The sequence below is a fragment of the Mycobacterium sp. IS-2888 genome, assembly GCF_001954215.1.
Taxonomy (GTDB): Bacteria; Actinomycetota; Actinomycetes; order Mycobacteriales; family Mycobacteriaceae; genus Mycobacterium.
Genome location: NZ_MBET01000014.1, coordinates 1 through 57,671, shown reverse-complemented (window position 1 = coordinate 57,671; position 57,671 = coordinate 1). Strand labels below are relative to the sequence as shown.

51 protein-coding genes and 1 pseudogene (1 of these 52 running past the window's edge) are annotated in these 57,671 nt (G+C 68.3%); 31 read left to right on the top strand and 21 right to left on the bottom strand.

Annotated elements, in window-relative coordinates:
* The 4 genes from narJ to A5745_RS02360 form a co-directional block, all read left to right on the top strand.
* A protein-coding gene (gene narJ, locus A5745_RS02375) for a nitrate reductase molybdenum cofactor assembly chaperone (RefSeq protein WP_076114968.1) crosses the window boundary here: on the top strand, positions 1 to 236 show its final stretch. Its footprint begins 442 nt before the window's first position; the window shows 236 of its 678 coding nt (coding positions 443-678); its start codon lies beyond the left edge, outside the window; it ends in the stop codon at positions 234 to 236.
* Between the two features lie 11 nt (positions 237 to 247).
* Positions 248 to 976 carry a respiratory nitrate reductase subunit gamma gene (gene narI, locus A5745_RS02370; protein ID WP_076114993.1) on the top strand — a complete coding sequence of 243 codons (729 nt, stop codon included), beginning with the start codon at positions 248 to 250 and terminating at the stop codon, positions 974 to 976.
* A gap of 139 nt (positions 977 to 1,115) precedes the next feature.
* Positions 1,116 to 3,002, top strand: a complete 1,887-nt coding sequence (gene typA, locus A5745_RS02365; RefSeq protein WP_076114967.1) for a translational GTPase TypA — start codon at positions 1,116 to 1,118, stop codon at positions 3,000 to 3,002.
* A 46-nt stretch (positions 3,003 to 3,048) separates the two neighbouring features.
* Positions 3,049 to 4,983 carry an ABC transporter family substrate-binding protein gene (locus A5745_RS02360; RefSeq protein WP_175879751.1) on the top strand — a complete coding sequence of 645 codons (1,935 nt, stop codon included), beginning with the start codon at positions 3,049 to 3,051 and terminating at the stop codon, positions 4,981 to 4,983.
* A 7-nt stretch (positions 4,984 to 4,990) separates the two neighbouring features.
* On the opposite strand, the gene A5745_RS02355 is transcribed toward A5745_RS02360, so the two are convergent.
* Entirely contained in the window at positions 4,991 to 5,602 is a 612-nt protein-coding gene (locus tag A5745_RS02355) for a TetR/AcrR family transcriptional regulator (protein WP_076057789.1), read from the bottom strand.
* Between the two features lie 56 nt (positions 5,603 to 5,658).
* Between A5745_RS02355 and mshB the strand changes: the two genes are divergently transcribed.
* The 4 genes from mshB (at position 5,659) to A5745_RS02335 (ending at position 10,650) form a co-directional block, all read left to right on the top strand.
* The gene (mshB, locus tag A5745_RS02350; RefSeq protein WP_076114965.1) at positions 5,659 to 6,573 is read left to right on the top strand and encodes an N-acetyl-1-D-myo-inositol-2-amino-2-deoxy-alpha-D-glucopyranoside deacetylase; all 915 of its coding nucleotides are present in this window, start codon (positions 5,659 to 5,661) and stop codon (positions 6,571 to 6,573) included.
* A 92-nt stretch (positions 6,574 to 6,665) separates the two neighbouring features.
* Entirely contained in the window at positions 6,666 to 7,127 is a 462-nt protein-coding gene (locus A5745_RS02345) for a hypothetical protein (RefSeq protein ID WP_076057791.1), read from the top strand.
* Between the two features lie 97 nt (positions 7,128 to 7,224).
* Entirely contained in the window at positions 7,225 to 9,846 is a 2,622-nt protein-coding gene (locus tag A5745_RS02340) for a bifunctional FO biosynthesis protein CofGH (RefSeq protein ID WP_083662658.1), read from the top strand.
* 30 nt (positions 9,847 to 9,876) lie between these two features.
* Positions 9,877 to 10,650 carry a maleylpyruvate isomerase N-terminal domain-containing protein gene (locus A5745_RS02335; RefSeq protein ID WP_076114992.1) on the top strand — a complete coding sequence of 258 codons (774 nt, stop codon included), beginning with the start codon at positions 9,877 to 9,879 and terminating at the stop codon, positions 10,648 to 10,650.
* A 19-nt stretch (positions 10,651 to 10,669) separates the two neighbouring features.
* On the opposite strand, the gene A5745_RS02330 is transcribed toward A5745_RS02335, so the two are convergent.
* Positions 10,670 to 10,993, bottom strand: a complete 324-nt coding sequence (locus A5745_RS02330; protein ID WP_076057822.1) for a hemophore-related protein — start codon at positions 10,991 to 10,993, stop codon at positions 10,670 to 10,672.
* A 433-nt stretch (positions 10,994 to 11,426) separates the two neighbouring features.
* On the opposite strand from A5745_RS02330, the gene fdxA reads away from it, so the two are divergent.
* The 4 genes from fdxA to A5745_RS02310 all read left to right on the top strand — a co-directional run bounded on the left by fdxA (position 11,427) and on the right by A5745_RS02310 (position 16,609).
* Positions 11,427 to 11,753, top strand: a complete 327-nt coding sequence (fdxA, locus tag A5745_RS02325) for a ferredoxin (protein WP_076057793.1) — start codon at positions 11,427 to 11,429, stop codon at positions 11,751 to 11,753.
* A gap of 26 nt (positions 11,754 to 11,779) precedes the next feature.
* Complete coding sequence (dapC, locus tag A5745_RS02320; RefSeq protein ID WP_076114963.1) at positions 11,780 to 12,892, top strand: succinyldiaminopimelate transaminase; 1,113 nt, start codon at positions 11,780 to 11,782, stop codon at positions 12,890 to 12,892.
* Between the two features lie 100 nt (positions 12,893 to 12,992).
* Complete coding sequence (locus A5745_RS02315; protein WP_076114962.1) at positions 12,993 to 15,368, top strand: APC family permease; 2,376 nt, start codon at positions 12,993 to 12,995, stop codon at positions 15,366 to 15,368.
* The gene (locus A5745_RS02310; RefSeq protein WP_076114961.1) at positions 15,365 to 16,609 is read left to right on the top strand and encodes an alpha/beta hydrolase; all 1,245 of its coding nucleotides are present in this window, start codon (positions 15,365 to 15,367) and stop codon (positions 16,607 to 16,609) included. Before A5745_RS02315 ends, A5745_RS02310 begins: the two co-directional genes overlap by 4 nt.
* 6 nt (positions 16,610 to 16,615) lie before the next feature.
* Here the strand turns inward: A5745_RS02310 and A5745_RS02305 are convergent, their stop codons facing one another.
* The 4 genes from A5745_RS02305 to A5745_RS02290 all read right to left on the bottom strand — a co-directional run bounded on the left by A5745_RS02305 (position 16,616) and on the right by A5745_RS02290 (position 22,395).
* Positions 16,616 to 17,734: a YeiH family protein gene (locus tag A5745_RS02305; protein ID WP_076114960.1), complete on the bottom strand. Its 1,119-nt coding sequence runs from the start codon at positions 17,732 to 17,734 to the stop codon at positions 16,616 to 16,618.
* Positions 17,735 to 17,910: 176 nt separating this feature from the next.
* Positions 17,911 to 19,794 carry an adenylyl-sulfate kinase gene (cysC, locus tag A5745_RS02300; RefSeq protein WP_076114959.1) on the bottom strand — a complete coding sequence of 628 codons (1,884 nt, stop codon included), beginning with the start codon at positions 19,792 to 19,794 and terminating at the stop codon, positions 17,911 to 17,913.
* Complete coding sequence (gene cysD / locus A5745_RS02295; RefSeq protein ID WP_076114958.1) at positions 19,794 to 20,714, bottom strand: sulfate adenylyltransferase subunit CysD; 921 nt, start codon at positions 20,712 to 20,714, stop codon at positions 19,794 to 19,796. The genes cysC and cysD overlap by 1 nt, the downstream gene beginning before the upstream one ends.
* A gap of 88 nt (positions 20,715 to 20,802) precedes the next feature.
* The gene (locus A5745_RS02290) at positions 20,803 to 22,395 is read right to left on the bottom strand and encodes a CdaR family transcriptional regulator (RefSeq protein ID WP_076114957.1); all 1,593 of its coding nucleotides are present in this window, start codon (positions 22,393 to 22,395) and stop codon (positions 20,803 to 20,805) included.
* A gap of 83 nt (positions 22,396 to 22,478) precedes the next feature.
* Between A5745_RS02290 and pruA the strand changes: the two genes are divergently transcribed.
* The gene (pruA, locus tag A5745_RS02285) at positions 22,479 to 24,110 is read left to right on the top strand and encodes an L-glutamate gamma-semialdehyde dehydrogenase (RefSeq protein ID WP_076114956.1); all 1,632 of its coding nucleotides are present in this window, start codon (positions 22,479 to 22,481) and stop codon (positions 24,108 to 24,110) included.
* The gene (locus A5745_RS02280; RefSeq protein ID WP_076114955.1) at positions 24,110 to 25,078 is read left to right on the top strand and encodes a proline dehydrogenase family protein; all 969 of its coding nucleotides are present in this window, start codon (positions 24,110 to 24,112) and stop codon (positions 25,076 to 25,078) included. The genes pruA and A5745_RS02280 overlap by 1 nt, the downstream gene beginning before the upstream one ends.
* Before the next feature lie 64 nt (positions 25,079 to 25,142).
* On the opposite strand, the gene A5745_RS02275 is transcribed toward A5745_RS02280, so the two are convergent.
* Genes A5745_RS02275 through A5745_RS02255 form a run of 5 tightly spaced genes read right to left on the bottom strand, consistent with a single transcriptional unit; the run spans position 25,143 to position 28,324 of the window.
* Positions 25,143 to 25,739 (bottom strand): TetR/AcrR family transcriptional regulator, encoded by a 597-nt coding sequence (locus A5745_RS02275; RefSeq protein ID WP_076057802.1) that lies wholly within the window; start codon positions 25,737 to 25,739, stop codon positions 25,143 to 25,145.
* Positions 25,736 to 26,905: a lipid-transfer protein gene (locus tag A5745_RS02270; protein WP_076114954.1), complete on the bottom strand. Its 1,170-nt coding sequence runs from the start codon at positions 26,903 to 26,905 to the stop codon at positions 25,736 to 25,738. Before A5745_RS02270 ends, A5745_RS02275 begins: the two co-directional genes overlap by 4 nt.
* Positions 26,902 to 27,357 (bottom strand): MaoC family dehydratase, encoded by a 456-nt coding sequence (locus A5745_RS02265; RefSeq protein WP_076114953.1) that lies wholly within the window; start codon positions 27,355 to 27,357, stop codon positions 26,902 to 26,904. Before A5745_RS02265 ends, A5745_RS02270 begins: the two co-directional genes overlap by 4 nt.
* On the bottom strand, positions 27,354 to 27,776 hold the full coding sequence (locus A5745_RS02260; protein ID WP_076057805.1) for a Zn-ribbon domain-containing OB-fold protein: 423 nt from the start codon (positions 27,774 to 27,776) through the stop codon (positions 27,354 to 27,356). The genes A5745_RS02265 and A5745_RS02260 overlap by 4 nt, the downstream gene beginning before the upstream one ends.
* The gene (locus A5745_RS02255) at positions 27,776 to 28,324 is read right to left on the bottom strand and encodes a MaoC family dehydratase N-terminal domain-containing protein (RefSeq protein WP_076114952.1); all 549 of its coding nucleotides are present in this window, start codon (positions 28,322 to 28,324) and stop codon (positions 27,776 to 27,778) included. The genes A5745_RS02260 and A5745_RS02255 overlap by 1 nt, the downstream gene beginning before the upstream one ends.
* A gap of 234 nt (positions 28,325 to 28,558) precedes the next feature.
* Here A5745_RS02255 and A5745_RS02250 point away from each other — a divergent pair, with 234 nt between their 5' ends.
* The 4 genes from A5745_RS02250 (at position 28,559) to A5745_RS02235 (ending at position 33,923) form a co-directional block, all read left to right on the top strand.
* Positions 28,559 to 30,028: an aldehyde dehydrogenase family protein gene (locus tag A5745_RS02250; protein WP_076114991.1), complete on the top strand. Its 1,470-nt coding sequence runs from the start codon at positions 28,559 to 28,561 to the stop codon at positions 30,026 to 30,028.
* Between the two features lie 119 nt (positions 30,029 to 30,147).
* Positions 30,148 to 31,056, top strand: coding sequence for an alpha/beta fold hydrolase (locus tag A5745_RS02245; protein ID WP_076114951.1), 909 nt, complete (start codon positions 30,148 to 30,150; stop codon positions 31,054 to 31,056).
* Between the two features lie 22 nt (positions 31,057 to 31,078).
* Positions 31,079 to 32,494, top strand: coding sequence for an acyl-CoA synthetase (locus tag A5745_RS02240; RefSeq protein ID WP_076114950.1), 1,416 nt, complete (start codon positions 31,079 to 31,081; stop codon positions 32,492 to 32,494).
* 142 nt (positions 32,495 to 32,636) lie between these two features.
* Entirely contained in the window at positions 32,637 to 33,923 is a 1,287-nt protein-coding gene (locus tag A5745_RS02235) for an MFS transporter (protein ID WP_076114990.1), read from the top strand.
* Here the strand turns inward: A5745_RS02235 and dapD are convergent.
* Entirely contained in the window at positions 33,920 to 34,873 is a 954-nt protein-coding gene (gene dapD, locus A5745_RS02230; protein WP_139329409.1) for a 2,3,4,5-tetrahydropyridine-2,6-dicarboxylate N-succinyltransferase, read from the bottom strand. The genes A5745_RS02235 and dapD overlap by 4 nt on opposite strands.
* Before the next feature lie 44 nt (positions 34,874 to 34,917).
* Between dapD and dapE the strand changes: the two genes are divergently transcribed.
* The gene (gene dapE, locus A5745_RS02225; RefSeq protein WP_076114949.1) at positions 34,918 to 35,994 is read left to right on the top strand and encodes a succinyl-diaminopimelate desuccinylase; all 1,077 of its coding nucleotides are present in this window, start codon (positions 34,918 to 34,920) and stop codon (positions 35,992 to 35,994) included.
* Positions 35,995 to 36,006: 12 nt separating this feature from the next.
* Here dapE and A5745_RS02220 read toward each other — a convergent pair whose 3' ends face one another.
* Entirely contained in the window at positions 36,007 to 38,148 is a 2,142-nt protein-coding gene (locus A5745_RS02220; RefSeq protein ID WP_076114948.1) for an ATP-binding protein, read from the bottom strand.
* Between the two features lie 59 nt (positions 38,149 to 38,207).
* Here A5745_RS02220 and A5745_RS02215 point away from each other — a divergent pair, with 59 nt between their 5' ends.
* From A5745_RS02215 to A5745_RS02185, 7 genes are all read left to right on the top strand, one after another.
* Complete coding sequence (locus A5745_RS02215; protein WP_076114988.1) at positions 38,208 to 38,771, top strand: TIGR00730 family Rossman fold protein; 564 nt, start codon at positions 38,208 to 38,210, stop codon at positions 38,769 to 38,771.
* 46 nt (positions 38,772 to 38,817) lie between these two features.
* On the top strand, positions 38,818 to 40,593 hold the full coding sequence (gene fadD6 / locus A5745_RS02210) for a long-chain-acyl-CoA synthetase FadD6 (RefSeq protein WP_076114947.1): 1,776 nt from the start codon (positions 38,818 to 38,820) through the stop codon (positions 40,591 to 40,593).
* A gap of 124 nt (positions 40,594 to 40,717) precedes the next feature.
* Positions 40,718 to 41,542 (top strand): dihydropteroate synthase, encoded by an 825-nt coding sequence (gene folP / locus A5745_RS02205; protein WP_175879750.1) that lies wholly within the window; start codon positions 40,718 to 40,720, stop codon positions 41,540 to 41,542.
* A complete protein-coding gene (locus A5745_RS02200) occupies positions 41,539 to 42,468 on the top strand; it encodes a glucosyl-3-phosphoglycerate synthase (protein WP_076114946.1) in 930 nt (309 codons plus the stop codon). The genes folP and A5745_RS02200 overlap by 4 nt, the downstream gene beginning before the upstream one ends.
* A gap of 33 nt (positions 42,469 to 42,501) precedes the next feature.
* Entirely contained in the window at positions 42,502 to 42,870 is a 369-nt protein-coding gene (locus A5745_RS02195; protein WP_076064048.1) for a DivIVA domain-containing protein, read from the top strand.
* Between the two features lie 5 nt (positions 42,871 to 42,875).
* Complete coding sequence (tag, locus tag A5745_RS02190) at positions 42,876 to 43,457, top strand: DNA-3-methyladenine glycosylase I (protein ID WP_076114987.1); 582 nt, start codon at positions 42,876 to 42,878, stop codon at positions 43,455 to 43,457.
* A 166-nt stretch (positions 43,458 to 43,623) separates the two neighbouring features.
* Positions 43,624 to 43,791, top strand: coding sequence for a DUF3117 domain-containing protein (locus tag A5745_RS02185; protein WP_003406247.1), 168 nt, complete (start codon positions 43,624 to 43,626; stop codon positions 43,789 to 43,791).
* A gap of 25 nt (positions 43,792 to 43,816) precedes the next feature.
* Here the strand turns inward: A5745_RS02185 and glgA are convergent, their stop codons facing one another.
* Positions 43,817 to 44,980, bottom strand: a complete 1,164-nt coding sequence (gene glgA, locus A5745_RS02180) for a glycogen synthase (RefSeq protein WP_076114945.1) — start codon at positions 44,978 to 44,980, stop codon at positions 43,817 to 43,819.
* A 178-nt stretch (positions 44,981 to 45,158) separates the two neighbouring features.
* Here glgA and glgC point away from each other — a divergent pair, with 178 nt between their 5' ends.
* Positions 45,159 to 46,373 carry a glucose-1-phosphate adenylyltransferase gene (gene glgC / locus A5745_RS02175; protein WP_076064043.1) on the top strand — a complete coding sequence of 405 codons (1,215 nt, stop codon included), beginning with the start codon at positions 45,159 to 45,161 and terminating at the stop codon, positions 46,371 to 46,373.
* A 1-nt stretch (position 46,374) separates the two neighbouring features.
* Here glgC and A5745_RS02170 read toward each other — a convergent pair whose 3' ends face one another.
* From A5745_RS02170 to A5745_RS02145, 6 genes are all read right to left on the bottom strand, one after another.
* Positions 46,375 to 48,060, bottom strand: a complete 1,686-nt coding sequence (locus tag A5745_RS02170) for a CocE/NonD family hydrolase (protein ID WP_139329407.1) — start codon at positions 48,058 to 48,060, stop codon at positions 46,375 to 46,377.
* An 18-nt stretch (positions 48,061 to 48,078) separates the two neighbouring features.
* Positions 48,079 to 48,753 (bottom strand): isoprenylcysteine carboxylmethyltransferase family protein, encoded by a 675-nt coding sequence (locus A5745_RS02165; RefSeq protein WP_076114986.1) that lies wholly within the window; start codon positions 48,751 to 48,753, stop codon positions 48,079 to 48,081.
* A gap of 13 nt (positions 48,754 to 48,766) precedes the next feature.
* Positions 48,767 to 50,410, bottom strand: a complete 1,644-nt coding sequence (locus tag A5745_RS02160) for an ABC transporter permease (protein WP_139329406.1) — start codon at positions 50,408 to 50,410, stop codon at positions 48,767 to 48,769.
* Entirely contained in the window at positions 50,407 to 51,345 is a 939-nt protein-coding gene (locus tag A5745_RS02155; protein WP_076114985.1) for an ABC transporter ATP-binding protein, read from the bottom strand. Before A5745_RS02155 ends, A5745_RS02160 begins: the two co-directional genes overlap by 4 nt.
* The gene (locus A5745_RS02150; protein WP_076064036.1) at positions 51,335 to 51,973 is read right to left on the bottom strand and encodes a TetR/AcrR family transcriptional regulator; all 639 of its coding nucleotides are present in this window, start codon (positions 51,971 to 51,973) and stop codon (positions 51,335 to 51,337) included. The genes A5745_RS02155 and A5745_RS02150 overlap by 11 nt, the downstream gene beginning before the upstream one ends.
* An 80-nt stretch (positions 51,974 to 52,053) precedes the next feature.
* Complete coding sequence (locus tag A5745_RS02145; protein WP_076114942.1) at positions 52,054 to 52,728, bottom strand: O-methyltransferase; 675 nt, start codon at positions 52,726 to 52,728, stop codon at positions 52,054 to 52,056.
* 215 nt (positions 52,729 to 52,943) lie between these two features.
* Here A5745_RS02145 and sigE point away from each other — a divergent pair.
* From sigE to tatB, 4 genes and pseudogenes are all read left to right on the top strand, one after another.
* Positions 52,944 to 53,755, top strand: a pseudogene (gene sigE / locus A5745_RS02140) (RNA polymerase sigma factor SigE).
* Positions 53,756 to 53,844: 89 nt separating this feature from the next.
* On the top strand, positions 53,845 to 54,237 hold the full coding sequence (gene rseA / locus A5745_RS02135; protein ID WP_076114941.1) for an anti-sigma E factor RseA: 393 nt from the start codon (positions 53,845 to 53,847) through the stop codon (positions 54,235 to 54,237).
* 132 nt (positions 54,238 to 54,369) lie between these two features.
* Positions 54,370 to 55,881, top strand: coding sequence for a S1C family serine protease (locus tag A5745_RS02130; RefSeq protein WP_076114940.1), 1,512 nt, complete (start codon positions 54,370 to 54,372; stop codon positions 55,879 to 55,881).
* The gene (tatB, locus tag A5745_RS02125) at positions 55,882 to 56,277 is read left to right on the top strand and encodes a Sec-independent protein translocase protein TatB (protein WP_076114939.1); all 396 of its coding nucleotides are present in this window, start codon (positions 55,882 to 55,884) and stop codon (positions 56,275 to 56,277) included.
* Between the two features lie 4 nt (positions 56,278 to 56,281).
* Here the strand turns inward: tatB and A5745_RS02120 are convergent, their stop codons facing one another.
* On the bottom strand, positions 56,282 to 57,439 hold the full coding sequence (locus tag A5745_RS02120; RefSeq protein ID WP_139329405.1) for an Mrp/NBP35 family ATP-binding protein: 1,158 nt from the start codon (positions 57,437 to 57,439) through the stop codon (positions 56,282 to 56,284).
* Positions 57,440 to 57,671 lie beyond the last annotated feature (232 nt).

Genomic DNA, 57,671 nt, shown 5'->3' with positions numbered 1-57,671 from the left:
TCACCGAGCACCGGGTCCCCATCGACGTACTGCACGGGGCGCTGGCGCAAGCCGAGTCGCCGTACCAGCACGCCGTGGCGGCGGTTTACGAAACGTTGCCGGGCGCAACCGATCAGGAGGCGCGCCGAGCGGAACGGCTGGCTCGCCATCTTTTAGAGGCCGGACCTCCCACGGAAGCCGTTGGGCTGCAACCGTTTACCCTGACGGTCCCGCCGAAGCGCACCGAAAGAGGGTGACCGTGGTTCACATGAAATTGGTCGAGATTTTCTGGGACGACGCGCCTTACGTCGCGCTGTCGGTGGCGGCGGTCGGCACCTGGTGGCGGTATCGCTACGACAAGTTCGGGTGGACCACCCGTTCGTCGCAGCTTTACGAGTCGAAGTTGTTGTCGATCGGCAGCCCGCTGTTCCATTTCGGCAGCCTGCTGGTCATCATGGGCCACGTCATGGGGCTGTTCATTCCGGAATCGTGGACCCGCGCGATCGGGATCAGTGATCACATCTATCACCTGCAGGCGTTGCTGCTCGGTGTGCCCGCCGGCTTTGCCACCCTGATCGGCATCGGGTTGCTGATCTACCGGCGGCGCAGGCACGGGGCGGTGTTCTTGGCCACCACCCGCAACGACAAGCTGATGTATCTGGTGCTGGTGTGCGCGCTGGTGGCGGGGCTGTGCTGCACCCTGGCCGGTGCCACGCACTTCGGCGAGCTGCACGACTACCGGCAGAAGGTGTCGGTCTGGTTCCGGTCGATCTGGATCCTCGATCCGCGCGGGGATCTGATGGCGCACGCGGCGTTCTACTACCAAATTCACGTGTTCATCGCGCTTGCGCTGTTTGCCCTGTGGCCGTTCACCCGCCTGGTGCACGCGTTCAGTGCGCCGGTCGCCTACCTGTTCCGCCCTTACATCGTGTACCGCACCCGGGAAGTGGCCGACAAAGAACTGATCAGCGCGGCACCGCGCCGCCGCGGCTGGTAAGTGCCCATCCTGGGCTTGGGGTGTGCGGCTACGGCGACGCCACCGCACACCCACCGCCGTCACCGCACACTCGACGCCACAGGGCGGTCCGGCATCCGCCAGTTCGCTATCTGAGGTCCCCGCTGCCAGAATCACCGACGTGCCATTTCGCAATGTCGCCATCGTCGCCCACGTGGACCACGGCAAAACCACGCTGGTCGACGCGATGCTGCGGCAGTCCGGCGCGTTGCACGAACGGGGCGAAGTGCAGGAACGCGTGATGGACACCGGCGACCTGGAACGGGAAAAAGGCATCACCATCCTGGCCAAGAACACCGCCGTGCACCGCCACGACCCGGATGGGACCGTCACGGTGATCAACGTGATCGACACCCCGGGCCACGCCGATTTCGGCGGTGAGGTGGAGCGCGGACTGTCCATGGTGGACGGGGTGCTGTTGCTGGTCGACGCGTCCGAGGGCCCGCTGCCGCAAACCCGGTTCGTACTGCGCAAGGCGCTAGCCGCCCACCTCCCGGTGATTCTCGTGGTGAACAAGACGGACCGGCCCGATGCGCGCATCGACGAGGTCGTCGAGGCCAGCCACGACCTGTTGCTCGATGTCGCCTCGGATCTCGACGACGAGGCCGCCGCGGCCGCCGAGCACGCCCTGGGTTTGCCGACGCTATACGCGTCCGGGCGCGCCGGGGTGGCCAGCACCACGCAGCCACCCGACGGCCAGGTTCCCGACGGGTCGAACCTGGACCCGCTGTTCGAGGTCCTGGAAAAGTACGTGCCGGAGCCCAAGGGCGACTCGGGCGCGCCGCTGCAGGCCCTGGTGACCAACCTCGACGCGTCGAGCTTCCTGGGCCGGCTGGCGCTGATCCGCATCTACAACGGGCGCATCCGCAAGGGCCAGCAGGTCGCGTGGATCCGCGAAGTGGACGGCCAGGAGACCACGGCAACCGCGAAGATTACCGAGCTGCTGGCCACCGAGGGCGTCGAACGCCGCCCGACCGACGAGGCCATCGCCGGCGATATTGTCGCCGTCGCCGGCCTGCCGGAGATCATGATCGGCGACACGCTGGCCGACTTAACGAATCCCGTTGCACTGCCGCGGATTACGGTCGACGAGCCGGCGATCTCGGTGACCATCGGAACCAACACCTCGCCGCTGGCCGGCAAGGTCTCCGGGCACAAACTGACCGCGCGCATGGTGCGCAACCGGCTGGACGCCGAATTGGTGGGCAACGTGTCGATCCGCGTGGTCGACATCGGCGTGCCCGACGCGTGGGAGGTGCAGGGGCGCGGCGAGCTGGCCCTGGCCGTGCTGGTCGAACAGATGCGCCGCGAGGGCTTCGAACTGACGGTGGGCAAGCCCCAGGTGGTCACCAAGACCATCGACGGCAAGCTGCACGAGCCGTTCGAGGCCATGACCGTCGACTGCCCAGAGGAATACGTCGGGGCGGTCACGCAACTGATGGCCGCGCGCAAGGGCCGCATGGTGGAGATGGCCAACCACACGACCGGCTGGGTCCGCATGGATTTCGTCGTTCCCAGCCGCGGCCTGATCGGCTGGCGCACCGACTTCCTGACCGAGACCCGCGGCACCGGCGTCGGCCATGCGGTGTTCGACGGGTACCGGCCGTGGGCGGGGGAGATCCGGGCCCGGCACACGGGGTCGCTGGTGTCCGATCGTTCCGGCACCATCACGCCGTTCGCGCTATTGCAGCTGGCCGATCGCGGGCAGTTCTTCGTCGAACCCGGGCAGGACACCTACGAAGGCATGGTCGTCGGAATCAACCCGCGCCCAGAGGATCTCGACATCAACGTCACCCGCGAGAAGAAGCTCACCAACATGCGGTCGTCGACCGCCGATGTCATCGAGACGTTGGCCAAGCCGCTTGAGCTCGATCTGGAGCGGGCCATGGAATTCTGCGCACCCGACGAATGCGTCGAGGTGACTCCCGAGGTGGTGCGAGTGCGAAAGGTCGAGCTGGACGCCACCTCCCGGGCCCGCGGCCGGGCGCGGGCGAAGGCCAGGGGTTAGGCCGGTCGTGGTCGGGCGCGTTGCTGGGCGGGTGCTCGATACCCTGATGGGCGTGCCGAGACGCCACCGCCGTTTCTTCGCGAAGCTCGGCTTCTCGATGGTCGCCGTGGTCTCGCTGGCCGGGCTGGCGCTGGCGGCGTGCACGGTCAGCCCGCCGCCGGCGCCGCAAAGCACTGATACGCCGCACAACTCGGCACCGCCGCCGCAGCGGCCCACCCAGATCATCATGGGAATCGACTCGATCGGTGCCGGGTTCAACCCGCATCTGCTGTCCGATCTGTCCCCGGTGAACGCGGCGATCAGCTCGCTGGTGCTGCCCAGCGCATTTCGGCCGGTGCCCGATCCCGGGACGCCGACGGGTTCGCGCTGGGAGATGGATCCCACGCTGTTGGTCTCGGCGGAGGTGACCAGCCAGAACCCGTTCACGGTGACCTACAAGATCCGGCCCGAGGCGCAATGGACCGACAACGCCCCGATCGCCGCCGACGACTTCTGGTACCTCTGGCATCAGATGGTCAGTCAGCCCGGCGTCGTCGATCCCGCCGGCTACGACCTCATCACCGGCGTGCAGTCGCTCGAGGGCGGCAAGCAGGCGGTGGTGACCTTCGCGCAGCCCTACCCGGCGTGGAAGGAGCTGTTCAGCGACATCCTGCCGGCGCACATCGTCAAGGATGTGCCGGGCGGTTTCGCGGCCGGGCTGGCGCGGGCGCTGCCGGTCACCGGCGGGCAGTTCCGCGTCGAGAACATCGATCCGCAGCGCGACGAAATCCTGATCGCCCGCAACGACCGCTACTGGGGGCCGCCGGCCAAGCCGGCGCTGATCCTGTTCCGCCGCGCCGGGGCGCCGGCGGCGCTGGCCGACTCGGTGCGCAACGGCGATACTCAGGTGGCCCAGGTGCACGGCGGGTCCGCGGCCTTCGCGCAGTTGTCCGCCATCCCCGATGTGCGGACGGCGCGGATCGTCACACCGCGGGTCATGCAGCTCACGCTGCGCGCCAACGAGCCCAAGCTGTCCGACACCCAGGTCCGCAAGGCGATCTTGGGGCTGCTCGACGTCGACCTGCTCGCCGCGGTCGGCGCAGGCAGTGACAACACCGTCACGCTGGCGCAGGCCCAGATCCGTTCGCCCAGCGATCCGGGCTACGAGCCGACCGCGCCTCCCGCGATGACGACGCCGGCGGCGCTGGCGTTGCTGACGGCGTCGGGATACCAAATCGAGAGCAGCACCTCGGCGTCGCCGGTACCGCCGCCGCCCAGCGCGACGCCGCCGGTGAGCACCGGGCCGCCGGAAGTCATTCGGGGGCGGATCAGTAAGGACGGCCAGCAGCTGTCGCTCGTCATCGGGGTGGCCGCGAACGACCCGACCGCGGTCGCGGTGGCCAACACCGCCGCCGACCAGCTGCGCAACGTCGGGATCGCCGCGACGGTGCTGGCGCTGGACCCGGTGACGCTTTATCGCGACGCGCTGAACAACCACCAGGTCGACGCGATCGTCGGATGGCACCAAGCGGGCGGAAACCTGGCGACCCTGCTGGCCTCGCGCTATGGCTGCCCCGCGCTGCAGTCGACGACGGTGCCTACCGCCAACACGCCGACCAATGCCGCCTCCACCGGTCCCTCCGGCCCTGCCGGGCCCACGCCGCCCACGGGGCCGAGCCCCACCGCCACGACGCCGACGTCGACCCCACCCAGTCGCGCACCCGATCCCGGCGCGCTGGTGCAGGCGCCGTCGAACCTGACCGGGATCTGCGATCGCAGCATCCAGTCGAACATCGACGCCGCCCTCAACGGCACCAAGAGCATCAACGACGTGATCACCGCGGTCGAACCGCGGCTGTGGAACATGTCGACCGTGTTGCCGATCCTGCAGGACACGACGATCGTCGCGGCCGGACCGAGCGTGCGGAACGTCAGCCTGTCGGGCGCGGTACCGGTCGGCATCGTCGGCGACGCCGGCCAATGGATCAAAACCGGGCCGTGACGGCCCTCTAGTCGACGGCTGCCGCCGGTGCCCGCGCCGGGATCACGGTGTCGACGATGAGTGCCAGCTCCCGCCGATTCGGCGGTTCCCCGGTGAGCAGGAAGTGTTGGTTGATCAACGCCGGTCCGATCCGCGCGGTCAGCGGGGTGATCGTGGCCGGGTCGATGTCGCCGGAGTCGACGGCGGCTTGCAGGATCGATTCGATGATTTTCAGTCGCGGGCTCACCACGGCATCGGCGAAGATCGCCCGCATCTCGGGTTCGTGGAGCAGCTGCTGGACGACATAAAGGCCCGGAAAGTCGGTCTTGCCGGCCAGCATGTCGCGGTGAGAGGTGAACATCGCCAGCAGGTTGTCTCTGGCCGGGCGGCCCGAGCGCGGCTCGGGGACCGGCGGCAACGCGAAAACCAGCGCGGCGTGTACCAGCTCGCACTTGGTTGCCCAGCGACGGTACAGCGCCGCTTTGCCGGTGTGGGCGCGCGCCGCTATCCCTTCCATCGTCAGGCCGCCGTATCCGACTTCGGTCAGCTCGGCCAACGTGGCCTCGTAGAGGGCACGTTCCAGGACTTCGCCCCGACGGCGGCTGCGGCTGCCGTTGCGGGCTGGTGTGAGCTGGGCCATTCCTCGATAGTAGCCGTCGGCGTTCCTATTCATCGCGCGGCGGGTAGGGTGCGTCCATGCCTGAGACCCCGCGGCTGCTTTTCGTCCACGCGCATCCCGACGACGAGAGCCTCAGCAACGGGGCCACCATCGCCCACTACACCGCCCGCGGCGCACAGGTAAGCGTCGTCACCTGCACGCTCGGCGAGGAGGGCGAGGTCATCGGCGACCGCTGGGCCCGGCTCGCCGTCGACCACGCGGACCAACTCGGCGGGTACCGAATCGGTGAGCTAACCGCCGCGCTGCGCGAGCTCGGCGTCGGCGAGCCGGTCTATCTCGGCGGTGCGGGCCGTTGGCGCGACTCCGGGATGGCCGGCACGGCAAAGCGGCGACAGCAGCGGTTCATCGACGCCGACGAGCGCGAAGCGGTCGGGGCGCTGGTCGCGATCATTCGCGCGCAGCGCCCCCACGTCGTGGTGACATACGACCCCAACGGCGGCTACGGGCATCCCGACCACATCCGCACCCACATGGTCACCGCGGCCGCCGTCGCATCTGCCGGCCCCAAGGCCGGGACCGGCGACTACCCCGGCGAGCCATGGACGGTCCCGAAGTTCTACTGGGCGGTCATCGCGGCGAGCGCATTCGTGGCGGGATGGCGCGCCCTGCAGCCCGATGATCTGCTGCCGGGGTGGACGATCCCGCCCGCGGAAGAGTTCGACTTCGGATATGCGGATTCCGACATCGACGCCGTGGTGGAAGCCGGCCCGGACGCCCTCGCGGCCAAGTCGGCCGCGCTCGCCGCGCACGCCACCCAGGTGGTCGTCGGCCCGACCGGCCGGGTGTGCGCCCTGTCGAACAACATGGCGCTGCCGATACTGGCGCACGAGCATTACGTGCTCGCCGCGGGATCCGCGGGGGATCGCGATGAGCGCGGCTGGGAGACGGATCTGCTCGCGGGACTGGGTTTCAACGGATTCGGCACGCGGTAGGCTGCCAACCAGGCAGCCACGGAAGGAATTCGCATGGACCCCGACCTGGACCCTAACCTGCAGCACTGGCAGGACCGCCTGGACAGCCTGCAGTGGGTACTCGGCTCCATCCTCTCCAATATCGACAGCGTCCCGACCTGACCGAAACCAAGCCGCGCGCCGCGTCTGTTGAGGACAGCGGCACGACAGACCCCGCTATTCGCGTCGTTGTCCTGGCGCTGTTGGCTGTCGACGGGGTGTTGTCCGCGCTAGCCGGGGCCCTGCTGCTGCCGTTCTATATCGGCACGGTCCCCTTTCCCATCAGCGGATTGATCAGTGGATTGGTCAACGCCGCCCTGGTCTGGGCCGCGGGGCGCTGGACGAGTTCGCCACGGGTGGCCGCGTTGCCGCTGTGGACCTGGCTGCTCACGGTGGCGGCGATCAGCATGGGCGGTCCCGCCGACGACATCATCCTGGGCGGCAAGGGGCTGATGGCATACGGGGCGTTGATCCTGATCGTGCTGGGCGTGGTGCCACCGGTATGGGTGCTGTGGCGCTACAGCGTGCACCGCTGAGGCTCGTCGAGATGGCCGGGAATGCGAGCGCGGGCCGGGCGGCGCCTGGCGCTACTGTTGCGCAAAGGGCACCCGCCATGGTTGCCAGGCTTCCAAAATGTTGGGACGCGCGGATGAAATTCGATCGTGGGGAAGTTACACAAACGTGCCACTGACACCGGTGCCTCCGGAGCCCACCGCTCTGCCTAGCCCCGTCATTCCGCCCAAGGCCAATCGGTCGGCGCTGCGGCGGGTGTTGCGGCGGGCCCGGGACGGGGTCGCGCTAAACATGGACGAGGCGGCCCTCGCGATGACCGCCCGCGGAGCGGACCTGGCCGACTTGTGCGCCAGCGCGGCGCGGGTGCGTGACGCGGGCCTGGAGTCGGCCGGTCGGCGTGGCCCGGGCGGCCGGTTGCCGATCACCTATTCGCGGAAGGTCTTCATCCCGGTCACTCACCTGTGCCGGGACAGCTGCCACTACTGCACGTTTGTCACGGTGCCCGGCAGGCTGCGCGCCCAGGGCGCCGGCATGTACATGGAGCCCGACGAGATCCTCGACGTCGCCCGCCGCGGGGCCGAACTCGGTTGCAAGGAAGCGCTATTCACACTGGGCGACCGGCCCGAGGAACGTTGGCCGGAGGCCCGCGACTGGCTCGGCGAGCGGGGCTACGACTCCACACTCTCCTACGTGCGGGCGATGGCGATCCGGGTGCTGGAGGAGACCGGGCTGCTGCCGCACCTGAATCCCGGGGTGATGAGCTGGTCGGAGATGTCGCGGCTGAAGCCGGTGGCGCCGTCGATGGGCATGATGCTCGAGACGACGTCGCGACGGCTGTTCGAGACGAAAGGGCTTGCGCACTACGGCAGCCCGGACAAAGACCCGGCGGTTCGGTTGCGCACGTTGACCGATGCGGGCCGGCTGTCCATCCCGTTCACCACCGGACTGCTGGTGGGGATCGGGGAGACGCTGCCCGAACGGGCCGACACCTTGCACGCGATTCGCAAGTCGCACAAGGAGTTCGGGCACGTCCAGGAAGTGATCGTGCAGAATTTCCGGGCCAAGGAACACACCGCGATGGCCGGCTTCCCCGACGCCGGGATCGAGGACTACCTGGCAACGGTGGCGGTCGCGCGATTGGTGTTGGGTCCCGGCATGCGCATCCAGGCGCCGCCCAATCTGGTGTCGCGCGAGGAGTGCCTGGCACTGGTGGCCGCCGGAGTCGACGACTGGGGCGGGGTGTCGCCGTTGACGCCCGACCACGTCAACCCGGAACGGCCCTGGCCCGCTTTGGACGAGCTGGCCGCCGTCACCGCCGAAGCAGGATACGAGTTGATGCAGCGGTTGACCGCGCAGCCGAAATACGTGCAGGCGGGCGCCGCGTGGATCGACCCACGGGTGCGGGGACACGTTGTGGCACTGGCCGATCCGGCGACCGGTTTGGCCCGCGACGTCAACCCGGTCGGCATGCCCTGGCAGGAGCCCGACGACGTGGAGTCCTCCGGCCGGGTCGACCTCAATGCGGCGATCGACTCCGAGGGACGCAACACCGAGGCGCGCAGCGATCTCGATAGCGCCTTCGGCGATTGGGAATCGATCCGTGCACACGTGCACGAGCTCGCCGCGCACGCGCCCGAACGCATCGACACCGATGTCCTTGCGGCGTTGCGATCGGCCGAACGCGATCCCGCCGGCTGCACCGACGAGGAGTACCTGGCGTTGGCGACAGCCGACGGTGCCGCGCTGGAAGCGGTTGCTGCACTGGCCGATTCGCTACGTCGTGACGTGGTCGGTGACGACGTGACGTTCGTGGTGAATCGCAACATCAATTTCACCAACATCTGCTACACCGGCTGCCGGTTCTGCGCGTTCGCGCAGCGCAAGGGTGACGCCGACGCGTACTCCTTGTCCACCGACGAGGTCGCCGACCGCGCCTGGGAGGCGCACGTCGAGGGCGCCACCGAGGTCTGCATGCAGGGCGGGATCGACCCCGAGCTGCCGGTCACCGGCTACGCCGACCTGGTCCGCGCCGTCAAGGCCCGCGTCCCGTCGATGCACGTGCACGCGTTCTCCCCGATGGAGATCGCCAACGGCGTGACCAAGAGCGGGTTGAGCGTCCGCGAGTGGCTGATCAGCCTGCGGGAGGCCGGGCTGGACACCATCCCCGGCACCGCCGCCGAGATCCTGGACGACGAGGTGCGCTGGGTGCTCACCAAGGGCAAGCTGCCGACGTCGATGTGGATCGAGATCGTGACCACCGCGCACGAGGTGGGCCTGAGGTCGTCGTCGACGATGATGTACGGGCACGTCGACAGTCCCCGGCACTGGGTCGGACACCTCAACGTGTTGCGCGAAATCCAGGACCGCACCGGCGGTTTCACCGAGTTTGTGCCGCTGCCGTTCGTGCACCAGAGTTCGCCGTTGTATCTCGCCGGCGCCGCCCGTCCCGGCCCCACCCATCGCGACAACCGGGCGGTGCACGCGCTGGCGCGGATCATGTTGCACGGCCGCATTTCTCACATTCAAACCAGCTGGGTCAAGCTCGGTGTCGCGCGCACGCAGGTGATGCTCAACGGCGGCGCCAACGACCTGGGCGGCACGCTGATGGAGGAGACCATCTCGCGGATGGCCGGCTCGGAGCACGGGTCGGCGAAAACGGTGGCCGAACTGACCGCGATCGCCGAGGGCATCGGCCGCCCCGCCCGGCAGCGCACCACCACCTATTCGCCGCTCGCCGCGTAGGTGTCGGAGGCAGCGGGTATACCCGAGGCCGTGAAACGACAGATCGATACCGACCGATTTCCCGAATGGCAGCCCTTCGCGGACGCCGTGCAGCAGCGCCGCCCGGATACCGGGACCTGGTGTGAAGCCTGGACGGTACGCGACATCGTGGCCCATCAAGCCGGGAACGCCGAGGAGCTCGCCCGAGTGCTGGGCGCACACCTGGAAGGCGAACCCGTCGGCACCCGCAGTTTCGAAGAACGGGAAGGCCCCCTGCGCGCGCTCAACGATGCCGACCTGTGGGATGCCCTCCTCGACCGCATGGCCACCCTGAACGAGGTCGCCGTGGCAGCCGAAGCGGTTCCCGCCGACACCGATGTCGCCTGGACCGGACGCACCATGAAGGTGCCCTGGTTCGCCGAGCACATGCGCGAAGAACTCGTCCTGCACGGCTGGGACATCACCGGCGACTGCGACAAGAGCGTCGCCTTCCAGACCGCGCTAGCGGAGCCGTGGATGACGACGCACAGCGTCGTCGCGGTGGGACGCCCGCTGCTCGCCAAGGGCGCCAAGGAAATCGGCTCGGGTGAGCGAATCGAGGCCCGGCTGCGAGTTCCCGAGACCGACGACGTCGTCCTCAGCGCGGACGCGGACCACACCACCGTCGGATTCGCCGACGCGGTGGGTCCGGCCACACTCGAAACCGATGCCGCAGCACGGGTTTTGCTCCTGTGGGGCCGCCGACCCGGCGACCCGTCCAGGATCTGCAGCCGAGTCGGCGCCGAAACCTTGGGTCGCGTGCGCCGACTACTCAGCGGCTACTGAACTACCTGAGCCGGTCGGCTCAGTAGTTGTTGCAGACGCCGGCGACGTTCTCGATGGTGCCCATGAACTGGGCGGCCTGCGGCATCGCCCGGATCTGCGCGGCCATCTGCTGGCGCTTCGGCGGCGGCGCGGCGAGGAACTGCCGCAAGTAGTTCTGCGCCACCGGCGATGAGTTCAATTGCGCGGCAGTTGCCGGATCGGTCGCGTTAAGCGCCGCCATCACCTGCCCGTAGTTGCAGGTCGTGTCGACGATCGGATCCGCGGACGCGACCCCGGTGGCAGCGCTCAGCGCCACTGCCACGCCGCCAACTGCGGCTGCCAACTTCCCCAACGACAGCGTCATCATTTATCGGACACCTTCCCCAGTTATGCACCGCTGTTGACGGCGACGACATCTCTGCCCAGCGGTTTGCCGTCCTCTGCGAGGCTACCAGGCGCCGTGGGCGTTCCCTTTCGCGTGACTATTCGTACGCCGCCGCCCGAATGTAACTATCTGCAGGTCATCGGCTTGGCGGCGTTCGTCGTCGCCGGTGAACGCTATACCAACTCACAGCTTCGACCCCGCGACTTGGGCACGGACCGCGGTCATGCTTTGCTATGGCGACTAGGTTTATAGAACGCCAGTCCTCCAGTGCGTGCCGGGTAGTTGACGTGTATGTGCAACGTCTAGTATCAGTAACCGAAAGCTTTGCATTTTGCGAGGCCTGGAGCACCGCGGCGAAGCAAACGGCAGCCCACACCGAGCAGTACATGGAGGAGACCTTGAGGAGACGTCCGTGACGTACACGATCGCCGAGCCTTGCGTCGACATCAAGGACAAGGCATGCATCGAGGAGTGCCCCGTCGATTGCATCTACGAGGGCGCTCGGATGCTCTACATCCACCCTGACGAGTGCGTCGACTGTGGGGCCTGTGAACCGGTCTGCCCTGTCGAAGCGATCTACTACGAAGACGACGTGCCCGAGCAATGGAGCCAGTACACGCAGATCAACGCAGACTTCTTCGTTGAGCTGGGCTCCCCGGGTGGCGCGGCCAAGGTCGGCATGACCGAGAACGACCCGCAGGTGGTCAAGGATCTGGCGCCGCAGGGCGAAGGCGACTGAGCGGGCCGGTGCCGCGTAAGCCCGGGATGGCCCGGCTTGTTTCGGCGTCCCTGCCGGAATTCCCCTGGGACACCTTGGCCGACGCCAAGGCGCTGGCCGGGGACCATCCCGACGGCATCGTCGACCTGTCGGTCGGCACGCCGGTCGACCCGGTCGCCACGGTGATCCGGGAGGCGCTGGCGGCCGCCCGCGCGGCGCCAGGGTACCCGGCGACGGCCGGCACCGTGCGGCTGCGGGAATCCGCGGTCGCCGCGCTTGACCGCCGCTTCGGCATTACCGGGCTGGGCGAGTCGGCGGTGCTGCCCGTGATCGGGACCAAAGAGCTCATCGCCTGGCTGCCAACACTGTTGGGTCTGGGCGCCGCCGACGTGGTCGTGGTGCCGGAGCTGGCCTACCCCACCTATGAGGTCGGCGCCCGCCTGGCCGGGGCGCAAGTGCTGCGCGCGGACTCGCTGACCCAACTCGGCCCGCAGTCACCGGCGTTGTTCTACCTCAATTCGCCGAGCAACCCGACCGGGCGCGTGCTCGGCCTCGACCACCTGCGCAAGGTGGTCGGATGGGCGCGCGAGCGGGGCGTTGTCGTGGCTTCCGACGAGTGTTACCTGGGCTTGGGCTGGGACGCCGAACCGCTATCGGTGCTGCACCCGTCGGTCTGCGACGGCGACCACACCGGGCTGCTGGCGGTGCATTCGCTCTCCAAGAGCTCGTCGCTGGCCGGCTATCGGGCGGGTTTCGTCGCGGGGGATCCGGGGCTCGTCGCCGAGCTCCTGGCGGTGCGCAAGCACGCCGGGATGATGGTGCCGACGCCGGTGCAGGCCGCGATGACGGCCGCGCTGGATGACGACGTCCACGACAAGCTGCAGCGTGAGCGATACGCCCGCCGGCGGGCCGCGCTGGCGCCGGCGCTGCGCTCGGCCGGTTTTGTTGTCGACTTTTCCGAAGGCGGCCTGTACCTGTGGGCCACCCGCGGCGAGCCCTGCCGGGACAGCGTCGCGTGGTTCGCGCAGCGCGGCATCCTCGTCGCACCCGGCGAGTTCTACGGCCCGGGCGGTGCGCGGCACGTGCGCGTCGCGCTGACCGCCACCGACGAGCGCATCGCGGCCGCGGTGGGCCGGCTCACCGCGCCGGCTGAGGCCTGATCGCCGCCCGGCCACGAATATGGCCGGTCCGCCTGCCGCGCGGCCGGGGCGGGCGGCAGAATGCATCGCAGGCGCTCCGACCTCGGGTAAGGATGTGGTTGTGACAACTTCGGCTGGCAAGCTGCGGATCCCGGTGTCAATAGGGGACCTGGCCAAGCGTGTCTTTCTGGGCAAGCCGCTGATCACCGAGGAGTTGGCATCCGAGAAGCTATCGAATCCGGTTGCGCTGGGGGCGCTTTCGCCCGACGCGATCTCGTCGACCGCTTACGGGCCCGAGCAGATCCTGATCGAACTGCTGCCGCGTGCAGGGCTGGCGGCGTTTGTGTTGTTGCTTCCCATCACCGGCGTCATCTTGCTGATTCTGGTGTTGGTTGCCGCGTCGTATCGGCAGGTCGTCATGGCCTATACCCGAGCCGGTGGTTCCTACATCGTGGCGCGGGAGAACTTCGGGCCGCGGGTGGCGCAGGTCGCCGCCGCGGCTCTGTTGATCGACTATGTGGTCACCGTGGCGGTGCAATCCGCAGCCGGGACGGTGGCGGTGGTATCGGCGATCCCCGTCTTGGGTCCGCACAGCCTGCAAATCACGGTCGCGGTCGTGCTGGTCATCTGCTACCTGAACCTGCGCGGACTGAGGGAGGCGGGCTGGCAGTTCGCATTCGCGACCTACTTCTTCGTCGTCATGATCGGCCTGATGATCGTGGTCGGCATCCTTCGCGTGACATTCGGCGATCTACCGGTGTACGACCCCGCGCACCTGCCGGGCACGGTGCCAGTCCAGCAGGGTGGCGGATTGGTGATGGGCGCGACGGTTCTGACGTTGCTGCGCTCGTTCGCCAATGGAGGCTCGTCGCTGACGGGGGTCGAGGCAATCTCGAACACCGTCGATGTGTTTCGAAAGCCGCAGGGCCGCAACGCGCGTCGAGTGCTCACCGCGATGGCTACTATTCTCGGCTTCTTACTGGCCGGTGTCGCCTATCTCGCCTACGTCACGCATGCCACACCGTATGTCACCGAGTATCCGTCGGTCCTGTCGCAAATCGGCCGCGCGGTCTTCGGTCACGGTGTAATCGGTGACATCCTCTATATCCTCGTTCAGACATCCACCGCTGCCATCCTTTTCACGGGCGCAAACACCAGTTTCAACGGATTCCCTGCGCTGGCCAGCTTCGTCGCAGAAGATCGATTCCTGCCGCGCCAGCTGACGAAACGCGGCCACCGCCTGGTGTTTTCGAACGGAATCATCGCGTTGACGGCGCTCTCGGTAGCCTTGCTGATTATCACCGGGGGGTCGGTCAACGCGTTGGTCCCGTTCTACGCGATCGGCGTGTTCACCGGGTTCTCGATGGCCGGTTACGGAATGACCAAACATCATCTGACGCACCGGGAATCGGGTTGGCGACGGCGGCTGGCGATCAACCTATCCGCGGCGATCCTGTCGACCATCGTGGTCGGCATCTTCGCGGTCGCCAAGTTCACCGAGGGCGCGTGGTTGGTCGTCGTCGTCTTCCCGCTACTGGTGTTCGTGCTGATGCGACTCAACCGCGAATATCGTGCCGAGGCGGCCATTCTCGAGATGTTCCGTACCGACCGCCCGGAGTTGGTGAAGTACGCGCGGCACAAAGTTTTCGTGTTTGTGAACTCGGTCGACCTCGCGGTCATCGAAGCGCTGCGCTACGGCCGGGGGCTGCGCGCCGACGAGCTTGTCGCCGTGCACTTCATGGTCGATGAAGCCCACGCGCAGCTGATCCGAAAGCGTTGGGATCACTTCGAACTCGACACGCCACTGCGGGTGGTGGACTGCCCGGACCGGCGGATCACCCGTGCCGCGCAGATGCTGGTCGCCAAGGCGCGCGATGAGCAGCGGAACACCAATGTGACGGTGTTGCTGCCACGTCGCACGTATGCGCCGCTGCTGGGTCGGCTGCTGCACGACCGCACCGCTGACAAGGTCTCCCGCGCGGTCAGCCTGATCCCGGATGCCGCGGCGACGATCGTGCCCTACGACGTGCAGTCGCGAATCCAGCAGGCATACCCCGACAACTTCGAGCAACGGATCGCGCGCGAGCTCGAGAAGGTGGAGGCATGGGTTAACGAGGACGAAGAGGAGAACGTCGAAGCGTATGAACACCCCGACCCTGGGCCGTCGGTGATTACGGTGGCGGGACTGATCCCCGGCCAGCGCGCCACCTTTGAAGGACGGGTGAATCAGGTCGAGGACGTCAACGAAGGTAGGCGGACCCGGCGGCAGGTCGTCATCGGTGATAACACCGGCGAGATCAGCGTGACGTTCCGTCCAGGACATGGGGGCGCAGACATCCAGCCCGGGCAGTTGTTGCGGATTACCGGCAAGCCGAAGCAGACGGGCAACCGGCCCATGTCGTTGGTCGACCCGACATATCAGGTGATCGAGGACCCGGCGAAGGCCGGCAGGCCGGGCGATTCGGGGGAGTCCGGGGAACAGAAAGGACACGCGTGAAGCGACTGGCAGCAGTGTTGGTCTCCGTGTTGGGCTTCGCATTCACCGCCAATGGCTATCGGCCGCTGACCAAGCGGCCGTACGGCGCCATGTATGCGTTCGGCTACGGCGTTTTCGCGTCGGAACTTCCGATGCAATCACTCGGCGTGCAGTTCGCGGCGCTGGCGTCGGTCTCGCGCGGACTGCCGCCGCGGGTACGCCGATTCAGCTGGCTGCTGTCGGCGCTGTCTTGGCTCGGGCTCCTGGGCCTGCGCCACGTCGGGCGCAATGCCAACGAGCCACTGACCGCCGCGCTCGATGCCGGCCTGGGCCCCGACCGTCGCACCGAGTCGGGCGATCTGTGGCGGCGCCCCGCGCCCGGCGGTGCGACCGCGAAGAAACCCGGTGTGGCCCGAATGCTGCGGATCTACCGCGACTACGCGCACGACGGCGACATCAGCTACGGGGAGTACGGCTCGCGCAATCATCTCGACATCTGGCGACGGCCCGACCTCGACCGCGACGGTCACGCCCCGGTCCTGCTGCAGGTCCCCGGCGGCGCCTGGGTGACCGGAAACAAACGGGGACAAGCACATCCGTTGATGAGCCATCTGGCCGAGCTCGGCTGGATCTGTGTCGCGATCAACTACCGGCTCAGCCCGCGCTCTACCTGGCCCGACCAGATCGTCGACGTCAAGCGTGCGATCGCGTGGACGAAAGAGCACATCGCCGCCTACGGCGGTGATCCGGAGTGGATCGCGATCACCGGTGGCTCGGCCGGCGGGCACCTGTCGTCGCTGGCCGCGCTGACGCCGAATGATCCGCGGTTCCAGCCGGGTTTCGAGGAGGCCGACACCCGGGTGCATGCGGCGGTGCCGTTCTACGGGGTCTACGACTTCACCCGAACCGACGACTCCATGCATCCGCTGATGGTGCCGATGGTGGCGAAGCAGGTATTCAAGTTGAGCCGGACGGAGATCGCCGAGCCCTTTCGCGTCGCCTCGCCGATCACCCATGTCAGCGCCGACGCGCCGCCGTTCTTCGTGCTGCACGGAACCAACGACTCGCTGATCCCGGTTGAACAGGCCCGCAGCTTTGTCGCACGGCTCACCGAGGTCAGCCGCCAGCCGGTCGTCTACGCCGAATTACCGTACGCACAGCACGCTTTCGACATCTTCGGGTCGGCCCGCGCGGCGCACGCCGCGGTGGCCGTCGAGCAGTTCCTCGCCGAGATCTACGCGAAGCGCGCGGTTTCCGTATAGGCGGCGTTAAGCGCTGACGCCCCAATGGAACACGCGGGAGGCCAGCAGCACGATCCCCAGCGAGACCGCCGCCACGACGACGAGCCCGATCACGGCCACCAGCAGCGGCCGCCATCCGGTCCGCGCGATCTGCCGGATGTCGGTGTTGAGTCCCACCCCGGCGAACGTCAGCAGGAACGCCCACTTCGAAACGTTGGCCAGATTCGCGGTCTGGCCCTTGGTCAGCCAGCCCGCGGTCGCGATCGCCGAGACCGCCAGAAAGCCGAGCACGAATTTCGGGAATTTGTGCCAGACGAACTCGGCCTTGGCTTTCGCGCCGCGCGCGATCTCGTCGGCCTGCCCGCGCGCGGCCCAATACAGCGCGAAGCCCAGCACCACGAACCCGATCAGCGCGTTGCGGGTCGACTTGACCAGCACGGCGATCTTGCCGGCATGGTCGGAAAACAGATATCCGGTGGCGGTGGTTTCGGCGGTGTTGTCCACCGCCAGGCCCGCCCACAGCCCGAACTCGCGATCGGTCAGGCCGATCGCGTGTCCCAGCGGCGGCAGCACGAACAGCGCCACCGCCCCCAACGCCAGGATTGCCGCGATGGCGTAGCCGACGTCGGAGTTGCGCGCCCGGATCGCGCCCTTGGCGGCCACGATCGCCGACACCCCGCAGATCGACGTACCGATCGCCAGCAGCGAAGCGAGCTTGCCGGATAACCCGAAGGCGCGCGCGGCGACGATGATGATGGTGCCCGCGACCGCCATGTCGACCAAGATCTGGAGCAGGCTCAGCCCGCCGAGTTTGGCGATGTCGCCGAGCACGAAACGCGCTCCCAGCACGACGATCCCGGCCTTGAGCCAAAACTCGTATGTCTGCACGCCGGGCCGAAATATCCGGTGCAGGCCGACGGTGTTGGTGATGACAAGCCCAATCACGATGGCCCACAACACGTATTCGATATCGGGCACCCGCCAGTGTTCGTGTTTGGCCAGTGCGTTCCACCAAATCTGGGCGTATTTGCCGAGCAGCCCGACGGCAATCAGCAACAGCACGCCGGGTACGTAGTCCAGCGGCCGGCTGCTGGTGAAGGCCGGCTCGTCCAGCGTCGCTTCGCGCTCAAGTCCAGTGGTGCTCACGCGATCACCACGGAATCTTCGGCAGCGCGCCGGCCACTGCCAACGCGACGATCACCCCGGCGACCAGGGTCGCCCACCAGTCCACCGATATCGAGCCGACTCGCTCGCGCCAATCACCCACCCGCCCACATTTGCGTGCGCGGCGCCAGCGGCCAAGTGATTAGATCGTGGTGAATCTAGCTGGCAGGCGGGCGCGGGCTGCGTTCGTTGAGCAGATCGATGACCCGTGCGGCGAGGTCGTCGATGCCGGCGCTGGTGGTGTCGAGCAGCAGGTCCGGATTCTCCGGCGCTTCGTACGGGGCATCGACGCCGGTCATGCCGGACAGCTGGCCGCTGCGGGCACGCGCGTACAGGCCCTTGGGATCCCGCTTTTCGCACTCGGCCAGCGACGTGGCGACGTAGACCTCGATGAAGGGCAGCTTGGCGGCTTCGTTGAGGGCGCGGGCGATTTCGCGATCGGACTTCAGCGGTGACACCAGCGATGCCAGCGCGACGACACCCGCGTCGGCCAGCAGCCGAGTCAAATGCCCGACCCGCCTGATGTTTTCGGCGCGATCGCCGGGGGAGAAGCCCAAATCGTCGGACAGGCCGTGGCGCAGGTTGTCGCCGTCGAGCAGGTAGGCCACCCGCCCCGACTCCACGAGCGCGCGCTCGACGGCCACCGCGATGGTCGACTTTCCCGACGCGGGCAGGCCGGTGAACCAGATCGTCGCGCCCGGTTGTCCGGTGGCCTGCCAGCGGTAGCCGCGGTCCAGCGACGACGGATGCCAACGGATGTCGGTGCGCGGATGCGCGCCCGGCTTGACCTCCCGTGCCTCGACGATGGTGCCGGCGCCGACGGTGTCGTTGGTGGTCTCGTCGATCAGGATGAACGCGCCGCTGTCACGGTTGTCGGTGTAGCTGTCGGCGATGACGACCGAGCTGGTCCGCAGCGTGATGGTGCCGATGTCGTTGAGTGCCAGTTCAACCGGGCCGTCCAGCTCGTCGAGCGTCTCGGGGTCCAGCCGCGTGTGCAGCGCCTGCACGGTTGCCCGCACGGTCTTGGTGGTTTGTTTGAGGGCCAGCCGGTCGCCGGCGCGCAGCGGTGAGTCCACGAACCAGCACACGGTCGCATCGAGCTCGCGGGCCAGCACCGGCGGAACCGCATCCTGGGCACCACTGACGAAGACGTCACCGCGGCCCACGTCGATGTCGTCGGCCAGCTCGATCGAAACCGACAGCGGGGCAACGGCAGTGGTGCGTTCGTCGTCGAGGGTGTCCACAGCGGTGACCGTCGAGCGGGTCCCGGCGGGCAGCGACACCACCGGGTCGCCGACGCTGAGCGTTCCCGCCGCGAGGCGCCCGGTATAGCGACGGCGCACGGCGGCGGTTGGTCGGGACACCCACTGCACGGGGAGGCGCAGCCGTGCCGGCTCGGCCTGCGGCGCGGCCAGTTCGATGCCCTCCAGGTACTCGAGTAGCGTGGGGCCGCCGTACCACGGGGTGCGGTCCGAGCGGTGCACGACGTTGTCCCCGTGCTTGGCGGCGATCGGGATGACGGTGATGTCCACGCCGCCGAGGCGTGCCGCCAACTGTCGTAGCTCGTCGTGGACCTCGGTGAACTTGCCCTGGTCGAAGTCGATGAGGTCGATCTTGTTCACGGTCGCGACAAAGTGCTTGATGCCCAACAGCTTTGCGATGCGGGCGTGCCTGCGGGTCTGGCGCAGCACTCCGGCGCGGGCATCGACGAGCAGGATGGCCACGTGGGCGTTGGAGGCGCCGGTGAACATGTTGCGGGTATAGCGCTCGTGGCCGGGGGTGTCGGCCAGGATGTAGCTGCGCGTGTCGGTGGCAAAGAAGCGGTACGCGACGTCGATCGTGATGCCCTGTTCGCGTTCGGCGCGCAGGCCGTCGGAGAGTGCGGCCAGATCCGCGATGCCATCGGTGTCGGTGACGGCTTCCAGGTGGTCCAGCGGCAGGCTGTCGGTGTCATGCAGGAGCCGCCCGATCAGGGTGCTCTTCCCGTCGTCCACGGAGCCCGCGGTGGCGATGCGCAGTAGCTGGCGGGTCACGGCCGTCATCAGAAGTAGCCCTCTCGCTTGCGGTCCTCCATAGCGGCCGCGGACGTGCGATCGTCGGCGCGGGTCTCGCCGCGCTCCGACACCGTCGCCGCGGCGATCTCGGCGATGACGCGGCCGATGTCGGTGGCCGCGGAGCGCACCGCCCCCGTGATCGTCAGGTCGCCGACGGTGCGGTAGCGCACCCACTCCACGGCGGAAGTTTCGCCGGGACGCGGCCCGGCGTACTGCGACACCGCCAGGAGAATCCCGTCGCGTTCGAACACCTCGCGTTCGTGGGCGTAGTAGATCGACGGCAGTTCCAGATTCTCGAGCTCGATGTAGCGCCACACGTCGAGTTCGGTCCAGTTGCTCAGCGGGAACACTCGCACCTGCTCGCCCTTTTTGATGCGGCCGTTGTACAGCGACCAGGGCTCCGGTCGCTGAGCGCGGGGATCCCACTGGCCGAACTCGTCGCGGAAGCTCAGGATCCGTTCCTTGGCGCGGGCCCGTTCCTCGTCGCGGCGCGCACCCCCGAAGGCCGCATCGAAGCCGCCGGCGTCCAGCGCGTCGAGCAGCGTGCGCGTCTGCGCCCGGTTCCGCGACGCCCCCGGCCCCGGGTCGGGCACGCGGCCGCTGTCGATGGATTCCTGCACCGAGGCGACGATGAGCTTGTGCCCGTGGCCGGTGACCCTACGGTCCCGGAATTCGATCACCTCGTCGAAGTTGTGGCCGGTGTCGACGTGCATCACCGGGAAGGGCAACGGCAGCGGCCGGAATGCCTTTTCCGCCAGCCGCAGCAGCACGATCGAGTCCTTGCCGGCGGAAAACAGCAGGACGGGGCGCTCCAGCTCGGCGACGACCTCGCGGATGATGTGGACCGCTTCGGCCTCCAGCAGGCGCAGTTCGTCGACGCGCCGTGCCCCGTTCGTGCTAACCGCCATTGAGCAAGACTAACCGCCCGGAAAACCCGTGGAACACCGTGAATTACGTTCACGCTGAACATAATTCTTGTGCGGCGCTTGGACGGGCTCAGGCCGAGCGTTCCAGCACCCGGAGGCCCAACGAGAACAGTAGTCGCACATCGGGATCGGCCAGGGACGTCGACAATAGCTTCTCGATCCGCCGCACCCGATAGCGGACGGTGTTCGGATGAACTTGTAGCCACTGCGCGGCGGCGCCGATGTCGCCGAAACTGTCCAGATATGCCCCCAGCGTCTCGGCGAGCACCGCATCCCGCGCGTGTAGGTCGCGTATCCGCGGATCGACCAGCCGCTCGTCGGCGGCGACCATAGTGACGATCTCGTCGAGCAAAACGGTCGTGCGCGCCTCGGCCAGCGACGTCACCTGTCCTATCGAAATCGGGTGTCGCTCAGCGCTGTCGAGCACCCGGTCAACCTCGATGCGTGCCGCGGCGGCCTCCGCCAGGCTCGCGATCGGCGCGGCGATGGCCGCGCGCAGCTCGACACCGAGCTCGGTGCGCAGTGCGCCGATGGTGCCGCGAACCCACGAGGTGACCGACCGCGTCGTCGCCGTCTGGGGCAGCAGCACGTAGATCCGTGAGCCGTTCGAAGCGACCTGGGCGTCACGCCGAAAAGCACTGGCGCTCAACGCTAAGACATCAGGCAACCGCGCATGGCGGGCATTGGCGTCCGCGGTGTCCCAGCCGATCACCGCGGCGTTCCCGTGCGTGGCGAGGCCGAGTTCGGCCGCGACGGCAGTCACGTCGGCCGGTTCGGTGTCGGTCAAGCCCAAAACCTGCTGCACCCGCCGCGCATGCGTCGACGGCCGGGCCAGCAGCCGCGACATGATCCTGGCGGCCAGCACCGCCGCGCCGCGCAGCATCTCGTCGGCGTCGTCAGCCAACGGCTGCGACCCTTGCTGCACCCAGATCGTGCCGGCGAACGCCGGCGGCCTGCGCGCTCCGGGTTGATGGATTCCGATGGCCAGCCGCGGCCGCAGGCCCAGTTCCGGGCGCTCGGCGACGCGCACCACCTCGTCACCGGATCGCAGCGCATCGAAGATGCCCCATTGGCCGATCCACTCCAAATGCTCGGGCGGGCCGGCGCGCCCCAGGATCGAAAGGCGGCGCAGCTCGTCGGCTTCCTCGTTGGAGGCCGAATAGGCGAGCACGTGCGACTGGGCGTCTTCGATGCTGACCATGCCGTGGATGCGGTCGGCGAGCGACTGGGCCAAGCCGAAGAGGTCGGTGCCCGAGTCGTCCACCGGATCGCCGCGGCCGCCGTGATGTTCCAGGACGTGATTGACCAACTGGTAGAGCCGTTCCCACCGCGCTCGCGGCTCCACGGCAACCACCGCCGACCCGGCCTCGACCGCCTTGGTCACCAGCGCGTCCGACGGCTCCTTGACGAACATCGCCACCGGCGCCCGCTCGCGCGCCTGACTCTCGACCCACCGCAGCGCCTCGTCGTCGGTCACTCCCAGCAGGAAGAACACGTCGGCCGATCCCGCCGCGGCCGCCAGGCCCAGTCGCACATCGTCGGAATCGATGAGCGCCGTCGAGCCCACCGGAAGGTCCAGGCCGCGCGGCGCGTCCACCAGGCTGACCAGGGTCGCGTCCAGCGCCAGCAGCAGCTGACCCAGCCCGACGCCAGGAACCCGCATGTTGTCCGATTCTACTACGTAGACGGGGCCATCTTGTCTGATCGGCTAACACAACGCGAGGCTGCGCCGAGGATCCTGGCAACATGGACGCGATCACTCAGGTGCCACTGCCGGCCAACGAGCCGGTCCACGACTACGCCCCGCAATCCCCAGAACGCACCCGCCTCCGTGCCGAATTGGCCGCTCTGGCCGACCACCCGATCGACCTCCCGCATGTCATCGGCGGCAAACACCGCATGGGCGACGGCGAGCGCATCGACGTCGTCCAGCCGCACCGGCACGCCGCGACGCTGGGCACCCTCACCAACGCCGTGCACGCCGATGCGACCGCCGCCATCGAAGCCGCGACCGCGGCGAAACCCGATTGGGCGGCAATGCCGTTCGACGAGCGTGCCGCGATATTCCTGCGCGCCGCCGACCTGCTGGCGGGGCCGTGGCGAGAGAAAATCGCCGCCGCGACGATGCTCGGCCAGTCCAAGTCGGTCTATCAGGCCGAGATCGACGCGCCCTGCGAGCTGATCGACTTCTGGCGCTTCAACGTGGCGTTCGCCCGCCAGATCCTCGCCCAGCAGCCGGTCAGCGGACCCGGGGAGTGGAACCGCAGCGACTACCGCCCGCTCGACGGCTTCGTCTACGCGATCACGCCGTTCAACTTCACCTCGATTGCGGGCAACCTCCCGACGGCGCCGGCGCTGATGGGCAACACCGTGGTGTGGAAGCCGTCGATCACCCAGACCCTGTCGGCGTACCTGCTCATGCAGCTGCTCGAGGCCGCCGGGTTGCCGCCCGGGGTGATCAACATGGTCGCCGGCGACGGCTTCGCGGTTTCCGATGTGGCACTGGCCGATCGGCGGCTGGCCGGCATCCACTTCACCGGATCGACGGCAACCTTCCAGCGGCTGTGGTACCACGTCGGGACTCATATCGGTCACTATCACAGCTATCCGCGCTTGGTCGGCGAGACCGGCGGCAAGGACTTCGTGGTCGCACACGCCTCGGCGCAGCCGGATGTGTTGCGCACGGCGTTGATTCGCGGAGCCTTCGACTATCAGGGCCAGAAATGCTCGGCCGCGTCACGGGCCTTCATTGCCCATTCGGTGTGGCAGCGGATGGGGGACGACTTCCTGGGCGAGACGGCCGCGCTGCGCTACGGCGACATCACCGACCTGACCAACTACGGCGGCGCGCTCATCGACCGGCGCGCCTTCCTCAAGAACGTCGACGCCATCGAGCGAGCCAAGGGCGCGCCGGCCATCACCATCGCGGTCGGCGGCGAATACGACGACGGCGTCGGATATTTCGTGCGGCCAACGGTGCTGTTGTCCGACGACCCGACCGACGAATCTTTCGCGACCGAGTACTTCGGCCCGCTGTTGTCGGTGCACGTGTATCCCGACGAGCAGTACGAACGAATCCTTGAGGTCATCGACACCGGATCTCGTTACGCGTTGACGGGCGCGGTCATCGCCGACGACCGCGGGGCCGTGTTGAGAGCGCAGGACCGGCTGCGGTTCGCCGCCGGAAACTTCTACGTCAACGACAAGCCGACGGGCGCCGTCGTAGGGCGCCAGCCATTCGGCGGTTCGCGAGGCTCGGGCACCAACGATAAAGCGGGATCGATGCTGAACATGTTGCGGTGGACCTCGGCGCGCACCATCAAGGAGACGTTCGTCCCGGCGACGTGGCACACCTACCCGCACATGGGGCCCGACTGATGGCCGGGGTTTTCGCGCATACCGTGCGACCTACCCTGCTGGCGGCCAGCCGGGCCGATGGCTTGCGTCGCGCGGTCGAACGGTCCGCAATCACCCGCAAAGTGGTTCGCCGTTTCGTTCCCGGCGATACGCTGGAAGACGTCCTGGATATCGTTGGTGCACTGCGGGATTCCGGTCGCTACGTCAGCATCGACTACCTGGGCGAAAACGTCACTGACGCCGAAGACGCCGCGGCGACCGTGCGGGAATACCTCCGGCTGCTCGAGGCGCTGGGCCGGCGCGCCGATACCTCGAGCGGTCGGGTGCGGCCGCTCGAGGTATCGCTGAAGCTGTCGGCGCTTGGGCAGGCGCTGGATCGCGACGGGGACAAGATTGCGCTGGAGAACGCCCGGATCATCTGCGAGCGAGCCGAGCGCGTGGGGGTCTGGGTCACCGTCGACGCCGAAGACCACACCACCACCGATTCGACGTTGTCGATCTCGGGCGATTTGCGGGTCGACTTCGGGTGGCTGGGCACGGTTTTGCAGGCCTACCTGCATCGCACGCTCGGCGATTGCGCGGACTTGGCCGCCGCCGGCGCGCGAATTCGATTGTGCAAGGGCGCCTACGACGAACCGGCGTCGGTGGCGTATCGCGCCGTCGGCGACATCGCCGAGTCCTACCTGGCGTGCCTGCGGGTGCTGATGGCCGGAAAGGGCTACCCCATGGTGGCCTCGCACGATCCGGCGATCATCGGCGCGGTTCCCGCCTTGGCCCGCGAAACCGGCCGTGGGGCCGGTGATTTCGAATACCAGATGCTGTACGGCATCCGTGACGCAGAGCAGAGACGGCTCGCCGATGACGGCAACCAGGTCCGCGTGTACGTGCCGTTCGGCGCGCAATGGTACGGCTACTTCATGCGGCGCCTGGCCGAGCGACCGGCCAACCTGACGTTCTTCCTGCGGGCGCTGGCCCAACGCCGCCACTGAGTGTGCGCCCAGGCACGCGAGTGTGCGCTCAGGCCGCCGTGGTCGCACACCCGACGGAGAGTCTCTAACCGCGGCGCGGCCGCCCACGTTCGCTCGCGAACCCGCGCACCACGTGCGCCCGCACGAACTGCGCCACCACGTCGGGGTCGTCCATGTCCAGTGTCGATGACGGCGTGCTGAACAGCGAAAAGAGTATGCGCGCAAACCATTCACCCGCGGCCTCGACGTCGAGGTCCTTGCGCACCTCGCCGGTGAGCTTCGCGGCGGAGAGATACGGGGCAAAAAATTCGACGCATTCGCGCAGCAGCACCGCGGCGTCCTTGGTGAGGAGGAGGCTGATCGCCTCTTCGTCGAAGTACTCCTCGGATGCGATCGCCCGCCGCGCCTGGGTCACGAACACCGCGGCATGGCTGAGCTTTTCCTCCAGTGAGTCGCCTCGGTCCATGGCCTTGGACATCTCGCGATAGAACTGCTCGGACGCATGCTCGGCGCACGCCTCGAGGACCGCGCCCTTGTCGCTGAAGTACTCGTAGACGGTGCTGCGGGATACGTTCGCCGCCTTGGCAATATCGACAATTGTCGTTTTCTGCAGACCGTGTTTGCGAAAGCATCCATAGGCGGACTCGATAATGAGTTCGCGGGTATCGGTCGGGTGCGTCATCCGGCCGGCGCGAGGATCAGCCCGCTGGTGGGCACCCCGGTTCCCGACGTGACCAGCACGTGTTCGACGTTGTCGACCTGGTTGTGTGAGGTGCCGCGCACCTGCCGTACCCCCTCCGTGATGCCGTTCATGCCGTGTATGTAGGCCTCCCCGAGCAGCCCGCCGTTGGTGTTGATCGGCAGCTCGCCACCGAGCGACAACCTTTCGATCGTGGCGAAGTCCTTGGCTTCGCCGCGGCCGCAGAAGCCGAGTTCTTCGAGCTGGGTGAACACGAACGGCGTGAAGTGGTCGTAGATGAAAGCGGTTTGGATGTCTTGGGGTTTCAGGCCCGAATCGCGCCACAGTTGCCTCGCCACCACCCCCATCTCGGGCAGCCCGGTGATGTCCTCGCGGTAGTAACTGGTCATCATCTCGCCGTTGTATGCCGCGCCCTGGGCGGCCGCGGCGATGATCGCCGGCGGCTGCCGAAGATCACGCGCGCGTTCGGCGCTGGTGACCACCAGCGCGACACCGCCGTCACTTTCCTGGCAGCAATCAAGCAGCCGCAGCACGGGTTCGACGATCCAGCGCGAGTTCTGATGGTCTTCCAACGTGATCGGGCGCTCGTAGAACCATGCGTCGGGATTGCGGGCCGCGTGCGCGCGGTCGACGACGGCGATGCGCCCGAAGTCCTCGTTGGTCACCCCGAAGGTCGACATGTAGCGCTGCGCGTGCAGCGCGACCCAGGCCGCGGGGGTGAGTAACCCGAACGGCGCGTAATGCGCCATGAACAATGGAGTTTCCGCGCTGGTGCGTCCGCTGCCGCCGAACCGGAAGCCGGAACGTTCGTTGAACGCGCGCCAGCACACCACCACGTCGGCGACGCCGGTGGCGACGGCCATCGCGGCGTGCACCACGGTGCCGGATGCGGCTCCGCCGCCGTGATGGACGCGGCTGAAGAAGCTCAGGTCTCCGATGCCCACGTTGCGTGCGATGTCGATCTCGTCGGTGGCGTCCATGGTGAAGGTGACCATGCCGTCGACGTCGGCCGGCGCCAAGCCAGCGTCGTCCAAGGCGGAACTGACTGCCTCGCAGGCCAATTGCAGCTCGCTACGCCCGGACTCCTTGGAGAACTCGGTCTGCCCGATCCCCGCGATCGCGCAGCTGCCGGGCAGCGAGCGACTCATCGGCCGACCGCGTCGAGCAGGCTGAGCACCGCGGTCCCGGAGACATGATCGCCGAGGCTGTTGGACGCCTTGAAGGCCACCTCGACGAAGTTCTCATCGCCTGACCCCTCGGTCTTCGACGTCACGGTGCCGGTGAAGCGCAGCGGATCGTCGGGGAAGCATGGCACGCCGAGGCGGATCGACAGGTTCTTGACCATCGCCTCGGGACCGGCCCAATCGGTGAGAAAACGCACGCAGTATCCGTTGCTGGTCAAGATGTTCATGAACAGGTTTGGTGAGCCCTGCTCGTTGGCGAAATCGCGGTCGTGATGCACTGGCATGAAGTCGCGCGAGGCGATCGCGCCCGCGACGATCATCGTTGTGGTGATCGGGATCTCGAGGGCGGTCACCTCGTCGCCGACTTCGATGTCGGCCCACCGCAGGGTCTCGGTTCGGTCTTTGGCGGTCGTCATCGGCGTCCTTCCGAATCGGCGGGCCGGAACTGGTGCAGCACAACGTCTCCGTCAGCCCCGTCGAAGGTCTGGTAGTAGACCTCGACCGGCGTGCCGACCGCGACATCGGCCGGGTCGATGCCGCACAGGTTCGAAACCAGCCGCACCCCCTCGTCGAGCTCCACCAGCGCGACGATGTAGGGATAGTCGAAGAAGGGGAACCGGGGTTCGTGCGGCATCACGTAGCTGTAGACGGTGCCGCGGCCCGACGATTCGACCGCTTCCCAGTCCAGGGAACGGCATTGGGGACACATTGGGCGGGGCGGATGGCGCAGCGCCCCGCATCCGGCACAGCGCTGAATCAGGAGCTTGTGTTCGCGTAGCCCGTTCCAGTAGAACTCGGTGTCCGGGCTGACGGCCGGCGCCAACCGGGGCGCCATCAGCGTTCCGGCCTGAATCGCAGCACGCGGAATCGCTGCCGCCCCAGCACCTCGCCGTGCTGATCGGTGTAGGTGATCACCCAGGTCAGGAAGTAGCCGGTTCCCAAAGCCGTCTTCTTCAAGTCCGACACGTCCTCGAAAACCGATGTCGCGCTGATGATATCGCCCAGCCGCGGATACCGTTCGATCTCGAATTCCGAGTTGGTCGCCACCGTGCTGGTGTATCCGGCCTCGTCGAGGAACGCGGTGGGATTGCCCTCGATCTCGACCGGCGCGCCTCCACGCTCTCTGATCCCTTCCAGTTTCGGCGACGGCATGATCCAGGTTTGCAGCATGACTGGAGGCGACACGATGCCGCCGAACCGCGACGACGCCGCGAACTCAGGATCGAGATACACCGGGTTCATGTCGTCGAGCGCGTGAGCCCAATGCCGGATCATCGGCTGATTGACCGGATCCGGTGCGACCGAAGGCCTTCCGGCCCCGCCCGTGCTCTGGCCGACGAGCGCCCGCAGCTTGTCACGAACCTGGCTTTCTGAATCCGTCACTCGGTCTCCAATCTATGACCCCTGGCACATCTCCCTCAACCGACCCGCGGGGTTGCGATCGGACACATTGCCCTGATGTGTCGTGCCGTTGTGTCTACCCTGGGCCCACTACGCCTGTCAATACACCGGCAACGCGGTGAAATAGCCCAGGATTTGCCATATTCGTGATTGACGCGCCGAGGGCGCGGGTGAACACTGGCTCTCGAGATGACCGACGTTCGGGTGAGGAAGCGCATGACCGAGCTACAAACTCCGCGTCCCCTTGTCGACACCTACCAGCTCTTCATCGACGGCAGATGGGTCGAGCCCGAAGGCGGTCGCTACGAGGACATCGACCCCGCCACGGAAAACACCATCGCCACGGCGCCCGACGCGAGCGTCGCGCAGGTCGGCGAGGCGATCGCGGCGGCCAGGCGGGCCTTCGACGATGGGCCCTGGGGGCGGACGGGTCCCGCAGAGCGCGCCGGCTGCCTCAATCAGCTGGGCGAGGCACTGATGAAGCACGCCGACGAGTTCTTCGCGCTCTCCCAGTCCGAGTGGGGCTGCGTCGCCAACGAGCGGGTGATGCAGATCGACGGCGCCGGATACATGTCCATGCACGCGGCACAGCTTGCCACGCAGTTGACCGACGAGCCGGTTACCGGCATCGGCGCCGGAACGACGTTGCTGCGTCGTGAGCCGCTCGGCGTCGTACCGATTCTGACGCCGTGGAACTTCCCGCACTGCCTGAATGTCATGAAGGTGAATAACGCTCTGGCGGCGGGCAATACCGTCGTCCTCAAGCCCTCCCCGTTGACGCCGCTGGCGGGGCTTGCGCTCGCCCGCATCATCGAGGAGGAGACCGACATCCCGCCGGGCGTGGTCAATGTCGTGACCCCGTCGGGCCTGGAGGCCGCGCGGCTGCTCACCACCGATCCGCGCATCGACATGATCAGCTTCACCGGCAGCTCGGCGGTCGGCTGCGAGGTGATGCGCGCCGCGGGTGACGCCATGAAGCGGCTGCTGCTGGAGTGCGGCGGGAAGTCGGCGAGCATCGTCCTCGACGACGCGCAAGTGACGGATGACATGCTGCGGCAGATGCTGTTCGACAGTTGCTCGCTGCACGCCGGGCAGGCCTGCATCCTGCACAGCCGGCTGCTGCTTCCGGACTCGCTGCACGACGACGTCGTCGACCGGCTCGTTGCGCTGGCTCGTGACGTGAAGGTCGGCGACCCGAAAGACCCCGCGGTGCAGATGGGTCCGCTGATCAGCGCGGCGCAGCTGCAGCGCGTGCAGGCACACGTCGAGGGGGCGATCCACGACGGAGCGAAGCTGGTAACCGGCGGCGGCCGCCCGCCCGGCCTGGATGTCGGTTTTTATTTCGAACCGACGATTCTCACCGATGTCGACGCCGATTCGACGATCGCCCAGGAGGAAGTGTTCGGCCCCGTGTTGTCGGTGCTGCGCTACCGCGACGACGACGACGCGGTCGCGATCGCGAACAACTCGCGCTACGGGCTGTCCGGCGCCGTATGGGGCGCCGACGTCGACCGGGCCGTCGGCGTGGCCCGCCGCATCCGCACCGGCCAGGTCGCGGTCAACGGCGTCGGGCCGGGCGACGCCCCGTTCGGCGGCTTCAAACTCAGCGGGTTCGGTCGGGAAAGCGGCGGAGTCAGCGGAATCCACCAGTACATGGAGGTAAAGGCCATCGGGGTCCCCGCCTGAATCACCGTGTTGCGGAAGAGGACACGGCGACCAGCTGACCGTTGGGATCGCGGAAGAGCATTTGTGCGGCAGTCCGTGAGCCTTTCGTAAACGGGTCGTCACATGCAAAGCTGCTGGGCATGGTTATCGCGATTGCCCGCCCCAAGCTCGAAGGCAACATCGCGGTCGGAGAGGACCGCCAAATCGGTTTCGCCGAGTTCGGTGCCCCCTGGGGTCGCGCGGTCTTCTGGTTCCACGGGACTCCCGGCGCCCGCCGGCAGATCCCGATCGAGGCCCGGGTCTACGCCGAGGAACACAACATCCGCCTGATCGGCATCGACCGGCCGGGCATCGGCTCGTCGACACCCCATCGGTACGCGAACATCCGGGCCTTCGGGGACGACCTGCGGACGATCGCGGACACATTGGGCATCGACAAGATGGCGGTCATCGGCCTGTCCGGCGGCGGCCCCTACGCGCTCGCGTCCGCCGCCGTGCTGTCGGATCGCGTGGTCGCGGCCGGCGTGCTCGGCGGCGTCGCGCCGTTCCTCGGCGACGAAGGGATCACCAGCGGTCTGATGAACCTCGGTAAGCGGGTGGCGCCGCTGCTGCGGGTGGGGGGTGACCCGCTGCGGATCGGCGCCAGCTTGGTGATCCGGATGATCCGTCCGGTCGCGAATCCCGCGCTGTATCTGTATGCCGCGATATCGCCCGAAGCCGACCGGCGCCTGCTCACCCGGCCCGAATTCAAGGCGATGTTCCTCGACGACCTGCTCAACGGCAGCCGCAAGCAACTGGCGGCCCCGTTCAACGACGTCATCCTGTTCACCCGCGACTGGGGTTTCCGGCTCAGTGAGGTCAAAGTCCCGGTCCGCTGGTGGCATGGTGACAGCGACCACATCGTCCCGTTTGCCCATGGCGAGCACGTCGTGTCCATGCTGCCCGACGCCGAGCTGTTCGTGCTGCCCGGCGAAAGCCATCTGGCCGGGTTGGGCCGCGGCGAGGAAATCCTGTCCACCCTGATGAAGATCTGGGACGAGCAGGCCTGACGCCGGCGGGTAACCTGCTGACGTGCTGCTGGCCTCGCTGGACTCCGCCGCAACCAGGGACATTCCCGACGCGGTGAGCATCGACGGCGCCGCGCTGAGCCGCAGCGGCTTGGTCGGTGCGGCGACATCGGTGGCCGAGCGCGTCGCCGGCGCGGACCGCGTTGCCGTGCTGGCCACACCGACCGCGTCGACGGTGCTGGCGATCACCGGGTGTCTGATCGCCGGCGTGCCGTTCGTACCGGTGCCGTCGGACGTCGGCGCGGCCGAACGGCGGCACATGCTCACCGACTCTGGCGCGCAGGCGTGGCTGGGGCCCGAGCCGGACGACCCGGAAGGCTTGCCGCACATCCCCGTTCGGCTACACGCCCGATCCTGGCACCGGTATCCCGAGCCGGCGCCGGAGTCCACCGCGATGGTCATCTACACCTCGGGCACCACGGGGGCGCCCAAGGGGGTGGTGCTGAGCCGGCGAGCGATCGCCGCCGACCTGGATGCGCTGGCCCGGGCCTGGCAGTGGACCGCCGACGACGTGTTGGTGCACGGGTTGCCGCTGTTTCATGTGCACGGGCTGGTGCTGGGCCTGCTCGGGTCGCTGCGGATCGGAAATCGCTTCGTGCACACCGGAAGACCGACGCCCGCCGGCTATGCGCAGGCCCGTGTCGAACGCGGGGGCACGCTGTTTTTCGGGGTCCCGACCGTGTGGTCACGGGTGGTGGCGGACGAGGCGGCCGCCGAGGCGCTACGGCCGGCGCGGCTGCTGGTCTCCGGGAGCGCCGCGCTGCCGGTGCCGGTATTCGACCGGCTGGCACGTCTCACCGGGCACCGGCCTATCGAGCGTTACGGCGCCTCGGAATCGCTGATCACGGTTTCGACGCGGGCTGACGGCGAACGGCGAGCGGGCTGGGTGGGCCTACCGCTCGCCGGCGTGGAGACCCGGCTGCTCGACGACGATGGCGGCCCGGTGCCACACGACGGGGAAACCGTTGGGAAGCTTCAGGTTCGGGGCCCGATGATGTTCGACGGCTACCTGAATCGGCCGGAGGCCACCGCCGAGGCCTTCGATCCCGACGGCTGGTATCGCACCGGCGACGTCGCCGTCGTCGACGACGCGGGCATGCATCGCATCGTCGGCCGCGAGTCCGTCGACCTGATCAAGTCGGGTGGATACCGGGTCGGCGCGGGGGAGATCGAAACGTCGTTGCTCGGGCATCCGGGCGTGCAGGAGGCGGCCGTCGTCGGGCTGCCCGACGAGGACCTGGGCCAACGGATCGTCGCGTTCGTTGTCGCCTCGTCCGAGCTGAAAGCCGACGACTTGATCAGTCATGTCGCCGGTGAGTTGTCCGTGCACAAGCGGCCGCGCGAGGTGCGCATCGTGGATGCGCTGCCGCGCAACGCGATGGGCAAGGTCCTCAAGAAGCGGTTGCTGGCCGAGGGCTGAGTTGCTGACGGCCCGAAGGTGCCCGGACCACGACACGCAGGATGTTGCCAGGTTTTCTAGCGGGCGCGACCGCGAGCCTTCACCTACCGTCGTAGGCGTGACGGAACTGCCGACGATTGCGGCCGCGCGCGCGTCGACACCGATGAGGCGGGTGGCGGCGGCGTGTCTCGTCGGCTCGGCGATCGAGTACTACGACTTCCTTATCTACGGGACCGCGGCGGCGCTGGTGTTCCCGACGGTGTTCTTCCCGCGACTCGGTTCGACGCTGGGGATCGTCGCCTCGATGGCGACGTTCGCGACGGCGTTCCTGTCCCGGCCGCTGGGCGCGGTCGTCTTCGGGTACTTCGGTGATCGGCTGGGCCGCAAGAAGACGCTGGTCGCAACGCTGCTGATCATGGCCGTGTCGACCGTCGGCGTCGGGCTGGTGCCGAGCACGGCCGCCATCGGTGCGGCCGCCCCCTTGATCCTGATCGTGTTGCGGCTGTTGCAAGGGTTTGCCGTCGGCGGCGAATGGGCGGGGTCGGCGCTGCTGAGCGCCGAGTACGCGCCCGCCGGCAAGCGGGGCCGCTACGGCATGTTCACCCTGCTCGGCGCGGGCACCGCCTCCGTGCTCGCCAGTCTGACCTTTTTGGGCGTCAACTTCAGCATCGGGGAACGCAGCGCCGCGTTCATGCAGTGGGGATGGCGGCTGCCTTTCCTGTTCAGCGCGGGGCTGATCGGGATCGCGCTCTACGTGCGGCTCAACATCGACGAGACCCCGGTGTTCGCCGAGGAGAAGGCACGCGACCGGGTCCCCAAGGCGCCGCTCGGGGAGCTGTGGCGCCTGCAGCGCCGCGAGATCCTGCTGGCCGGCGGCAGCCTGCTGGGCGGATTCGGGTTCGGCTACCTGGGTCACACCTATCTCCTCATCTACGCCAATTCGCACCTCGGGTACACCCGCGGGTTCATCTGGTCGGTGGGCGCGCTGACCGGGCTCCTCAGCATCGCGACGGTCGCGGCGTCGGCCGCCCTCTCCGACTTGGTCGGGCGCCGCCGCCTGATGCTGCTGGGCTGGTCGCTGCTCTTGCCGTGGGCGTTCGTGGTGATGCCGTTGCTGAACACCCGCAATCCGGCGATGTACGTGGTCGCCGTCGTCGGCATGGCCGTCGGTGGTGCGATCGGCTCCGGGCCCACCGCCGCGTTCATTCCGGAGCTGTTCGCCACGCGATACCGCTACAGCGGATCGGCGCTGGCCCTCAACCTCGCCGGAGTCATCGGCGGGGCCCTGCCGCCGCTGCTCGCCGGGACGCTGCTCGCGACGTACGGCAGCTGGGCGATCGGCGCCATGCTGGCCGTGCTGACATCGATCGGCCTGGTCTGCACCTACCTGCTGCCGGAGACCAGCGGCACGACGCTCGGGTCCCGCTTCGAAGAGCTGTCCGGCCGCTAGTTGGCGTGCAGGTCCTCGTTGAGTGCAATGCCCTGACCGTCGCGGGGCACCGCTTCGACCGACCCGGTGAGCGAATTGCGCCGGAACAACACGTTATTGGCGCCGGAGAGTTCGCGGGCCCTGACCGCCTTGCCGTCCGGCGTGACGACCTTGGTTCCGGCGGTGACATAGAGGCCGGCCTCGACGACGCAGTCATCGCCCAGCGAGATGCCCAGGCCCGCGTTGGCGCCGAGCAGACACCGCTTGCCTATCGAAATCACTTGCGTTCCACCGCCGGACAGCGTTCCCATGATCGACGCCCCGCCGCCGATGTCGGACCCGTCGCCCACCACCACGCCGGCCGAGATGCGGCCCTCGACCATCGACGCGCCCAGGGTGCCGGCGTTGTAGTTCACGAAGCCTTCGTGCATCACCGTGGTGCCCGGCGCCAGGTGGGCGCCAAGCCGCACCCGGTCGGCGTCGGCGATGCGCACACCGGTGGGCATGACATAGTCGACCATCCGGGGGAATTTGTCGACGCCGTAGACCGTCACCGGTCCCTTGCGGCGCAATCGTGCCCGCACCGCCTCGAATCCCTCGATCGCGCAGGGGCCGTGATTGGTCCACACCACATTGGTCAATACCCCGAACAAGCCGCCGGCGTTCAGCCCGTGCGGCGCCACCAGCCGGTGTGACAGCAGATGTAGCCGCAGGTAGGCGTCGTAGGCGTCGGCGGCGGCATCGTCGAGGGAACCGATGACCGTGCGTACCGCGATGGTCTCGGTGATGCGGTCGTCGTCGCGGCCGATCAGCGCCGCCAGCTCCGGGGGAACATCGGAGAGCGCCAGCCGCGACGTGCCGCTGGTGCCCGGTCCGGTCAGTTCCGGTGCGGGAAACCAGGTGTCGAGAATCGATCCGTCGGAGGCGAGGGTCGCCAATCCGATGCCAGCAGCTCCAGTCACGCTCGCCACGCTACTTGCCCGGCATCGCGCGCCGAACCACTACCCTTGGTGGCGTGCTGGACTTGCGTGGCGATCCGATCGAGCTGACCGCGGCGCTGGTTGACATCCCCAGCGAGTCCCGGGACGAAGCGCGCATCGCCGACGAGGTGGAGGCCGCCCTGCGCGCCCAGACGTCCGGCTTCGAGATCGTTCGCAACGGCAACGCGGTGTTGGCGCGCACCGATCGCAACAGGCCGTCGCGCGTGCTGCTGGCCGGGCATCTGGACACCGTCCCGGTGGCCGACAACGTGCCCAGCCGACGCTCGACCGAACCGGAAGGCGATGTGCTGCACGGGTGCGGCACCGCGGACATGAAATCCGGCGACGCGGTCTTCCTTCATCTGGCCGCCACCATTGCGGAACCTGCGCACGACCTGACCCTGGTGTTTTACGACTGCGAGGAAATCGATGCGGCCGCAAACGGTTTGGGTCGCATCGAGCGGGAACTGCCGGACTGGTTGTCCGCCGACGTGGCCATCCTGGGCGAGCCGACCGGCGGCTACATCGAAGCGGGCTGTCAGGGCACGCTGCGCGTGGTGATCAGCGCGACCGGAACCCGCGCGCATTCCGCGCGTTCGTGGTTGGGCGACAACGCAATTCACAAACTCGGCGCCGTGCTGGACCGGCTGGCCCGCTACACCGCGCGCACGGTCGACATCGACGGTTGCACCTACCGCGAGGGACTGTCGGCGGTCCGGGTCGACGGCGGCGTGGCCGGCAACGTGATTCCCGACGCAGCGTCCGTGACGGTCAATTACCGCTTCGCCCCGGACCGTTCGTTGGACGCGGCGCTGCAACACGTGCACGACGTCTTCGACGGGCTCGACGTGCGGATCGAGCAGACCGACGCCGCCGCCGGCGCGCTGCCGGGCCTGTCACAGCCCGCCGCCAAGGCCCTGGTCGAAGCTGCCGGCGGGCACGTCAGGGCGAAATACGGGTGGACGGACGTGTCACGGTTCGCCGCGCGCGGCATCCCGGCGGTGAATTTCGGACCGGGTGACCCGAACCTGGCGCACCGGCGCGACGAACGGGTGCAGGTCGCCGCGATCACCGCCGCCGCCGCGATGCTGCGGCCCTACTTGGGTGGTTGACCCTCGGCGGAATCAGCCGCAGCGCTGCGCCTGCGCGGCGGCATCGGCGGCCGCCGCGCGCATACCCGCGGCGTCCAGCTCATGCGACACCGCTCGCAGCGCGGCGCCATCGCGTGTCGCCAACGCCCGAGCATGGGCCAGCGCGATTCGGCCTACGGCGCAGTCGATCTCGCCGCCCAGCCGGGCCAGCGGGTCCGCGGCTCGCGCGTCGCCGAGCCGGACGGCCTCGTACCACGCGTGCAGCGCCACCGCCGACTGACCGCCGCGTTCGGCCATCCGAGCGGCGTCGCGGGCGGCGGCGACCGCGCCGTGGGAATCGCGCACCGACGCCAGCCGCCACGCACGCGCCACACCGAGTTCCGGCGTGAACAACGCCGACTTGGTTCCATGCCGGGATTCGGCTCTGCTCAATGCCTTTGCCGCGGCGGCGGTGTCTCCCTGTTGCGCCAGAGCGGTGGCCAACAGCGTCAGCGACAGCGGCCCCCACGAGTAGCCGGTGCGTTCCAGGGTGGCGGCCGCGGGAGCGAGAAGCGCTGCGGCCCGGGCGAATTCGCCGCCGGCGATCAGGACATGCGCCAGTAGCACCTCGCCGATGGCGCGGCCGGGCTGCTGCAGCTCGGCGAAGTCGGTGAACTGTTGCGCAAGCTTTCGCGCCGCGTCGAGCTGACCCGCCATCAGCAGCGCGCTGGTTTGGCCCAGCCCGATCGTGAAGCGCAGCAGCCCGGGATGCTCGGCGGCCAGGGCGCGCTGGGCCAGCGGCTCGACGTCGTCGAAGCGGCCCTGGCGCGCCGCGCACAGCGCCGCGGCGCTGGCCGCCCAGGCCACCGCTTGGTCGTCGGCCGACGGCGAGGCCAGCACTTCCCCCGCCACTTTGACGGCGTGCCCGACGTTGCCCGCGTTCATCGCGAACGTCGCGCTCAGCGCGTCCAGTGTGGTGCGCGGGCCCGCGTCGGTGACCCGATTGCGGGTGGTCCGCAGGAACGCGGTGGCCCGCTCCGGTTCGCTGAGCATCCAGAACTGGTTGGCCGCCCGCAGCAGCGCCCAATCCATCAGCGCCGCTTCGGTCAACGCGGTGGAGTCGACGGCGTCCAGCAACGCGTCGGCCTCCCGGCCCCGCCCCTGCCACGCCAGGGCGTGCGCCAGTGCCAGCCGCGGGGCCAGGCCGCCGGAGCGCTCCAGCGCCGACCGGGCCAGTCGTTCGCCCAGCGCGAGATCGCCCAGGCGGAACGCCTGCCGCGCGGCGTCGGCGACCTCGGCGACGCGCTGGGGGGCGTCGCTGTCCAGCGCCAGGGATGCCAGCCGCAGCCGGTCGACGAGGTGTTCCGGTGGATGCTCCGACAGCAGCGTGACCAGCTCGGTGCGCCGTTGTCGCGCGCCCTCGCCACCCAGCGCCGCACGCGCGCGTTCGGCGAACAACGGGTGTGCCGTGTAGACCACCGGGTCGTCCGCGCGCTCGTCGCGCACCCGGGTTTCCGCCGCGCCCCATTGCACCGCCTCGCTCACCGCGCCGTCGCCGGCGAGGACGGTGAGATCGGCGAGCGACAACGGCTCGGCGACCGCCAGGTAGTCCAGCACCGCCCGCGCAGGCGCGGGGAGCTCGGCGAGGAACGCGTCGACCTCGGCCGGCGTGGATTTCTGAGCCGCCCCGCCGGGCACCTCGATGTCGATCCGGTCCAGCAGACCGTCCGTCCACAGCGCCGCGATGGCTTCGGGTGCGGCCCCGGAATCTTGGGCGGTCACGATCAGGCGCGCGGTTCCGGCCAGCGCCAATTGATAGACCAGCGTGGCCGACAGGATGTCGAGGTCGTGGGCATCGTCGACGATGAGCAGCAGCTCGCCCTGCTGGTCGTCGCGGCCCAGCGATGCCCGCGCCGCCCGCAACAGCGCGGCCGGCTTGCCGATCTCGTCGATGTCCACCAGGTGGCTGAAGGCGCCGAAGGGCACCGCCCGCTCGGTCGGGGTTCCGGTGACCCAGCGGGTGACGGTGCCCGGGTGCCGGCCGGCGAACCGTTCGGCGGCCAATCGGGCCAACGTGGATTTGCCGCAGCCGTCCGGTCCCAGCACTACCGCCCCAGCCCGCGCCCCGTCGCCCAGCGCGGCATCGAGCCGTTCCAGGGCGCCCGCATGCTGGGGGACATTCCATCGAATCGGCACCGCCGGATTTTAGTGCGCGCGGTGTGCGCACCGCACCGGGCGTGGTTTACCTTTCGGTTATGCCGGCACAGCGCGATTCATCGAGTGGGTGGTCGGTGTGCGTGTACTGCGCGTCCGTCCCGACGCATCCCGAACTGCTGGAGCTGGCCACCGAGCTCGGTGAGGCGATAGCCGACCGCGGGTGGACCCTGGTGTGGGGCGGCGGCCACGTCTCGGCGATGGGTGCGGTGTCGAGCGCGGCGCGGGCACGGGGCGGCCGGACCGTCGGGGTGATCCCCGAACACTTGATGAGCAGGGAGCTGGCCGATACCGAAGCCGACGAGCTGATCGTCAGCGAGACCATGCGCGAGCGCAAGCAGATCATGGAGGATCGCGCCGATGCGTTCATCGTGCTGCCGGGCGGTATCGGCACCCTCGACGAGTTCTTCGAGGCCTGGACAAGCGGCTACCTCGGCATGCACCGCAAACCCGTGGTGATGCTCGACGCGTGGGGCCATTACGAGGGCTTGTGGATCTGGTTGAACGGATTGCTGGACAGCGGGTACATCTCGCAGGTCGCGATGGACCGCCTGGTGCTGGTCGATAAGGTGGGTGCCGCAATAGAGGCGTGCGCCCCCACGTGAGGTCGGCGGGCTTAATGGGACGGCGCCGAGGGGAACGAGGGATCACGTGTCGAAAGACGGGGGAGCGCGCGCAGCGGTCGGGCTGGCCGATATCGCCGTTCGGGCGCCGCGCGTGCTGGCCGATCTGCCATCGATCGCGCGGGGTGTGCGCACCGGGCTGCTGGCGTTTCCGAACTCCAAGAAGTCGATCGGCACGGTGTTCGCCGACCGTGCCGCTCGCTACGGCGACCGGGTCTTCCTGAGGTTCGGCGACCAGGAACTGACCTACCGCGACGCCAACGCGGCCGCCAACCGGTATGCGGCCGTGCTGGCCGCCCGCGGCGTCGGCCACGGCGACGTCGTCGCGATCATGCTGCGCAACTCGCCCAACGCGGTGTTGACGATGCTGGCAACGGTCAAGTGCGGCGCGATCGCCGGGATGCTCAACTACCACCAGCGGGGTGAGGTGCTGGCACACAGCCTGGGCCTGCTGGACGCCAAGGTGTTGATCGCGGAGACGGACCTGGTCAGCGTCGTCACCGACTGCGACACCACGGCCGGTACCGAGACCATGACCATCGAAGACGTGGAGCGATTCGCGGCGAGCGCGCCGGCCACCAACCCGGCATCGGCGTCCGCGGTGTTGGCCAAGGACACCGCGTTCTACATCTTCACGTCGGGCACCACCGGGTTCCCCAAGGCCAGCGTGATGACCCACCGCCGCTGGCTGGCGGCGCTGGCCGCGTTCGGCGGGCTTGGGTTACGACTGAAAAGCTCCGACACGCTGTACAGCTGCCTGCCGCTGTATCACAACAACGCGCTGACGGTCGCCCTGTCGTCGGTGATCAATTCCGGGGCGACGCTCGCGCTGGGCAAGTCGTTTTCGGCGTCGCGGTTTTGGGACGAGGTGATCGCTAACCGGGCGACGGCGTTCATCTACATCGGCGAGATCTGCCGCTATCTGCTCAACCAGGCGCCCAAGCCCACCGACCGGGCGCATAAGGTGCGCCTCATCGCCGGCAACGGGCTGCGGCCGGAGATCTGGGACGAGTTCACCAATCGGTTCGGCATCGCGCGGGTGTGTGAGTTCTATGCGTCCAGCGAGGGCAACACCGCGTTCATCAACATCTTCAATGTGCCTCGGACGACGGGCATTTCGCCGACGCAGCTGGCCTACGTGGAGTACGACCCCGACACCGGCACCCCGCTGCGCGACGAGAACGGACGGGTGCGCCGGGTGCCCGCCGGCGAGCCCGGCTTGCTGATCAGCCCGGTCAACCGGCTGCAGCCCTTCGACGGTTACACCGACCAAGCGTCGAGCGAAAAGAAGTTGGTGCGCAACGCTTTTCGTGAGGGCGACTGCTGGTTCAACTCGGGCGACGTGATGAGCCCGCAGGGCATGCGGCACGCCGCGTTCGTGGACCGGCTGGGCGACACCTTCCGCTGGAAGGGGGAGAACGTCGCCACCACGCAGGTCGAAGCGGCGCTGACGTCGGAGGGGTCCGTCGAGGACTGCACGGTCTTCGGCGTCGAGATTCCCCGCACCGGCGGCCGCGCCGGGATGGCCGCGGTCAAGCTGCGCGACGGCGCCGAGTTCGACGGCAAATCGCTGGCCGGTGCCGTCTACGGCCAGCTGCCCGGCTACGCCCTGCCGCTGTTCGTGCGGGTGGTTTCGGCCCTGGAGCAGACCACGACGTTCAAGAGCCGCAAGGTCGAGCTGCGTGAGCAGGCCTACGGCCCCGACGTGGACGACCCGCTGTTCGTCCTGGCCGGCCGGGACGAGGGCTACGTGCCCTACTACGACGAATATCCCGACGAAGTCGCGGCGGGTAAGCGCCCGTAGCGCTAGCGGCTCGGTTTGCGCCGAGCGTGCGGCCGGCCGCACGTTCGCGAGCAAGGCCAGGCACCATGTACGTGTGCAGTCAACCCTCTGCGGCCGACCGGTCGCCGCGGATCGCCCGCTGATCATGGCGATCGTCAACCGCACGCCGGACTCGTTCTACGACAAGGGTGCGGCCTTCAGCGACGACGCGGCCAGGGCCGCCGCACACCTGGCCGTCGAGGAGGGCGCGGATGTCATCGACGTCGGCGGCGTCAAAGCGGGCCCGGGCGACAACGTCGATGCCGACACCGAGATCGCCCGGCTGGTGCCGTTCATCGAATGGCTTCGCCACGAATACCCCGACCAGCTGATCAGCGTGGACACCTGGCGTTCGGAAGTGGCCAAAGTGGCCTGCGCGGCCGGCGCGGATCTGATCAACGACACCTGGGGCGGCCACGACCCCGCCCTGGCCGAGGTGGCCGCGGAGTTCGGCGCCGGCCTGGTCTGTTCGCACACCGGCGGGGCGCAGCCACGCACGCGTCCCTTCCGGGTGAGCTACGGCACGACCACCCGCGGCGTCGTCGACGACGTGATCCGCCAGGTCACCGAGGCCGCCGAGCGGGCAGTCGCGGCCGGCGTCGCCCGCGATCGGGTACTGATCGACCCGACCCACGATTTCGGCAAGAACACCTTCCACGGGCTGGCATTGTTGCGTCACGTCGGCGATCTTGTTAAGACCGGGTGGCCAGTGCTGATGGCTTTGAGCAACAAGGACTTCGTCGGGGAGACTCTGGGTGTGGGATTGACCGAACGGCTGGAGGGCACCCTGGCCGCCACCGCGCTTGCGGCGGCCGCGGGTGCCCGCATGTTTCGGGTGCACGAGGTCGCGGCCACCCGTCGGGTGCTGGAAATGGTGGCCTCGATCCAGGGCATGCGCCAGCCGGCGCGCACCGTGAGGGGGCTCGCATGACCGCATCGGAGCTGATCGCCGGCGATCTCACCGGCCACAGACTGCTCTGGAACCGCCCGCACTGGACCATCGCCGAGTTGGAAGCAGCCAAGGCGGGTCGGACGATTTCGGTGGTGCTGCCCGCGCTCAACGAGGAAGACACCATCGAATCGGTGATCGACAGCATCTCGCCGCTGGTCCGGGATTCTGGGGGTCTGGTCGATGAGCTGATCGTGCTGGACTCCGGCTCGACCGACGACACCGAGATCCGCGCCATCGCCGCCGGCGCCCGCGTGGTCAGCCGCGAACAGGCCCTGCCCGAGATCCCGACGCGGCCCGGCAAAGGCGAGGCGCTGTGGCGTTCGCTGGCGGCCACCAGCGGCGACATCGTGGTGTTCGTCGACTCCGACCTGATCAATCCGCACCCGATGTTCGTGCCGTGGCTGGTCGGCCCGCTGCTCACCGGCGACGGCATCCACCTGGTCAAGAGCTTCTACCGACGACCGCTGAACGGCAGCACAAATGGCGGCGGGCGGGTCACCGAGCTGGTGGCCCGGCCGCTGTTGGCGGCCCTGCGACCGGAGTTGGGCGGCGTGCTGCAGCCACTCGGCGGCGAGTACGCGGCCAGCCGGGAGCTGCTGACGTCGTTGCCCTTCGCCCCGGGCTACGGCGTCGAGATCGGGTTACTGGTCGACACCTTCGACCGCTTGGGCCTGGACGCGATCGCTCAGGTCAATCTCGGCGTGCGGGCCCATCGCAACCGGCCGCTCTCGGAGCTGGGTGCAATGAGCCGGCAGGTCATCGCGACCCTGTTCGCGCGGTGCGGCCTGCCCGACTCCGGGGCCGGGTTGACCCAGTTCTTCGCCGACGGCGACGGCTACACCGAACAGACCTCGCCCGTGTCGCTGGTCGACCGCCCGCCGATGAATCTGTTGCGGCCACGCTGATCCGTGTCGGCGCGATAGGGCAATATCGATCCCGTGGCATTGGTTCTGCTCTACCTGGTCGTGCTGGTGCTGGTGGCGATCGTGCTGTTCGGCGCCGCCAGCCTGCTGTTCGGTCGCGGTGAGCAGCTGCCGCCCCTGCCGCGCGGGACGACCGCGACGGTGCTGCCCGCGTACGGCGTTACGGGCGCCGACGTCGACGCCGTCAAATTCACGCAGGCGTTGCGCGGCTACAAGACCAGCGAGGTGGACTGGGTGCTCGATCGGCTGGCCCGCGAGCTCGAGGCGTTGCGCGGGCAGCTCGCGGCCGCCAACCCCGCGCCGGCCGCCGAGGTCGCCGAGAAACAGGCCGAAGGCGACGCCGTGGAACCCGACGAGGGCGAGGATCGTCAGGACACTGTGTGAGCGACTTGAGTGATCAGGATCTGGTTCGTTGCGGCTGGGCGGACCTTCGACCCGGAGCCGACTTCGAGCTGTACCGCGACTACCACGACCAGGAGTGGGGCCGTCCAACCCGCGACGGGGTGGCGTTGTTCGAACGGATGAGCCTGGAAGCCTTCCAGAGCGGTCTGTCGTGGCTGATCATCCTGCGCAAACGGGACAATTTCCGGCGCGCCTTCTCCGGGTTCGACGTCGAGAAGATCGCCCGCTACACCGACGCCGACGTGGAGCGGCTGATGGCCGACTCCGGCATCGTCCGAAACCGCGCCAAGATCGACGCGACGATCGCCAATGCACGCGCCGCGGCCGACCTTGGCTCTCCCGAGGACCTTTCCGAGCTGCTGTGGTCGTTCGCGCCGCCGCGGCGACCCCGGCCCGCCGACGCGTCTGAAATCCCCTCGGCCAGCGACGAATCGAAGGCGATGGCGCGCGAGCTCAAACGCCGCGGGTTCCGCTTCGTCGGGCCGACCACCGCCTATGCGCTGATGCAGGCGACCGGCATGGTGGACGACCATATCCGTGCTTGCTGGGTGCCCGCGCAAGGCCGGTGACGTGCCAGAGCCGGGTCTTTGTGTAACTGCCGACCCGAATAGGGAACAATGGGGGAGTGATTTGGCAGTTCAATGTCGGGTATGGCTGGAAATCCACTGGCGGGGCGTGCTCGGCGCCGACCCGGTCCGCGAAGGCGGGTCAGCTCGAACTTGGAGGGAGCATTCGATGGCGGCGATGAAGCCCCGGACCGGCGACGGTCCTCTGGAAGCAACCAAGGAGGGGCGCGGCATCGTAATGCGGGTACCACTTGAGGGTGGTGGCCGCCTTGTCGTCGAGTTGACGCCCGACGAGGCCGCCGCCCTGGGCGACGAACTCAAGGGCGTCACCAGCTAGACCCGCTACAGGCTGCCGGGCGGAGTCACGCACCCACCTTCCGGTAGATGTCCAGCGTTTGCTCAGCGACGCGGGCCCAGGAAAATTCCTCGATGCAGCGCTGCCGCCCCGCGCGGCCGTAGCGCTTCGCCCGTTCCGGGTCGGCGACCAACGCATTGACCGCTTCGGCCAACCCGGCCTGGTAACCGTCCGCGTCGTCGGGGTCGTAATGCACCAGCGATCCGGTGACCCCGTCGACGACCACCTCGGGTATCCCGCCGACGTCGGAGGCCACCACCGCGGTGCCGCAGGCCATCGCCTCCAGGTTGACGATGCCCAACGGCTCGTAGACCGAGGGACACACGAAAACAGTTGCCGCCGAAAGTATTTCACGTAGCTGCCCGAGGGGCAGCATTTCCCGAATCCAGAACACCCCGGTGCGAGTGCGGGCCAAAGCGGCCACGGCCGAGCGAATCTCGTCGGCGATCTCCGGGGTGTCGGGAGCGCCGGCGCACAGCACCAACTGCACGTCGGGGCTGAAGCGATGCGCGGCCGCCAGCAGGTGAGCCACGCCCTTCTGCCGGGTGATCCGCCCGACGAACGCAACACTGGGGCGGCTCGGGTCGACGCCGAGGCCGGCCAGCACCGACCCGGCGCGCCCCGGCCCGGCCGGATACCACACGTCGGTGTCGACCCCGCTCCGAATGACATGTACCAGGCTGGGATCCAGCGTCGGGTAGACCCGCAGCACGTCCTCACGCATGCCGGAGCTGACCGCGATCACCGCGTCGGCGGCCAGCACCGCGGTGTGTTCCACCCACGTCGACACCCGATAGCCGCCGCCGAGCTGTTCGGCCTTCCACGGCCGCAGCGGCTCGAGCGAATGCGCGGTCAGCACGTGCGGGATGTCGTAGAGCAGCGCGGCCAGATGGCCGGCCAGGCCGGTGTACCACGTGTGCGAGTGCACGACGGTGGCCGCCGAGGCCGCGTTGGCCATCACGAGGTCGGCGGACAGGGTGGACAGGGCCGCGTTGGCGCCGTGGATCCGCGGGTCGGGCTGATAGGCAAGGGCGCCGGGACGCGGTGCGCCGATGCAGTGCACGTCGACCGCGCACAGCCGGCGCAGTTGTGCGACCAGTTCGGTGACGTGTACCCCGGCCCCGCCGTAGACCTCCGGTGGGTACTCCCGCGTCATCATCGCCACCCGCATACTGCGCACCGTAGTTCGCTGACGGCACCATCCGCGAGTCGGGCGGGACGATCCGTCGCCGTGGGGTCCGATCGACCCAAATACCTTGACGGACAGCCCGTCAGGGCCTGCCCGATCGGGAGGGCAATAGGGCGCTTCCCCCTGGCAGCACCGCGCGGCTGCCGTTAGGTTTGAAGCCATGAGGGAAGCGCCACACGTGCTGGGTGTTGTCCTGGCCGGCGGCGAAGGCAAGCGGCTGTATCCGCTGACCGCGGACAGGGCCAAACCCGCGGTCCCCTTCGGTGGCGCCTACCGGCTGATCGACTTCGTGCTCTCCAATCTCGTCAACGCCCGCTATCTGAGGGTCTGCGTTCTCACCCAATACAAGTCGCATTCACTGGACCGCCACATATCGCAGAACTGGCGGCTGTCCGGCCTGGCCGGTGAGTACATCACCCCCGTGCCGGCGCAGCAGCGCCTGGGCCCGCGCTGGTACACCGGCTCCGCCGACGCGATCTATCAGTCGCTCAACCTGATCTACGACGAAGACCCGGACTACATCGTGGTTTTCGGCGCCGACCACGTGTACCGGATGGATCCCGAGCAGATGGTGCGGTTCCACATCGACAGCGGCGCCGGCGCAACCGTGGCCGGCATCCGGGTACCGCGCGCCGAAGCCACCGCGTTCGGTTGCATCGACGCCGACGACTCCGGCCGGATCCGCGCCTTCGTGGAGAAGCCGCTGGACCCGCCGGGCACTCCGGACGATCCGGATACGACGTTCGTGTCGATGGGCAATTACATCTTCACCACCAAGGTGCTCATCGACGCGATTCGCGCCGACGCCGACGACGACCACTCCGACCACGACATGGGTGGCGACATCGTCCCGCGGCTGGTGGACGACGGGATAGCGGCGGTGTACGACTTCTCCGACAACGAGGTGCCCGGGGCCACCGACCGGGACCGGGCCTATTGGCGGGATGTCGGGACGCTGGACGCGTTCTACGACGCGCACATGGACCTGGTGTCGGTGCACCCGGTGTTCAATTTGTACAACCGGCGCTGGCCCATCCGCGGGGCGACGGAGAACCTGGCACCGGCGAAGTTCGTCAACGGCGGCTCGGCGCAGGAGTCGGTGGTCGGCGCCGGCAGCATCATCTCGGCGGCGTCGGTGCGCAACTCGGTGTTGTCGTCGAACGTCGTGGTCGACGACGGCGCGATCGTCGAGGGCAGCGTGATCATGCCGGGCACCCGGGTGGGCCGCGGCGCCGTGGTGCGCCACGCGATCCTGGACAAGAACGTCGTAATCGGGCCCGGCGAGATGGTCGGCGTCGACCTGGAAAAGGACCGCGAGCGGTTCGCGATCAGCGCCGGCGGCGTCGTTGCGGTCGGCAAGGGCGTCTGGGTTTAGCTCACTGCCCGGGGATCTCGGGGATCAGCAGATGCGCGTCGTGACGCGGGCCCCAGTGCAGGGCGACCCGGCCGCGCGGTGAGTTCCGGTAGGCCGCCGGCATCTGACCGACGAGCGGATTGCGCGGCCACAGCCAGCGCCCCGCGACGACCAGCCGCAGCTGCTCGCCGGCGCGAAACAGCGTTGCCGACGGGCCCAGTGCGACATCGACGGCGACCACCTCGCCCGCCGACAGCGGCCGCGGCTCGGTGCATGTCGCGACCGGCTCCCAGGGCCGCGAGAGCTCAGGGTCCAGGGCCCGCAGCGCGACGCGCTGCCAGCCCGTGGTGACGCGGTCACGGCCGTAGCCGTAGGACCCCTCGAATTCGACGAACCGTCCGTCTCGCCACTTCTCGACGCCGACGAACAGGTTCGCGTCGTCGCAGCCGTCCAGTTCTACCCACAACCGCGCGACCATCGGACCGGTCAGCTCGGTCTGGGCTGGGAAGGTGTAGCTGAATGACGCTGCGCGGGACAGAGTTTCGAACGCGAGGCGGCCCTCCTCCGCCGGCCGCTCCGTTGCCAGCAGCCCGGCCGATCCCAGATATAAAGGCCGCCAACGGGTTCGGGCGAGCGGCCAGGCGGCTTCTTCGCGGACCGCGGCGATGGTGTCGCGATCCTCGCGCACCTCGAGACGAACGCTGCGCGAAGCGGGCGCGCCGTCCAGCACGCCGCAGAAGAAATTCAGCTGCTCGGCCCGTGCGTCCTCGGAGTAGAACGTCGCCCATTTGCCGCCGCGATGGGTGTAGAGGCGGGCGTGGGCGGAGCCGGCCTGCATGAAGGCCCGGACCGAGCCGCGCGAGTGCAGGTTGTTGTCGGAAAAGCTGCCGCAGACCAGCATTGGAACCGTGATGGCCGACAGGTCTGGCGTCAGCGAGCGCCAGAAATCGTCGCGCAGGGGATGCTCGTCCTGCATCGACACCAGGGCATAGGTCTGCCGCGTATCGCGGGACAGGTTGCGCGACCACATCCGGGTGAAGCCGCACTCGCGCACACCGCCCGGGTAGGTCAGGTCGCGATACGCGTCGGTGAACCCTTCCCACGGACAGATCGCGCGCAGCGCGGGCGGCCGCAGCGCGGCGACGGCGTACTGGCTGATGGCCAAGTAGGACACGCCGAGCATCACGACGTTGCCGTCGCACCAAGGCTGGTCGGCGATCCACTGCACGAGGTCGTAGGTGTCCTCGGCTTCCTGGCGCGAGAGCACCTTTCCGGTGCCGTCGGAATGGCCGCAGCCGCGCGAGTCGGCGTTGACGACGGTGAAGCCCTGCGCGGTCCACCAACTCGGATCGGGCGCCTCCCAGCCCGTCAGGGCCGAGAAGCGCACCGGCGTGGGCTGGCGCAGCATCCGGTACTGCATGGGGAACGTCCACTTGTTGCCGCGCCGCTTCGGCAGGTTGTCCTTGCCGTACGGATGGATGCTGAGGATGACCGGGCGGGTGACGTCGGAATGTCGGAAGACGTTGATCCGCAACACTGTTCCGTCACGGGTCGGCACCTCGAGGTCGGTGTCGACGACGAGGTCTTGCGGTGGATCGGTGACGGTTACCGGCGGTTTTGCGATGCCGCGCAGGCGGCGGAGCGCGTATCGCAGGGCGCCGGGACGCCGCCACGGCCGGTCGAGTGCAGGTGCCGGATTGCGGGCCACGGCCATACCATAGGCCCGCTACCAGACATTCGGTATCAACCGATAGCGCACCCGCTGCGTGTACTCGCGGTATCCCGCCAATTGCTGGGTGAGCAGCTTTTCCTCGTCGAGGATGCGCAGGACGAGTGCCAGGAGGCCGACGGTGAGACCCAACAGCCCCCAGTAGGAACCCAGCGACAGGGGGATGCCCACCATCAAGATCACGTTTCCGGTGTACATCGGGTGTCGCACCAGTTTGTACAGGCCACGGGAGGCCAACTTCTGACCTTCCTCCACCCGGACCGTGGCGGCCGCGTAACTGTTCTGGATCACCACGAACATGGCCACCGTCAGGCCCGTTACCACCAGGACGTCGCCGAGGACGCACACCACCGTCGGCACCGATGACCAACCCATCCGGTGGTCGAGCGCGCTCAACGCGATCATCCCGAAGAGTCCGGCAAACGCCAGGATGATGACGAACTTCTGAACCGTCCTGGCTTCGGCCAGCGGCCCGCCGTGCATGCGCCGCCGCAGGGCCGCCGGGTTCGTCCGGGCCAGATACGCGCTCGGGACGAGCGTCGCAATCGTGAAGATCGCGATGAAAACCCACGCCTGCCAATAGTCGAACGTGCCCGCCGGATAGAACAGGATAAAGCCCAGGACGGCAAGCCCGATAATGCTCGAAACCACTAACTTAACAGCGGTTTTCATGATGGTGTCCTCCCTACTGCCGTAGATCACGCCGTCGAAAAGCGATGGCTCCCACGACGATCAGTGCCGCGTCGATAGCCAGCAGCCACAGCAGCGGCACGGCGGTGAAGTCGCTGCCGACCCGCGGAATGTGGGCGAACGGTTCGAGATCGAGCACCCACTGCCCGAAGCCCGCAAGCGAACCGATCAGGTACAGGGCGGCGAATCCGACCAGCACGCCCCACGCCACCGGCGTGAATCGCGGTGCGAGACCGAACAATGCGACCGTCACGGCGGCCAGCAGCCAGACCGCGGGCAGTTGCACCGCCGCGGTTGCGACGACGGTCGCCAACTTGCCGCCGACGTCGCCGGCCGCCGCGCCGTACACGAGTCCGGCCACCACGCCGCAGGCCAGCATCGCGAACGCGGAGCCGGCCAGCGCGGCGATCAAATGGCTGGCCAGCCAACGGGTGCGCGACACCGCACCGGCCAGGGTGGTCTCGGCTCGCTGGGCGGATTCCTCCTGGTGCAGGCGCAAGGTGAGCGAGACGGCGAAGGCGGCCGCCGCCATGCCCAGCATCGCGAACGCCACCGCGATGAACGCCTCCTCCAGGACGCTGGTGCCGCCCATCCGCGCGACGATGTCGCGCGCGACGGTGCTGTCGCCCAGTTGGTCGCCGATGCCGTGCACCACGCTGCCCATCACCAGGCCGTACAGGCACAGGCCCACGGTCCACAGGATTAGGGCGCCGCGGTCCAGCCGCCAGGCCAACCCGAAGACGTTGCCCAGCCCCGGCGCGGCCCTACCCGGGCCGGCGCGTTCGGCGACGAGCCCGGCGCCGACGTCGCGGCCGGCCAGCAGCCGATACGCCACCGCCGTGAGCGCGGCCGCTGTCGCCAGGTGCAGCAACAGCACCCACCAGTGCTCGCCCGCGTAGGGCCGAACCTGCAGCGACCAGCCCAGCGGCGAGAGCCACGACAGCGTGCCGGAGCCGGCATCGCCGATGGCGCGCAGCGTGAACGCCGCCGCCAACACCGTGAACGCGACACCGCGGGCGAATCGCGCGCTCGGCGATAGCTGCGCGGCCACCCCCGCCACGGCGGTGAAGACCACGCCGGAGCCGGCCAGCGCCGCCCCGAAAGCCAATGACCCGCCGCGCGGGACGTCGGTGCTGAGCAATCCCGCCGCGCCGATCGCGCCGGTCGCGATCGACGCCCCGAACGACAACATCAGTGCCGCGGTGAGGCTGGCGTAGCGGCCGACCGCCGTCGAGTCCATCAGCTCGGTCCGGCCCGTCTCCTCGTCGGCGCGGGTGTGCCGGATGACCGTGAGGATGACGGCCACCGCGATCAGCACATGAAACATGCCCGCTTTCCAAATGCCAACTGCCCCAAGGCTGTCGTTGTAGATCTGCCCGTAGAGCGCACGCTGGGCCGGACTGGCCATGATGGAGGCCGCAAATCCGGCGCGGCCGGCCTGGGTGGGGTAGACCTTTTCGATGCTGCCGATGTACACCGTCGCCAAGGGGAGCGACAGCAGCAGGACCCACAGCGGCAACGAGATCCGGTCGCGGCGCAAATACAGGCGCAGCATCCCAAGCGTTCCGGAGAAATTCGAACTGCGTTGCGGCCCAGGGTGCGCCGAGGGGCGTGGCCGCTCCAGAACCGTGGTGCTCACAGCGCCGAAACCTTCCTTCCGCTGCGTTCGCGCTGGCCGTCGCCGGCCGTGTCGTAGTGGCGCAGAAAGAGCTCTTCCAGGGTCGGCGGCTGACTGACGAGGCTGCGCACGCCGGCGTCGCCGAGCACCCGGATGAGTTCTCCCAGGCTTTCGCTGTCGACCTGGGCACGCAACGTATTGCCGTCGATGCTGATGTCCTCGACGCCCTTGATCCGAGTGAGATCACCGGGATCACTGGTCATTTCGGCCTTGATCGAGGTGCGGCTGAGATGGCGCATCGAGTCCAGCGAACCGCTCTCGATGGTCCTGCCGGACCGAATGATGGTCACCCGTTCGCACAGCGCCTCGGTTTCGGCCAGGATGTGGCTGGACAGCAATACCGTCACACCGCGGTCGCGGGCCTCGGCGACGCACTGCTGAAATACGTTCTCCATCAACGGGTCCAGCCCGCTGCTGGGTTCATCCAATAGCAGCAGCCCGGCCCGCGACGAGAAAGCCGAAATCAGGGAGACCTTTTGGCGGTTGCCCTTCGAGTACGTGCGCGCCTTCTTGTGCGGGTCGAGGTCGAAGCGCTCGATCAGCTCGTCGCGGCGTTTGTCATCGATTCCGCCGCGCATTCGGGCCAGCAGGTCGATCGTTTCGCCGCCGGTCAGCGAGGGCCACAGCGTGACATCGCCCGGCACGTAAGCGATCTGGCGGTGCAACTCGACGGCATCGGTCCACGGGTCGCCGCCCAGCAACCGCACGGTTCCGCTGTCGGCCTTCACCAGGCCCAGCAGGATGCGGATGGTGGTGGACTTCCCGGCGCCGTTGGGTCCGAGGAATCCGTGCACTTCTCCCGCGCGCACCATCAGGTTCAGGCCGGCCAGCGCTCGCACGGCTCCGAAATTCTTTGTCAGATCCCGGATTTCGATGGGTGTGTTTTCAGCTGCCATGTGATTCTCCTTGATCATCTGCGGCCAGAAATGCGTCATACATGGTGCGATCGACCATCAGGCCCTCGGTGTAGATCTCGAGGGCCGGCAGGATCATGTCCCGGGCGTAGTCGCGCAGGACCGCACGAAGATCGGTTGGCGTGTCGTGCATTTGGATGTAGAGCAGGAGGCTGCCGCCTCCGGTGATGCCGAGATATTTTGCCCTGGCCTTAGGGTCACGGCTGGGCTTGACCGTGCCGGCTCGCACGCCCTCTTCCATATACTCTTCGGCGTTGTCAATCATTCGCTGCCACAACATCTTCGCCAGGTCGCCGCCGGTCTGCATGCTGCGCACCAGGTAGGCTGTCATCGAGGCGAATTCCTCGATCTCGGCCAGCCGCGCGAACCAGGTGGCCGGGTCGTTCGACTGGATCGTCTCCGACTTGGTCTCGCGGATCTCTTCGGCGATGAAGTCGTCGCACGCCTTGCGCAGGCCGTCCTTCGAGCCGAAGTGATGGATGACCAGCGCGGCGCTCACCCCCGCCGCTTCGGCGATCGCGCGCAGCCCGACGTCGAAGCCGCGCTGACCGAACTGCTCGATCGCCGCGTCGCGGATCCGGGCGGCGGCGGTGAGGTCGGCTGAACGCATGTTCAGTACACTAAACAGTCGTTCAGCCGGACGTCAATGAGGTACGCCGTTAGGAATCCGTAAAGAAATCAGGGGCGCGGTTAGTCCCGGACCGCGGCGAGCACGCCGTCGCCGAGGGGCACCAGCGCGGGGGTGAGCCGCTCGTCCTCGGCGATCAACCGGGCCGCCTCGCGAACCGCGACCACCTCGGCGTCGCGCGCGGCGGGGTCACCGGCGCGGCCGCCCAGCCCGGCTCGGTGCACCACGATGACGCCGCCGGGTCGCAGCAGCCGCACGCCCTCGACGACGTAATCGGGCTGGTCGATCGGGTCGGCGTCGACGAACACCAGGTCATACGATTGGTCGGCGAGCCGGGTGAGCACCTCTTGGGCGCGGCCGCTGATCAGCCGGGTGCGCGACGGCCCGATGCCGGCTTCGGCGAAGGCCTGCTTGGCGAGCCGCACATACTCGGGCTCGATGTCGATCGTGGTCAAGACGCCGTCGTCGCTCATGCCCGACAGCAGCCAGAGTCCGCTGACTCCCGCGCCGGTGCCCACTTCGGCGACGGCCTTGCCGCCGCTGAGCTTGGCCAGCAGGCTCAGCAGCGCACCGACCGCGGGCGTGACCGCCCCGGCGCCGATGTCCATGGCACGCTCGCGGGCGCCCGCCAGGATCGCGTCTTCCGATATCGACCCCTCGGCGTGCGCGGAAAGTGCCTCGGCTCGGCTGGGGGCCGCATGGTCGGGGGCCACCGCGCCGTTATCGGTACCGTCCATGACCGGCAGCGTATGCCGGATTCGCGGTGCAGTAGGTCAGGCGCGCCTGAGCCGGGCACGTGAGCCGACGGGGCCGACACGCCCGGACGCCGCGGCGCGACGAAGCTCACTGCGCGGTGGATACGCCCTGCGTATCGCAGGTAACGATCTGGTTTCTCAGGCAAACCTCAGTGTGCTCCTATGCCGCGCATACGCCGATGCGCGACGGTTTGCCTATGGAACGCGGCGGGTACTGGACCGGGAATACACAGTGGCGACTTCGCGTTGCCGCTGACGAATTATCAGACCCTGATGCCAGGGCAAACCCGGAGGACCCAATCATCACCACTCTTTTGAGCCCGAGCAGCATGTCTCACGCGCAGGAGTGCCGAGACGACGAGTGGGTGGAAACGCCCGACGCGTTGCAGGGAACGGCGGTGTTCGATGCGACCGGGGACAAGGCCACCATGCCGTCGTGGGACGAGCTGGTGCGCCAGCATGCCGACCGCGTCTACCGGCTGGCCTACCGGCTGTCGGGCAACCAGCATGACGCCGAGGACTTGACGCAGGAGACGTTCATCCGGGTCTTCCGCTCGGTGCAGAACTACCAGCCGGGCACCTTCGAGGGCTGGCTGCACCGCATCACCACCAACTTGTTCCTCGACATGGTCCGCCGCCGCGCCCGCATCCGGATGGAAGCGTTGCCCGAGGATTACGACCGGGTCCCCGCCGACGAACCGAATCCCGAGCAGATCTACCACGACTCGCGGCTCGGGCCCGACCTGCAGGCCGCCCTGGATTCGCTGCCGCCGGAATTTCGTGCCGCGGTGGTGCTGTGTGACATCGAAGGTCTGTCGTACGAGGAGATCGGTGCCACCCTGGGCGTCAAGTTGGGCACCGTGCGCAGCCGCATCCACCGCGGGCGTCAGGCGCTGCGCGATTACCTGGCCGCGCACCACGAAAACGGCGGTGCGCTGCACACCAAGTCGGCGTAATACGGCGGGTCACCCGCGGCCCGAGTCGGCCCACGCGCGGTGACGCGCGGTGACAATAGCGCAGCGTTGGGGTCTCGAGGCGGGTGTTCGGCGCTTCGTCGCGCTACATTCGAGGGGTACGTAGCAGCGAAAGGAGCTGGTGATGTCCGAGCGAGGACATGTGTTCCGCCGCGCGTTCTCCTGGCTCCCCGCCCAATTCGCCTCCCAAAGCGATGCGCCCGTCGGCGCGCCGCGCCGGTTCGGCTCGACCGAGCATTTGTCCGTCGAGGCGATCGCGGCCTTCGTCGACGGCGAGCTGCGGATGAACGCCCATCTGCGGGCCGCCCATCACCTCTCGCTGTGCCCGCAATGCGCGGCAGAAGTCGAAGATCAGAGCCGGGCGCGCAGCGCGCTGCGCGACTCGCAGCCGATCCGCATCCCCAGCGGGTTGCTCGGCATGCTGGCCGATATTCCGCACAGTTCGCCCGACGACACATCCCAGCTGCCCGACGGATTCGCCGACCGCGACGCGCGCAACCGGCGCAAGCGCTCCTAGCTTGAGTCCCCGCAATCAGAAAACCGTGGATACTAGGGTGGACACGGACAATGCCGTGCCTGGTGCTCGCCCGGTAAAGGGCCCTGTATTAGGCAGTTTTCGAGCGCTCAGACGAGGATTTAAGAGGATCAAGTGACCTCCGACCAAGGCAACGACAGCGGCAGTAACGGCAACCGCCTCGCGCCGCGCCCCATATCCCGGCCACCGGTCGACCCCGCCTCGCGGCAGGCGTTCGGTCGCCCCGCGGGGCAGCAGGGGTCCTTCGTGGCGGAGCGCGTGCGCCCGCAGAAGTACCGGGAACAGTCCGAGTTTTCGCCGCACGATCAGCCGGCCGACCCCGTTTTGGAAGAGGCGTTCAGCCGGCCGGTCGGGGTCGGCGAGTCGCTGCAACGCCACCCCGTCGATGCCGGTGCGCTGACGGCCGAGACCGACGGCGCCGGGCCGGACGAGCTCGACGATCCATGGCGAGACCCCGCGGCCGCGGCCGCGCTTGGGACCCCCGCGGTCACCCCGCCGGCACCGCACTCCGCGCTCGGCTACGGCGGCAAGCTGGGCGTGCGCGACGTGCTGTTCGGCGGCAGGGTGTCCTACCTGGCGCTGGCCGTGCTGGTGCTGATCGCGCTGGTGATCGGGCTGATCGGCGGGGTGGTCGGCCGCAAGACGGCCGAAGTCGTCGAGGCGTTCACCACCTCGAAGGTGACGCTGTCGACCCCGGGCAACAACGAAGGACCGGCGGGCCGGTTCGCGAAGGTGGCCGCCGCGACCGCGGATTCCGTGGTGACCATCGAGTCGAAGAGCGACCAGGAGGGCATGCAGGGCTCCGGCGTCGTCATCGACGGTCGTGGCTACATCGTCACCAACAACCACGTGATTTCCGAGGCTGCCAACAACCCGAGCCAGTTCAAGACCACAGTGGTGTTCAACGACGGCAAGGAAGTGCCCGCCAACCTCGTCGGGCGCGACCCCAAGACCGACCTGGCCGTCCTCAAGGTCGACAACGTCGACAACCTGGCCGTGGCCCGGCTCGGCGATTCGGACAAGGTGCGCGTCGGCGACGAGGTCCTTGCCGCGGGTTCGCCGCTGGGGCTGCGCAGCACCGTGACGCACGGCATCGTCAGCGCGCTGCACCGTCCTGTGCCGTTGTCGGGGGAGGGCTCTGACACCGATACCGTCATCGACGCCATCCAGACCGACGCCTCGATCAACCACGGCAACTCCGGCGGCCCACTGATCGACATGGATTCCCAGGTGATCGGCATCGACACCGCGGGTAAGTCGTTGTCGGACAGCGCAAGTGGGCTGGGCTTTGCGATCCCGATCGACGAGGCCAGAGAGGTCGCCCAGACCCTGATCAAGGACGGCAAGATCGTGCATCCGACGCTCGGGGTCAGCACCCGGTCGGTGAGCAACGCGATCGCGTCCGGCGCCCAGGTCGCCAACGTCAAGGCGGGCAGCCCCGCGCAGAAGGGCGGGATCCTGGAGAACGACGTGATCGTCAAGGTCGGCAACCGCAAGGTCGCCGACGCCGACGAGTTCGTCGTCGCGGTGAGGCAGCTCAACGTCGGGCAGGACTCCCCGGTCGAGGTGGTCCGCGACGGTCGGCACGTCACGCTGACCGTGAAACCGGACGGGGATAACGGCTAGGTGTTCGCGAACCTGAGCTGGGAGCACATCCTCGTCCTCGTCGTGGTCGGGTTGGTGATCCTGGGACCGGAGCGGCTGCCGGGCGCGATCCGGTGGACGTCCAACGCGCTGCGGCAGGCCCGCGACTACCTCAGCGGCATGACCAGCCAGCTGCGTCAGGACCTGGGACCCGAGTTCGACGATCTGCGTGCCCCGCTGAGCGAGCTGCAGAGGCTACGCGGCATGACACCCCGCGCCGCGCTCACCAAACACCTGCTCGACGGCGACGATTCTTTCCTCACCGGCAATTTCGAGCGCCCGGTGAACGGCGCGCCCGCGAAGCCGGCGGAGCCTTACTCGCCGGCGGCGCAGCCGCAGGTTCCCGGTCACACGCCGTTCGACACCGACGCGACCTGAGCACTCAGCGCTTGGTCGGATCGAGGCCCAGCGACACTCCGGCCAGGCCGCGCCGCCGCGTCGACAAGCCATCGGCGACGCCGCGTAGCGCCTTGCCCACCGGCGAGTCGGGCGCGCTCAGCACGATCGGCAGGCCGGCGTCACCGGCTTCCACCAGCGCGGGGTCCAGCGGGATCTGGCCCAGCAGCGGCACGTCGGCGCCGGTGGCGCGCGAGAGCCGTTCGGCGACCTGCTGGCCGCCGCCCTCGCCGAAGACCTGCAGCGTCGAGCCGTCCGGCAGCATCAGCCCCGACATGTTTTCCACGACGCCGGCGATGCGCTGACGGGTCTGCAGCGCGATGCTGCCGGCCCGCTCGGCGACCTCGGCCGCGGCCAGCTGGGGTGTTGTTACCACCAGAATCTCGGCGTTCGGGATCAGCTGGGCCACCGAGATGGCGATGTCGCCGGTGCCCGGCGGCAGGTCGAGCAGGAGCACATCCAGATCGCCCCAGTAGACGTCGGCCAGGAACTGTTGCAGGGCGCGGTGCAGCATCGGGCCCCGCCAGACCACCGGCGTGTTTCCCTCGGTGAACTGCGCGATCGAGATGACCTTCACCTCGTGGGCGATCGGCGGCAGGATCATCGACTCGACCTGGGTGGGCCGGGCGGTGGTGCCCATCATTCGCGGAATGGAATGGCCGTGGATATCGGCATCGAGCACGCCCACCGCCAGGCCGCGGGCGGCCATCGCCGCGGCGAGGTTCACGGTGACGGTCGACTTGCCGACGCCGCCCTTGCCGGAGGCGACGGCGTAGACGCGGGTCGTGGAGCTCGGCTGGGCGAACGGGATGACGGGCTCGCGGGCATCGCCACGCAACTGCTTGCGCAGCTCGGTGCGCTGTTCGTCGCTCATCACGTCCAGGCTGACCTTCACCGCGCCGGTGCCGGGAACGTCGGCGACGGCTTGGGTTACCCGCTCGCTGATTTCGCTCTTCTTCGGGCAGCCGGCGATGGTCAGGTAGATCGTCACGTGCACGCCGCCGTCGGGGGCGACGTCGATGCTCTTGACCATCCCGAGTTCGGTGATGGGACGCCGCAATTCGGGGTCGATCACCTTGCTCAGGGCGGTGCGGATGGTTGCGCTCAGGTCGGCTTGCGAACCTGCGGGGTCATGACGGGACATCACCGCCGAGTGTAGGCGGCTCGCGCTGCGGCCGGTCGGCCGACGGGTCAGGCCGCCGGGGCCACTGCCGGCTGGTTGGCCGCGGCGTTCGACGCCGGGCCGGCCGGCCTGGGTGACGCCGAGGCGTTCGGCGATCCCGCCGCGTTGGGCGCTCCCGCGGCGTTGGGCGTAGCCGCGGCGGGGCCGGCCACCGGCGGCGCGGCCGGCGGGACGGCATCCGGCGGTGGTGGGG

Bases quoted from the DNA above. Each gene is read 5' to 3' on its own strand.
- A5745_RS02340 (WP_083662658.1), top strand. From the start codon at position 7,225: ATGTTGGGACGCGCGGATGAAATTCGATCGTGGGGAAGTTACACAAAC.
- dapC (WP_076114963.1), top strand. From the start codon at position 11,780: ATGGCCCGGCTTGTTTCGGCGTCCCTGCCGGAATTCCCCTGGGACACC.
- narI (WP_076114993.1), top strand. From the start codon at position 248: ATGAAATTGGTCGAGATTTTCTGGGACGACGCGCCTTACGTCGCGCTG.
- A5745_RS02270 (WP_076114954.1), bottom strand. From the start codon at position 26,905: ATGAGTCGCTCGCTGCCCGGCAGCTGCGCGATCGCGGGGATCGGGCAG.
- A5745_RS02200 (WP_076114946.1), top strand. From the start codon at position 41,539: ATGACCGCATCGGAGCTGATCGCCGGCGATCTCACCGGCCACAGACTG.
- A5745_RS02165 (WP_076114986.1), bottom strand. From the start codon at position 48,753: ATGAAAACCGCTGTTAAGTTAGTGGTTTCGAGCATTATCGGGCTTGCC.
- A5745_RS02360 (WP_175879751.1), top strand. From the start codon at position 3,049: ATGGGCGTGCCGAGACGCCACCGCCGTTTCTTCGCGAAGCTCGGCTTC.
- cysC (WP_076114959.1), bottom strand. From the start codon at position 19,794: ATGACGGCCGTGACCCGCCAGCTACTGCGCATCGCCACCGCGGGCTCC.
- A5745_RS02265 (WP_076114953.1), bottom strand. From the start codon at position 27,357: ATGACGACCGCCAAAGACCGAACCGAGACCCTGCGGTGGGCCGACATC.
- A5745_RS02145 (WP_076114942.1), bottom strand. From the start codon at position 52,728: ATGGACGGTACCGATAACGGCGCGGTGGCCCCCGACCATGCGGCCCCC.
- A5745_RS02355 (WP_076057789.1), bottom strand. From the start codon at position 5,602: ATGGCCCAGCTCACACCAGCCCGCAACGGCAGCCGCAGCCGCCGTCGG.
- pruA (WP_076114956.1), top strand. From the start codon at position 22,479: ATGGACGCGATCACTCAGGTGCCACTGCCGGCCAACGAGCCGGTCCAC.
- A5745_RS02245 (WP_076114951.1), top strand. From the start codon at position 30,148: ATGGTTATCGCGATTGCCCGCCCCAAGCTCGAAGGCAACATCGCGGTC.
- A5745_RS02155 (WP_076114985.1), bottom strand. From the start codon at position 51,345: ATGGCAGCTGAAAACACACCCATCGAAATCCGGGATCTGACAAAGAAT.
- A5745_RS02260 (WP_076057805.1), bottom strand. From the start codon at position 27,776: ATGGCGCCCCGGTTGGCGCCGGCCGTCAGCCCGGACACCGAGTTCTAC.
- A5745_RS02290 (WP_076114957.1), bottom strand. From the start codon at position 22,395: ATGCGGGTTCCTGGCGTCGGGCTGGGTCAGCTGCTGCTGGCGCTGGAC.
- mshB (WP_076114965.1), top strand. From the start codon at position 5,659: ATGCCTGAGACCCCGCGGCTGCTTTTCGTCCACGCGCATCCCGACGAC.
- A5745_RS02150 (WP_076064036.1), bottom strand. From the start codon at position 51,973: ATGCGTTCAGCCGACCTCACCGCCGCCGCCCGGATCCGCGACGCGGCG.
- folP (WP_175879750.1), top strand. From the start codon at position 40,718: ATGGCGATCGTCAACCGCACGCCGGACTCGTTCTACGACAAGGGTGCG.
- A5745_RS02275 (WP_076057802.1), bottom strand. From the start codon at position 25,739: ATGACGCACCCGACCGATACCCGCGAACTCATTATCGAGTCCGCCTAT.
- A5745_RS02280 (WP_076114955.1), top strand. From the start codon at position 24,110: ATGGCCGGGGTTTTCGCGCATACCGTGCGACCTACCCTGCTGGCGGCC.
- rseA (WP_076114941.1), top strand. From the start codon at position 53,845: ATGTCCGAGCGAGGACATGTGTTCCGCCGCGCGTTCTCCTGGCTCCCC.
- A5745_RS02185 (WP_003406247.1), top strand. From the start codon at position 43,624: ATGGCGGCGATGAAGCCCCGGACCGGCGACGGTCCTCTGGAAGCAACC.
- A5745_RS02250 (WP_076114991.1), top strand. From the start codon at position 28,559: ATGACCGAGCTACAAACTCCGCGTCCCCTTGTCGACACCTACCAGCTC.
- A5745_RS02330 (WP_076057822.1), bottom strand. From the start codon at position 10,993: ATGACGCTGTCGTTGGGGAAGTTGGCAGCCGCAGTTGGCGGCGTGGCA.
- cysD (WP_076114958.1), bottom strand. From the start codon at position 20,714: ATGGCGGTTAGCACGAACGGGGCACGGCGCGTCGACGAACTGCGCCTG.
- A5745_RS02120 (WP_139329405.1), bottom strand. From the start codon at position 57,439: ATGTCCCGTCATGACCCCGCAGGTTCGCAAGCCGACCTGAGCGCAACC.
- glgA (WP_076114945.1), bottom strand. From the start codon at position 44,980: ATGCGGGTGGCGATGATGACGCGGGAGTACCCACCGGAGGTCTACGGC.
- A5745_RS02215 (WP_076114988.1), top strand. From the start codon at position 38,208: ATGCCGGCACAGCGCGATTCATCGAGTGGGTGGTCGGTGTGCGTGTAC.
- A5745_RS02235 (WP_076114990.1), top strand. From the start codon at position 32,637: ATGAGGCGGGTGGCGGCGGCGTGTCTCGTCGGCTCGGCGATCGAGTAC.
- glgC (WP_076064043.1), top strand. From the start codon at position 45,159: ATGAGGGAAGCGCCACACGTGCTGGGTGTTGTCCTGGCCGGCGGCGAA.